The sequence below is a fragment of the Clostridium chrysemydis genome, from assembly GCF_015234215.1.
Taxonomy (GTDB): domain Bacteria; phylum Bacillota; class Clostridia; order Clostridiales; family Clostridiaceae; genus Clostridium; species Clostridium chrysemydis.
Genome location: NZ_JADEKP010000003.1, coordinates 115,343 through 173,013 on the forward strand (window position 1 = coordinate 115,343; position 57,671 = coordinate 173,013).

The 57,671-nt window shown below is 28.9% G+C and carries 47 protein-coding genes and 1 riboswitch (2 of these 48 running past the window's edge); of the genes, 34 read left to right on the forward strand and 13 right to left on the reverse strand.

Annotated elements, in window-relative coordinates; all coding sequences use genetic code 11:
* The 7 genes in view from INR60_RS10645 to dhaT are tightly spaced (at most 55 nt apart) and all read left to right on the forward strand, a layout consistent with a single transcriptional unit that may run on beyond the window.
* Window positions 1–445: the 3' portion of a propanediol/glycerol family dehydratase medium subunit gene (locus INR60_RS10645; RefSeq protein ID WP_194191513.1), read on the forward strand. Its footprint begins 119 nt before the window's first position; 445 of the gene's 564 nt are visible here — the last part of the coding sequence; its start codon lies beyond the left edge, outside the window; its stop codon occupies window positions 443–445.
* Between the two features lie 21 nt (window positions 446–466).
* Window positions 467–886, forward strand: coding sequence for a diol dehydratase small subunit (locus tag INR60_RS10650; RefSeq protein ID WP_194191514.1), 420 nt, complete (start codon window positions 467–469; stop codon window positions 884–886).
* An 18-nt stretch (window positions 887–904) separates the two neighbouring features.
* Complete coding sequence (locus INR60_RS10655) at window positions 905–2,740, forward strand: diol dehydratase reactivase subunit alpha (protein ID WP_194191515.1); 1,836 nt, start codon at window positions 905–907, stop codon at window positions 2,738–2,740.
* A gap of 3 nt (window positions 2,741–2,743) precedes the next feature.
* Window positions 2,744–3,094, forward strand: a complete 351-nt coding sequence (locus tag INR60_RS10660) for a glycerol dehydratase reactivase beta/small subunit family protein (RefSeq protein WP_194191516.1) — start codon at window positions 2,744–2,746, stop codon at window positions 3,092–3,094.
* Between the two features lie 16 nt (window positions 3,095–3,110).
* Window positions 3,111–3,623 (forward strand): cob(I)yrinic acid a,c-diamide adenosyltransferase, encoded by a 513-nt coding sequence (locus INR60_RS10665; RefSeq protein ID WP_194191517.1) that lies wholly within the window; start codon window positions 3,111–3,113, stop codon window positions 3,621–3,623.
* A gap of 16 nt (window positions 3,624–3,639) precedes the next feature.
* A complete protein-coding gene (locus INR60_RS10670; protein ID WP_194191518.1) occupies window positions 3,640–4,068 on the forward strand; it encodes a GlcG/HbpS family heme-binding protein in 429 nt (142 codons plus the stop codon).
* Window positions 4,069–4,123: 55 nt separating this feature from the next.
* A complete protein-coding gene (gene dhaT / locus INR60_RS10675; RefSeq protein ID WP_194191639.1) occupies window positions 4,124–5,287 on the forward strand; it encodes a 1,3-propanediol dehydrogenase in 1,164 nt (387 codons plus the stop codon).
* A gap of 457 nt (window positions 5,288–5,744) precedes the next feature.
* Here dhaT and INR60_RS10680 read toward each other — a convergent pair whose 3' ends face one another.
* Window positions 5,745–6,560, reverse strand: coding sequence for an IS1/IS1595 family N-terminal zinc-binding domain-containing protein (locus tag INR60_RS10680; RefSeq protein ID WP_194191519.1), 816 nt, complete (start codon window positions 6,558–6,560; stop codon window positions 5,745–5,747).
* 467 nt (window positions 6,561–7,027) lie between these two features.
* On the opposite strand from INR60_RS10680, the gene INR60_RS10685 reads away from it, so the two are divergent.
* A complete protein-coding gene (locus INR60_RS10685; protein ID WP_194191520.1) occupies window positions 7,028–7,438 on the forward strand; it encodes a hypothetical protein in 411 nt (136 codons plus the stop codon).
* Between the two features lie 58 nt (window positions 7,439–7,496).
* Here the strand turns inward: INR60_RS10685 and INR60_RS10690 are convergent, their stop codons facing one another.
* Window positions 7,497–7,937, reverse strand: a complete 441-nt coding sequence (locus tag INR60_RS10690) for a hypothetical protein (RefSeq protein WP_194191521.1) — start codon at window positions 7,935–7,937, stop codon at window positions 7,497–7,499.
* Between the two features lie 11 nt (window positions 7,938–7,948).
* On the reverse strand, window positions 7,949–9,424 hold the full coding sequence (locus tag INR60_RS10695; protein ID WP_207729561.1) for a C69 family dipeptidase: 1,476 nt from the start codon (window positions 9,422–9,424) through the stop codon (window positions 7,949–7,951).
* Window positions 9,425–9,870: 446 nt separating this feature from the next.
* Between INR60_RS10695 and INR60_RS10700 the strand changes: the two genes are divergently transcribed.
* Window positions 9,871–11,214 carry an ABC transporter substrate-binding protein gene (locus INR60_RS10700; RefSeq protein ID WP_194191523.1) on the forward strand — a complete coding sequence of 448 codons (1,344 nt, stop codon included), beginning with the start codon at window positions 9,871–9,873 and terminating at the stop codon, window positions 11,212–11,214.
* A 45-nt stretch (window positions 11,215–11,259) separates the two neighbouring features.
* Here INR60_RS10700 and INR60_RS10705 read toward each other — a convergent pair whose 3' ends face one another.
* The 3 genes from INR60_RS10705 to INR60_RS10715 all read right to left on the reverse strand — a co-directional run bounded on the left by INR60_RS10705 (window position 11,260) and on the right by INR60_RS10715 (window position 15,756).
* Entirely contained in the window at window positions 11,260–11,790 is a 531-nt protein-coding gene (locus tag INR60_RS10705; RefSeq protein WP_194191524.1) for a dihydrofolate reductase family protein, read from the reverse strand.
* Between the two features lie 96 nt (window positions 11,791–11,886).
* A complete protein-coding gene (locus INR60_RS10710; RefSeq protein WP_194191525.1) occupies window positions 11,887–13,587 on the reverse strand; it encodes a PTS transporter subunit EIIC in 1,701 nt (566 codons plus the stop codon).
* 483 nt (window positions 13,588–14,070) lie between these two features.
* A complete protein-coding gene (locus INR60_RS10715; protein ID WP_194191526.1) occupies window positions 14,071–15,756 on the reverse strand; it encodes a PTS transporter subunit EIIC in 1,686 nt (561 codons plus the stop codon).
* A 771-nt stretch (window positions 15,757–16,527) separates the two neighbouring features.
* Here INR60_RS10715 and INR60_RS10720 point away from each other — a divergent pair.
* The 3 genes from INR60_RS10720 to INR60_RS10730 are packed head-to-tail and all read left to right on the forward strand — an operon-like array spanning window position 16,528 to window position 18,195.
* Window positions 16,528–16,791 carry a TIGR04540 family protein gene (locus INR60_RS10720; protein WP_194191527.1) on the forward strand — a complete coding sequence of 88 codons (264 nt, stop codon included), beginning with the start codon at window positions 16,528–16,530 and terminating at the stop codon, window positions 16,789–16,791.
* A complete protein-coding gene (locus INR60_RS10725) occupies window positions 16,788–17,540 on the forward strand; it encodes a ParA family protein (protein ID WP_194191528.1) in 753 nt (250 codons plus the stop codon). Before INR60_RS10720 ends, INR60_RS10725 begins: the two co-directional genes overlap by 4 nt.
* A 7-nt stretch (window positions 17,541–17,547) precedes the next feature.
* A complete protein-coding gene (locus INR60_RS10730; protein ID WP_194191529.1) occupies window positions 17,548–18,195 on the forward strand; it encodes a hypothetical protein in 648 nt (215 codons plus the stop codon).
* Between the two features lie 47 nt (window positions 18,196–18,242).
* Here the strand turns inward: INR60_RS10730 and INR60_RS10735 are convergent, their stop codons facing one another.
* The gene (locus tag INR60_RS10735; protein WP_194191530.1) at window positions 18,243–18,974 is read right to left on the reverse strand and encodes a MurR/RpiR family transcriptional regulator; all 732 of its coding nucleotides are present in this window, start codon (window positions 18,972–18,974) and stop codon (window positions 18,243–18,245) included.
* 121 nt (window positions 18,975–19,095) lie between these two features.
* Here INR60_RS10735 and INR60_RS10740 point away from each other — a divergent pair, with 121 nt between their 5' ends.
* From INR60_RS10740 to INR60_RS10770, 7 genes are all read left to right on the forward strand, one after another.
* Window positions 19,096–21,048: a fructose-specific PTS transporter subunit EIIC gene (locus INR60_RS10740; RefSeq protein ID WP_194191531.1), complete on the forward strand. Its 1,953-nt coding sequence runs from the start codon at window positions 19,096–19,098 to the stop codon at window positions 21,046–21,048.
* A 15-nt stretch (window positions 21,049–21,063) separates the two neighbouring features.
* A complete protein-coding gene (locus INR60_RS10745; protein ID WP_194191532.1) occupies window positions 21,064–23,688 on the forward strand; it encodes a glycoside hydrolase family 38 N-terminal domain-containing protein in 2,625 nt (874 codons plus the stop codon).
* A gap of 29 nt (window positions 23,689–23,717) precedes the next feature.
* The gene (locus INR60_RS10750; RefSeq protein WP_194191533.1) at window positions 23,718–25,409 is read left to right on the forward strand and encodes a sugar phosphorylase; all 1,692 of its coding nucleotides are present in this window, start codon (window positions 23,718–23,720) and stop codon (window positions 25,407–25,409) included.
* A 444-nt stretch (window positions 25,410–25,853) separates the two neighbouring features.
* Window positions 25,854–26,396 (forward strand): site-specific integrase, encoded by a 543-nt coding sequence (locus INR60_RS10755; RefSeq protein ID WP_194191534.1) that lies wholly within the window; start codon window positions 25,854–25,856, stop codon window positions 26,394–26,396.
* A gap of 1,202 nt (window positions 26,397–27,598) precedes the next feature.
* The gene (locus INR60_RS10760; protein ID WP_194191535.1) at window positions 27,599–29,173 is read left to right on the forward strand and encodes a hypothetical protein; all 1,575 of its coding nucleotides are present in this window, start codon (window positions 27,599–27,601) and stop codon (window positions 29,171–29,173) included.
* Between the two features lie 322 nt (window positions 29,174–29,495).
* Entirely contained in the window at window positions 29,496–30,005 is a 510-nt protein-coding gene (locus tag INR60_RS10765) for a GNAT family N-acetyltransferase (RefSeq protein WP_194191536.1), read from the forward strand.
* Between the two features lie 2,319 nt (window positions 30,006–32,324).
* A complete protein-coding gene (locus INR60_RS10770) occupies window positions 32,325–33,485 on the forward strand; it encodes an iron-containing alcohol dehydrogenase (RefSeq protein ID WP_194191537.1) in 1,161 nt (386 codons plus the stop codon).
* 99 nt (window positions 33,486–33,584) lie between these two features.
* On the opposite strand, the gene INR60_RS10775 is transcribed toward INR60_RS10770, so the two are convergent.
* Window positions 33,585–33,905 (reverse strand): SH3 domain-containing protein, encoded by a 321-nt coding sequence (locus INR60_RS10775; RefSeq protein WP_194191538.1) that lies wholly within the window; start codon window positions 33,903–33,905, stop codon window positions 33,585–33,587.
* A 372-nt stretch (window positions 33,906–34,277) separates the two neighbouring features.
* Here INR60_RS10775 and yqeB point away from each other — a divergent pair, with 372 nt between their 5' ends.
* From yqeB to INR60_RS10795, 4 genes are read left to right on the forward strand one after another with little or no spacing between them, the layout of a single operon-like run.
* The gene (gene yqeB, locus INR60_RS10780; RefSeq protein WP_194191539.1) at window positions 34,278–35,066 is read left to right on the forward strand and encodes a selenium-dependent molybdenum cofactor biosynthesis protein YqeB; all 789 of its coding nucleotides are present in this window, start codon (window positions 34,278–34,280) and stop codon (window positions 35,064–35,066) included.
* Window positions 35,067–35,100: 34 nt separating this feature from the next.
* Window positions 35,101–35,892, forward strand: coding sequence for an XdhC family protein (locus INR60_RS10785; protein ID WP_194191540.1), 792 nt, complete (start codon window positions 35,101–35,103; stop codon window positions 35,890–35,892).
* Between the two features lie 38 nt (window positions 35,893–35,930).
* Window positions 35,931–37,682, forward strand: coding sequence for a sigma-54-dependent Fis family transcriptional regulator (locus INR60_RS10790; RefSeq protein WP_194191541.1), 1,752 nt, complete (start codon window positions 35,931–35,933; stop codon window positions 37,680–37,682).
* A 33-nt stretch (window positions 37,683–37,715) separates the two neighbouring features.
* Window positions 37,716–39,065, forward strand: a complete 1,350-nt coding sequence (locus tag INR60_RS10795; protein ID WP_194191542.1) for a hypothetical protein — start codon at window positions 37,716–37,718, stop codon at window positions 39,063–39,065.
* A gap of 13 nt (window positions 39,066–39,078) precedes the next feature.
* Here INR60_RS10795 and INR60_RS10800 read toward each other — a convergent pair whose 3' ends face one another.
* Together INR60_RS10800 and INR60_RS10805 are read right to left on the reverse strand one after the other, a co-directional pair.
* Window positions 39,079–40,146 carry a sensor histidine kinase gene (locus INR60_RS10800; protein WP_194191543.1) on the reverse strand — a complete coding sequence of 356 codons (1,068 nt, stop codon included), beginning with the start codon at window positions 40,144–40,146 and terminating at the stop codon, window positions 39,079–39,081.
* A gap of 235 nt (window positions 40,147–40,381) precedes the next feature.
* Complete coding sequence (locus INR60_RS10805) at window positions 40,382–41,116, reverse strand: LytR/AlgR family response regulator transcription factor (RefSeq protein WP_194191544.1); 735 nt, start codon at window positions 41,114–41,116, stop codon at window positions 40,382–40,384.
* Window positions 41,117–41,295: 179 nt separating this feature from the next.
* A riboswitch (cyclic di-GMP riboswitch) is annotated at window positions 41,296–41,382 on the forward strand.
* Between the two features lie 58 nt (window positions 41,383–41,440).
* Between INR60_RS10805 and INR60_RS17555 the strand changes: the two genes are divergently transcribed.
* The 7 genes from INR60_RS17555 (at window position 41,441) to INR60_RS10840 (ending at window position 53,011) form a co-directional block, all read left to right on the forward strand.
* Window positions 41,441–45,355, forward strand: coding sequence for a glycosyl hydrolase family 18 protein (locus INR60_RS17555; RefSeq protein WP_274380441.1), 3,915 nt, complete (start codon window positions 41,441–41,443; stop codon window positions 45,353–45,355).
* 357 nt (window positions 45,356–45,712) lie between these two features.
* A complete protein-coding gene (locus INR60_RS10815; RefSeq protein WP_194191545.1) occupies window positions 45,713–47,668 on the forward strand; it encodes an ABC transporter ATP-binding protein/permease in 1,956 nt (651 codons plus the stop codon).
* Complete coding sequence (locus tag INR60_RS10820) at window positions 47,665–49,521, forward strand: ABC transporter ATP-binding protein/permease (protein WP_194191546.1); 1,857 nt, start codon at window positions 47,665–47,667, stop codon at window positions 49,519–49,521. Before INR60_RS10815 ends, INR60_RS10820 begins: the two co-directional genes overlap by 4 nt.
* Before the next feature lie 76 nt (window positions 49,522–49,597).
* Window positions 49,598–50,287, forward strand: coding sequence for a response regulator transcription factor (locus tag INR60_RS10825; protein WP_194191547.1), 690 nt, complete (start codon window positions 49,598–49,600; stop codon window positions 50,285–50,287).
* Window positions 50,288–50,324: 37 nt separating this feature from the next.
* Window positions 50,325–52,046 carry a HAMP domain-containing sensor histidine kinase gene (locus INR60_RS10830; protein WP_194191548.1) on the forward strand — a complete coding sequence of 574 codons (1,722 nt, stop codon included), beginning with the start codon at window positions 50,325–50,327 and terminating at the stop codon, window positions 52,044–52,046.
* A gap of 107 nt (window positions 52,047–52,153) precedes the next feature.
* Window positions 52,154–52,564: a peptide deformylase gene (locus INR60_RS10835; RefSeq protein WP_194191549.1), complete on the forward strand. Its 411-nt coding sequence runs from the start codon at window positions 52,154–52,156 to the stop codon at window positions 52,562–52,564.
* 27 nt (window positions 52,565–52,591) lie between these two features.
* A complete protein-coding gene (locus tag INR60_RS10840) occupies window positions 52,592–53,011 on the forward strand; it encodes a DUF2871 domain-containing protein (RefSeq protein ID WP_194191550.1) in 420 nt (139 codons plus the stop codon).
* Between the two features lie 60 nt (window positions 53,012–53,071).
* On the opposite strand, the gene INR60_RS10845 is transcribed toward INR60_RS10840, so the two are convergent.
* Window positions 53,072–53,950 carry a LysR family transcriptional regulator gene (locus INR60_RS10845; RefSeq protein WP_194191551.1) on the reverse strand — a complete coding sequence of 293 codons (879 nt, stop codon included), beginning with the start codon at window positions 53,948–53,950 and terminating at the stop codon, window positions 53,072–53,074.
* Between the two features lie 151 nt (window positions 53,951–54,101).
* On the opposite strand from INR60_RS10845, the gene INR60_RS10850 reads away from it, so the two are divergent.
* The 4 genes from INR60_RS10850 to INR60_RS10865 all read left to right on the forward strand — a co-directional run bounded on the left by INR60_RS10850 (window position 54,102) and on the right by INR60_RS10865 (window position 57,111).
* On the forward strand, window positions 54,102–54,662 hold the full coding sequence (locus INR60_RS10850) for a sugar O-acetyltransferase (protein WP_194191552.1): 561 nt from the start codon (window positions 54,102–54,104) through the stop codon (window positions 54,660–54,662).
* 101 nt (window positions 54,663–54,763) lie between these two features.
* Window positions 54,764–55,318 carry a hypothetical protein gene (locus tag INR60_RS10855; RefSeq protein WP_194191553.1) on the forward strand — a complete coding sequence of 185 codons (555 nt, stop codon included), beginning with the start codon at window positions 54,764–54,766 and terminating at the stop codon, window positions 55,316–55,318.
* A gap of 75 nt (window positions 55,319–55,393) precedes the next feature.
* Window positions 55,394–55,960, forward strand: a complete 567-nt coding sequence (locus INR60_RS10860; protein WP_194191554.1) for a hypothetical protein — start codon at window positions 55,394–55,396, stop codon at window positions 55,958–55,960.
* Window positions 55,961–56,070: 110 nt separating this feature from the next.
* Window positions 56,071–57,111 carry a helix-turn-helix domain-containing protein gene (locus INR60_RS10865; protein ID WP_194191555.1) on the forward strand — a complete coding sequence of 347 codons (1,041 nt, stop codon included), beginning with the start codon at window positions 56,071–56,073 and terminating at the stop codon, window positions 57,109–57,111.
* 125 nt (window positions 57,112–57,236) lie between these two features.
* Here INR60_RS10865 and INR60_RS10870 read toward each other — a convergent pair whose 3' ends face one another.
* Window positions 57,237–57,380: a hypothetical protein gene (locus INR60_RS10870; protein WP_194191556.1), complete on the reverse strand. Its 144-nt coding sequence runs from the start codon at window positions 57,378–57,380 to the stop codon at window positions 57,237–57,239.
* Window positions 57,381–57,449: 69 nt separating this feature from the next.
* Window positions 57,450–57,671, reverse strand: the final stretch of a protein-coding gene (locus INR60_RS10875; RefSeq protein WP_420797489.1) for a lanthionine synthetase C family protein. Its footprint extends 684 nt past the window's final position; only the last 222 of its 906 coding nucleotides appear in the window; its start codon lies off the right edge, out of view; the stop codon is at window positions 57,450–57,452.

Below are 57,671 nucleotides of genomic sequence, written 5' to 3' on the forward strand. Positions count from 1 at the left end.
AACAATAGTTGATGTACCACATAGCGTAGCATTAATGGAAATGATAGCCGGAGTAGAAGAAGAAGGATTAACTGCAAGAGTAGTTAGAGTAATCAGAACTTCAGACGTATCATTTATGGCTCACGATGCAGCAGAATTAAGTGGATCAGGAATAGGAATCGGAATTCAATCAAAAGGAACTACAGTAATTCACCAAAAAGATTTACTTCCTTTAAATAACTTAGAGTTATTTTCACAAGCTCCACTATTAACTCCTGATACTTACAGATTAATAGGTAAAAACGCAGCAAAATATGCAAAAGGTGAATCACCAACACCAGTACCAGTTAAGAACGACCAAATGGTAAGACCTAAGTTTATGGCTAAAGCTGCATTACTTCACATAAAAGAAACTAAGTATGTAGATAACGGAAAAAAACCACTACAATTAGAAGTTAGCTTCTAAGAAGAAAGGATTGAAAGTATTATGGAAAAATTTACTGCAAAAGATTATCCTCTAACAGCTAAAAGAGGTAATGATATAACAACTCCAACTGGAAAAAAATTAAATGATATTACATTAGATAAAGTTCTAAATGGAGAAATAAACGCAGATGATATAAGAATCTCACCAGAAACTTTAGAGATGCAAGCTCAAATAGCTGAAAGCATGAACAGAGATGCAATCGCTAGAAACTTTAGAAGAGCAGCAGAACTTATAAGCGTTCCAGATGATAGAATACTAGAAATGTATAATGCATTAAGACCTTATCGTTCAACTAAAGAAGATCTATATGTTATAGCTGATGAACTTGAGCATAAATATGGAGCAAAAATAAACGCAGACTTCGTTCGTGAAGCAGCTGGTGTTTATGAGGAAAGAAAGAAGTTAAGAACTGAAGAATAATCAAGTGAGGTGTAACACGTGAAAATCATAGCAGGAATTGATATAGGAAACTCATCTACAGAAACAGCACTTGGTAGGGTAACTAAAGATGGATTTGAATTCTTAAGTAGTGGAATAATTCCAACTACAGGAATCAAAGGAACAGAAGAAAATATAAGAGGTGTAATAGATTCTTTAAATATGGCACTAAAGCGTGCAAATATTACTTTAGAAGAATTAGACCTAGTTAGAATCAACGAAGCTGCACCAGTTATTGGTGATGTAGCTATGGAGACTATAACAGAAACAATAATAACTGAATCTACAATGATAGGTCACAACCCAACAACTCCAGGAGGAATCGGTCTTGGAATCGGGAAAACTATCGATTTAGACAGTTTAGAAGATATAGATGCAAATGATTTAAGTGAAGAAGAAAATGCATTTATACCACTTGTCTTAAAGGAAAAGAGTTTCTTAGAAGCAGTTTATAAAATAAACAAAGCTACTGAGAGAGGATTAAATATTAAGGCTTGTATAGTTCAAAGAGATGACGGAGTTTTAATAAACAATAGATTAAATAAAAAAATACCTATAGTTGATGAAGTATCTCTACTTGAAAAAGTTCCAGTTAACATGAGAGCAGCTGTTGAAGTTGCTGATAAAGGTTCAGTTATAAAGGAATTATCAAACCCTTACGGAATAGCAACTGTTTTTGGACTTACATCAGAAGAAACAAAGATGATAGTACCAGTATCAAGAGCACTTATAGGTAACAGATCAGCTGTAGTTATTAAAACTCCAGAAGGTGATGTTAAAGAAAAGAAAATACCAGCAGGAAAAATAAATATTACTGGATTTAAAAGAAAAGAATCTGTTGACGTTGAAGACGGAGCTAAAAAGATAATGGAAGCTGTAAGTCTTTGTACTCCAATTGAAGATTTAAGAGGAGACTCAGGGTCAAACGTTGGAGGAATGCTTGAAAAAGTAAGAGGAGTTATGGCTGAACTTACTAACCAAAGCGTTACTGATATAAAGATTCAAGACCTTTTAGCAGTAGATACATTTATTCCACAAAGAGTAAAAGGTGGACTTGCTAAGGAGTTTTCAATGGAAAATGCAGTAGGAATTGCTGCTATGGTTAAAGCTCACAAGTTACAAATGCAAATAATTGCAAAAAGCTTAGAAGATAAGCTTAATGTAAAAGTTGAAGTTGGTGGAGTTGAAGCCGATATGGCAATTAGAGGAGCTCTAACAACTCCAGGAACTAGCACACCACTTGCAATATTAGATATGGGAGCAGGCTCAACTGATGCTTCTATAATAAATAAAATGAGAGAAATAAACTCAATTCACTTAGCTGGAGCTGGGAATATGGTTACTATGTTAATTAAATCAGAACTTGGCATAGAAGACTTTAAACTAGCAGAAGACATCAAAAAGTACCCTCTAGCTAAAGCAGAAAGTTTATTCCATATAAGACATGAAGATGGAACAGTAGAATTCTTTGATAAACCACTAGATTCATCAGTGTTTGCAAAGATAGTAATAATAAAAGACGGAAACTTAATCCCAATAGATGGTCAAAATTCTCTTGAAAAAATCAAGAGCGTTAGAAGAACAGCTAAAGAAAGAGTTTTTGTAACTAACTGTTTAAGAGCTTTAAAGAGCGTTTCACCAACAGGAAACATAAGAGACATCGAGTTTGTAGTTTTAGTTGGAGGATCTTCATTAGATTTTGAAATACCAGAACTTGTAACAGATGCACTTTCACATTACGGAGTAGTTGCAGGTAGAGGAAATATAAGAGGAGTAGAAGGACCTAGAAATGCAGTTGCAACAGGACTTGTACTTGCTTATGAAGGAGATGCTTAATTTATGAAAAAAGATTATAGCGCTCCTAGCATAATGGTATTTTTAAATGAAAAAGTAGAAGAAGAAACTATTTTAGAAGTACTTTATGGAATAGAAGAAGAAGGAATCCCTTTTGCCCTAAAAAAAGAAATAGATGATGATTCAAAAAAGTTAGCACATTTAGCATCTAACAGATCAAAACTTTCTGTTGGAATAGGAATAGATTCAAAGGGAAATATAAGTTTAACAACAGATAAATTAAAAGAAGATTCACCATTATTTATTAATAGTTTAAAAAACGGTGAATCTACCCTTAGAAGTCTTGGAGCTAACGGGGCTAGATTAGTAAAAGGTATGCCCCTTAAAAACCTTTAACAAAAGGAGAATTTTTATGAATATCTACACAAAAACAGGTGATAAAGGTCAAACAGCACTTTTTGGAGGAAGCAGAGTTAAAAAATCTGACTTAAAAGTAGAATCTTACGGAACTATAGATGAGTTAATTTCATTTATAGGAATAGCTTACGCTGAAATAGAAGAGAAAAGAGAAAAAGACCTTCTTAGAAAAATTCAAGTAGAGCTATTTATGTTAGGTGCAGAACTTGCAAGTGACGAAAAGGGCTTAGAACTTTTAAAAGATAAGATACAAAAAGAGCATATAGAATGCTTAGAAAACGAAATCGATCACTATATGGAAATAGCAGGACCCTTAAAAGAATTCGTAATACCAGGAAAAAACAAATCATCAGCTTATCTTCACGTAGCTAGAACTATAGCTAGAAGAGCTGAGAGAAACATGACATTACTAGATGAAACTGTTTCTTTAAGAGAAGAAATCAAAAAGTATATTAATAGACTTTCAGATTGCCTATTTGCAGTAGCAAGGTATGAAGAAGTTAAGTAATAAAGGAGGTAACTTTATGAAAAAGTTAAACGAAGTAAAAGAGTTAAGCTTAGAAGTAGTTAAAGAAATGGCTAAAGCAGCTGAAGAAAAGGCTAAAGAAATGAACGTACCAGTTTGTTTTGCAGCTGTAGACAAAGGAGCTAATTTAATGCTTATGCACAGAATGGAAGATGCATTTGTAACAAGCATTGATATAGCTATAAACAAAGCTTTCACAGCAAATTGCTTAAAGCAAGGAACACACGAAATAGCTGAGTGTGTAAAACCAGGAGAAAGCCTTTATGGTTTACAATTAACAAACAACTGTAAGATAGTACCTTTTGGTGGTGGATTCCCAATAAAGGTTGATGGACAAGTTGTTGGAGCAGTTGGCGTAAGTGGCGGAACTGTTGAAGAAGATATGGCTATAGCAACTGCTGCTGTAGAAGCTTTTAATAGAGCATAATAATTTAAGCTAATATATATTTTAATTTATATAAATAACAGATAAAATGGAGGAAATAAAAATGAGAATGTATGATTATTTAGTACCAAGCGTAAACTTTATGGGAGCAAACTCAATAACTGTAGTTGGAGAAAGATGTAAAATCTTGGGTGGAAAAAAAGCTCTTATAGTTACAGATAAATTCTTAAGAAGCATGAAAGGTGGAGCTGTTGAATTAACAGAGAAATACCTTAAAGAAGCAGGAATAGAAGTTGCTTACTATGATGGAGTAGAGCCAAATCCAAAAGATACTAACGTAAGAGATGGATTAGAAGTATTCAAAAAGGAAAACTGTGATATGATCGTAACAGTTGGTGGAGGAAGCTCACACGACTGTGGTAAAGGAATCGGTATCGCTGCAACTCACGAAGGAGATTTATATGACTATGCAGGTATAGAAACTTTAACTAATGCATTACCTCCAATCGTTGCTGTAAACACAACTGCTGGAACTGCATCAGAAGTTACAAGACACTGCGTTATCACAAACACAAAAACTAAAGTTAAATTCGTTATCGTAAGCTGGAGAAACCTTCCTCAAGTTTCAATAAACGACCCAATATTAATGGTTGGAAAACCTGCTGGATTAACTGCTGCAACAGGAATGGACGCTTTAACTCACGCTGTTGAAGCTTACGTATCAAAAGATGCTAACCCTGTAACAGATGCTGCTGCTATCCAAGCTATCAAATTAATATCACAAAACTTAAGACAAGCTGTAGCACTAGGAGAAAACTTAGTAGCTAGAGAAAACATGGCGTACGGTTCATTACTTGCAGGTATGGCATTTAACAATGCAAACTTAGGATATGTTCACGCTATGGCTCACCAATTAGGTGGATTATATGACATGCCACACGGAGTAGCAAACGCTATGTTATTACCACACGTATGTAAATACAACTTAATAGCCAACCCACAAAAATTCGCTGATATAGCTGAGTTTATGGGAGAAAACATCACTGGATTATCAGTAATGGACGCTGCACAAAAAGCAATCGATGCTATGTTCAGATTATCACAAGATATCGGAATCCCAGCTAGATTAAGAGATAAAGGAATCAAAGAAGAAGATTTCGAATACATGGCTGAAATGGCACTTAAAGATGGAAATGCTTTCTCAAACCCAAGAAAAGGTAACGAAAGAGACATCGTTGAAATATTCAAAGCTGCATTCTAATTGGAAAATAGCTTAAAGTAAACATTAATAAATTAAAAATAACGCACGATATATAGATTTTAAACAACAACAACATATAACAACAAACATAAAACCACTTTGATTTACGCAAGGTGGTTTTTATGTATTTTAAAGTATAAGAATTTGTAGAAAAGGGGTTAGTTAAATTAAAAGATTTTATGATTTAAAACTACCAGTGCTTAGCTGTAGCATAGGGCTTAAATAATAGCATTCTCTATGGAATAATAAAAAAATTTTAAATTCAAAAAAACTACACCATTGTTACGAGAAATTATTGGTACAAGGGATTTTCGCTATATGTGGGTAAATTTTTGATGTTTTGGACAAGTAAAAATTATTTAGACAAACTATAAAAACTGAATCATAGTAGACAAGTAGTTACGCTAAGGACAAGCTATTGAAGCATACTTATATTAGGATTAAAGTAAAAGTAAAACTAAATTACTTTTATACAAAAAATAGAACTAATAAGATTAGATAAAATAGTATGTTTTTCATAGGATCCTTCGTAAATATAAACAAACCAATTCAAATAAACTTGAAGATATTTTGTAGCAACGCTTCTGAATTTTCTAAGCCATCTTCTTAAATTCAATATAAAATCAGAACAACTACTAAGTAAAGTTTCACTTTCTTCTTTAGAAATTTCTAATTCTTTATTTTTATGAAGAGCGTAGTTTAATTTTTTTGATACAAGATAAGAAAATCTATCTTTACCTGGTAAAAAGTAAGTATTAAATACAGGATTAAACTCATTTAATAAATTCTCTATAGATTCCTTTGTAGGGCTCATAGAATCAAAGGATATCTTAGCTAGAGAGTAATTGTTTTTATTAATAGTAGTAGCTACGAAGATATTTTTTCTTCTAGAGATAGTGCAGACAGGGGGAGTCTTTTGCCCCTTAAAGTTTTCTAAGAACTTAGGATGTCTCATAGCTGTAACTATATGAGTTCTTCTAGAATCTGTATAAGTTTCTATATGTTTAAGTATTTTATGTCTCCATCTAAACGATGTTTCTATACAAATATTTAATCTATCTGCGCAATCTCTTATAGTAGCCCCAGATAACATAAGACGAGTGTATTTATCCCAAAGGTTTACGCTTTTTCTAGTGTTATGCCAGACAAGTCCTGTTCCTTCATTAAAGGTTTTAAGACAATCTTTGCATTGGTACCTTTGGATATTCCTATATTTACCGTATTTAATAAAATGTTTTGAATCACAATGGGGACAAGCCGATGTATGTACCATAATCTCACCTCGAAAAATTCTGTAATTTTTAGTTATTTTGATTATGGACATAAAAAAGTGCCTTTATTCAGGTGATTTTGGGAAAATACCAACAAAGAAGCAAAACAATGTTGTAGTGGAATTGAGAATTACTAAAAAAGTATATTAGTGGAGGTGCCTTTAAATATTTAACATACTATTTTAAAAAAGGAATATTATGTTAAAATGGTATTGAGTATATTGGGCAAGGGGCATACCTTACAAGAGTCAAAAATAGTACAGAAAAATAAGGAGGGATGCCATATGATTAAAAAGTTTATTAAACATATGAGAAGAAGATTTAGTGGTATTACCTTAAATATTGGCATAATTGGATTTAACTTTGATAGTTCTGGCTCTTGTCGAGTATATTATTTAAAGTGAATAAATTATATGATAAATCTAAGTTCTAATGAAATTTGATACTATTTAAAGGAGTGGTAGGAAGTTTGAAATTTATAGTAGAACCATTTAAAGGAGCTAAACCAATACTATTTAATATGACTAGTAAGGAGATAGAAGCGATAGTTTCTATTAAACCATTTAAATTTGTAAAGACTGATGAAGATAGTGTAATTACAGATGACTTTGAAAAATTTCATATATATTATGATGATGAATATATATGTCAAGGTATAGAAATATTTCAAGAAGATAATAGTGTTTATTTCCAAGATAAAGATTTATTTAATATGACATTTAAAGAAATAGAGAAGTTGCTTAAAAATAGTGATAACGAAATTGAATACGATGAAGGGATTACTTCAAAAAAATTCGGTATAAGCATTTATGCACCTGATTATAAAGAAGAACCTAATAGTAAAGTTGAAGCGATTCTTATTTTTTCTAAAGATTATTAAAAATAAAGAGAAAATGTACTTAAACATTTTCTCTTTTAAGATAAATATAGATGCTATATTATAAGTTATTAATATCTTTAACTATTAAAGTTTTTTGTGCAGGAGTTAAGTTTTCATATTCTTTTTTTAGAGCATCTTTATTTTTATCAGTAACATTTTCTAGTTTTGTATTAAATTCATCTGCTATTTTAAAGTCATTATCTACAGATTCTTTAGTTTCTCCGTATGCTTTTAATGTAGCTAAAGATACTAATAGTTTTTCTTTGTTAGATACCTTATCTTGGTCTTCTTTAGATAACTTTTCAAAATCTTCATTTACCTTATCTACTTCTGACTTTTGGTTTTCAGTAAGATAAGCTGGACTTGGTAATTTATCTATTGATTCTTTTACAGTATCAACAGTTATACCAGAAGTTTCGCAGCCAACTAACCCAAAAGAAAAAATAGAAAGACATAAAACTAAAAATAAAGCTTTTTTATTAAATCTAGTATTTTTCATAAAAATCCCCCCTATAATTTAGAATTATGCTTAACAGGAGTTTGGGCAGTAGTTGCAACGATTAATTTATCATTTAACTCTTTAGTTTTCTCTTGAGCATAATTTGCCATTTTTTCAGTATATTTGTTCATCTCTTCAGAAGCTTTTTTAGGATCTTTTTTAACTAAATCTTTAAAGTGCTCTGTATTTTTATTTAATTCTTCATCAAGTTTTGACTCTAAAGCAGTACTTAAAGGTTTAGTATACATTCCTTGGAACTTATCATAATAAGGCTTAGTCATAGCTGCAGACTTTCTGTAAGTCCAATAAGCTGATTCATCATCAGGCTTGTCAGTTCCTTTTTGATAATCTTTAGGTGTTTCTGTTATACCAGAGTAAAAAGGAACATAAGTGCTTCTATCTGATACTCCTAAAGCTAAGTATTGAATACAGCCCACTTCTTTAGGTAAGTTTTGTTTACATTGAAGTATGTGTGATTCCATAGTTTGAGGAACACTTATCGGTCTATATTGATCCTTGTATTCTCCAAACGGATCATAAGGAGTTCCATCAAAGTGAGAACGAAGGACGGTTTTAACATCGTCTATAGAAACTTTTTGATCAGGTTTTAAAAAAGTTTCAAAATCATGGCTTGTGATTTTTTGCTCCTTTGAGGGAGTTAAAATTCTTTGACCATCCCACATCCTTGGATAATTATATTTTACATCTTCTTCATTGTCAGTCCCATAAGCTAATTTAAAGCTAAATCCGCCATCAGTTTTGTCATTATAAAGCCCATTGTCTTTTGCAAATTCTATTAAATCTTTAGAACCTAAAAAGTTTTCAGTATCATTTAAATCAACGTTTCCTATAACTAGTTTGTTTGGAATAACTGCGTAGCAATCATCAGGAACCCTTTTAGCTACCCAGTGGTGTCCAGAACCATTTTCTACATACCATATTTCATTTTTATCAGATATTATAGTTCCGTTAACTTCACTAGCTCCTTTAGTTTCTATTATTTTTCCTAGAAGCTCAGCTCCTTCTCTTGCAGTTTTAGCTCTTCCTAAAAGGATTGTAGCTATAGAATCTTCCCCAATACCATTTTCTACTAAGGGGTCAGCCTTTAAAGCTTTATCGTTTGCAGTAGCACTTTCAGTAGCACTAACGCAAACACCATTAGTATTTATCCCATCTTCATAATAGTTACCAGCACTTTGATCCCAATCGGGAGTTGCTGTGTATTTAAGGGTTTCTTTTGGCATAGGGTATGTAAATCCATTTCCTTTAGATACGTACATATCACCATCTTTAAAAGTTTCACTTGGAACTACTACAAATCTTTTAGTCCAAGCAGTTTTAGCATCCTCATTTCTAGCTATAATTGTAGAACCATCTATAGTTGCATCTTTGCCGACTAAAACAGTAGTGCAAGCATAAGTTGCAAGAGGAATTGTTGCAGTTATAATTAATGTAGAAATAAGTGAAATTAAAAATTTTTTTAACATACTATCACCTCTCATACCTTCTGTAATTTAATTTTATTCCTCTAAAATTATCAAAACAACAAAAATAATAAACGTTTACACTAAGTTTTGCTTTTAAAGTTTAAAGAGAAAATTTTATAAAAAATATCTTTTAAAAATTTGTCTAATTTATATAAAAGTGAGGGAAAAATTTCAAAATAAATACAATACCTTTATAAAAAGCACAGAAAATGTTAAATGTTCGCTATATATGAACAAAATATTAACAAATTCATTGACATGTCACAATTTGTTAAATTAAAATGAATTTAAAGAATGGATTTTTAAAGAAATACAAGATATGGTTAAAATTCATTATTTATTACTACATATAGTTTAAACGCAGTAAGGGTTATATCAAAGAAATGGGAAGATTATAATTAAAAATTATAATATAAATTGAATATCTTAAGGGGAGAAGTGAAGGTATGAAAAGAAAATTTTTAGCAATGGCACTTGCAACTGTTATGACAGCTTCTATTTTTGTAGGCTGTGGTAGTGACAAAAAGGAAGGTTCTTCTGATAAAGATACTACTAAGTTAGTAACTGAAATAAAAGAACCTGTAACTATTGAAATGTGGCACTACATGAATGGAAAACAACAGGAAGTATTAAATGGTCTTATTGATGAGTTCAATAAAACTAATGGTAAAAATATAACTGTTAAGGGTGTAAGCCAAGGTTCTATTCCAGACTTAAATAAAAAGGTTGTAACAGCATCACAATCAAATTCATTACCAGCTATAATAAACGTTTATCCAGACGTAGTTACTGGTTTAATTGAAGGTGGGAAAATTTTTGATTTATCAGGGTATGTAAATAGTCCTGAAGTAGGTATGGCAGAAGATATTAAAAACGACTTTATTCCATCATTTGTAGAAGAAGTTAGTCAATGGGAAGGCAAGCAATATGGAATGCCTTTAACAAAATCTACAGAAGTAGTTTATGTTAACAAAACTCTTTTAGAAAAGCTTGGATATAAAGTAGAAGATATTCAAAACATGACAATGGACAAATTAATTGAAGTATCTAAAAAAGCAAAAGAGAAACTAGATATTCCAGGATTCGGTTTTGATAGTAGTTCAAATGCTTTCATTTCATCATTAAAAATGGATGGAAAAGATTTCGTTGAAATAGACGGTAAAGTTAATGTAGATAACGATTGGGTTAAAGAATTTATGAAATTCTACCAAGAAAACAACCAAAAAGGATATTTAAGAATTCCAGGAGAAGATAAATACCTTTCAGGTCCTTTCTCAAACCAAAAAGTTTTAATGTACCAAGGTTCAACAGCGGGTGCATCACATATTAAAACTGATGGTAAGTTTGAAATCGCTGTAGTTGAAGCCCCAGTATTTAAAGATAAGAAAAATGCAGTTATCCAACAAGGTGCTTCATTATTTGTAACAAACGATGTTAAAGCAGAACAGCAATATGCAGCTTATGAGTTCATCAAATTCATGACAAACAAAGAAAACAGTGCAAAATTCGCTGTAGAAACTGGATACTTACCAGTTAGAAAATCATCAGCAGATACAGATGTAGTTAAAAAGGCTATAGAGAAAAAGGATTCATTATACGGTGCAATTTATCCAGTAGCTCAAAAATCTTTAGAGTATTCTTACTACACACCAGCTGTAAACAATGCTCAATCAGCTAGAAATGTAGCTATGGAAAAATATGATGCATTTATGAAAGGCGACATAAAAGACGCAGATACTCTTGTAAAAGAATTACAAGCAGATGTTACTACTTCAATAGGTAGAAAATAAATTACAAAAAAGCTATTGTACAAACAATTTGTACAATAGCTTTTTTTAATCTTCCGTTCTTATATAAGTTACTTGAACTATATCTCCAAAAGTCTCTTTTTTGATTAAAGTTAATTGAGTTAAAGGTCTATTATCTTTAAATAAAGATATTCCACCACCTAGTATAGTTGGAATTATTGAGACTATGTATTCATCTATTAGGTTTTGTTTTATAAATTCGTCGATAAGTTCAGCTCCGCCTAAAAGCCAAATATCCCTACCGTCATTTTTTCTTATGTCCTTTAAGAATTCAGCTGCATTTCTGTTTACAACTTTAATATTCTCACAAGCCTTTTCTAGAGTTTGTGAAAATACATAGGCATCCATATCTTTGTATGGCCAGTTTCCAAAGGTTAAAATTTGCTCATAGCTCTTTCTACCCATGATTACAGTATCTACAGTTTGAGAAAACTCACAAAAACCATTATCGCTACCGTCGCCTTGAACTTGATTAAGCCAATCCACGCCGCCATTAATATCTGCTATATATCCGTCTAAAGACATCGCAACATACAGTACACATTTTCTTTTATCCATAAGTCTTCCTCCTAAACGACAATAATGCATTTATTATAGCATCTAAATGATTTGTAGCCTAGAGGTAAATTAATAATAAATTATTAATAATATTTACTAATCATGACCTATAATATCTTTAATTTCATTTTTATAAGGATCAGCTTTAGCACCAAAGATTGCTTGAATTCCGTTTCCAACTTCAACAACTCCAGCTGCACCTAAATCTTTAAGGGCATCTTTATCAACTTTGCCTTTATCATTAACTTCAACTCTAAGCCTAGTTATACAAGCGTCGACACTTACGATATTTTCTTCTCCACCTAAAGCGGCTAAAACTAAAGGTGCATTATCTTTAATTTCACTTCCAGTAGAAGCAGCTCTAGATAAGCCTACAGCGCCAGCTGCAGCAGTTGCGCCTGCGATTCCAGACTTTTCTCTAAAGTCTTCCTTACTATAAAGTTTATCTTCAGTAGATTCGTCTCTTCCTGGAGTTTTTAAATCTAGTTTTTTAATTAAGAAAAGGAATACGAAGTAATAAACTATAGCGTAAGCTATACCTACTAAAACTATCATAAGCCAGTTAGTTGGAACTCCAGCGCCTGAAGGTAATAGTCCAAATAAAGTAAAGTCAATTATACCTCCAGAGAAAGTCATTCCGACAAATACGTTTAGCATATCCATAAGTAAAAAGGATATCCCAGCTAAGACGGCATGAACTGCGTAAAGTGCAGGTGCAACAAAAAGGAATGTAAACTCTATAGGCTCAGTAATACCTGTAAGCATAGCTGTAATTCCAGCTGAAAGGAGAAGTGAACCTACTATCTTCTTTTTAGAAGGAAGGGCAGCTCTATACATAGCAAAAGCGGCAGCAGGTAGACCAAATATCATAAATGGGAATTTACCTGCCATAAACCTAGTAGTTCCAGAAACTACAGTTCGCATAGTTTCAGAACTTGCACCAACTAAATCATTAAGGCTTGATAATTGAGCAAAGTATGCAGTATTAGCACCATCTATAACTTTCCAAGCACCATCTACTAGGATGTTTGCTTGAACGAAAGAACCAAACCAAAATGGAGTATAGAATACGTGGTGAAGTCCAAATGGAATTAAGGATCTCTCAATAAGTCCGTAGAAGAAGGTTCCTATAAATCCAGCTTCACGAACGAACTCAGCAAGAAGGGAAATACCATCTTGGACTAAAGGCCAAAGGAAGGCTAAAAGAGCTCCAACAAAAGCCATAACTATTGAAGTTATTATAGGGACAAACCTAGCTCCAGCAAAAAAGCCAAGTATTTGAGGAAGTTCTATTCTATGATACCTGTTATGTAAAATAGCAGTTATAATTCCTGAAATAATACCACCAAACACAGACATATTAAGAGTAAAGATTCCAAGGTTTGTAGTTACGTACGCACCGTAATCTCCTACAGCATCCTTTGTTACTACACCTAGTTGTGTGTAGCCTAGTGAAAGAAGTGTTGAGATAACTTGATTCATTATAAGAAATCCAAAAACAGAAGCTAAAGCTGCTGTTCCTTTGTCTTTGTTTGCAAGACCGATAGCTACTCCAACAGAGAAAAGTAAAGGTAAGTTACCAAATACGATATCTCCAATATTTTTCATTATAGTTAATATAGAGGTAACTACTGGGATGTTTACGAAGGAGATTAATGGCTCGTAGATGGAAGGGGCATTATCGAGTCCAGCTATACCTAGTAAGGCACCACCAATTCCAAGCAGTATTCCCGCTATAGGTAAAGCTGCAATTGGTAGCATAATAGCTTTACCTATTCTTTGTAAAGTTTGTAACATTTTAAATCCTCCTTTAAAATAATCTAAATATAAAATATTTTACAAAGGGTAGTATGCGCAAAAGTTAGGACTTAAATACAAACATTATTTAAAGGATACATTTTAGATTTAATCTAATTCTAAGTTTTCTTATACATAAAAAAGTAGCTGTGCTACGCTATCTAATAACCTCTTTTTTTTAATTTAAAAACCCTTAATGAAGTATTTAAATTCAAGTTCTTGATAACTATAATTTTTATGTTATTCTACACATTAAAAAAAGTGGCTTTAGCCACGCTATCTAATAACCTCTCTTTTTTAATTTAAAAACCCTTATTGAAGTATTTAAATTCAAGTTCTTGATAACTATAATTTTTATGATTTTCTACACGTTAAAAAAGAAGAGCTAATAAAATAGCTCTTCTTTACCAAAAAGGGTTTAACACAATTTAAAATTTATGGTTTATATATTTAAGGTTTTGACTAATTATATTGGCGCAAAGTTTAGTCAATTCCTAGAATGTCTTTAATTTCGTTTTTGTAAGCATCAGCTTTAGCTCCGAAGATAGCTTGAACTCCGTTACCAACTTCAACAACTCCAGCTGCGCCTAAATCTTTAAGTGAATCTTTTTCTACCTTTGATTTATCTTTAACTTCAACTCTTAATCTAGTGATACAAGCGTCAACACTTACTATGTTTTCTTCACCGCCTAGTGCAGCTAAAACAAGTGGTGCATTGTCTTTTATTTCGTTACCAGATTTTTTAACAGTTTCCTTTGAACCGTTTGGTGCAATACCTTTAGATTCTTGGAATTCTTTTTTGCTGTGTAATTTAACTTCTTCTCCTTCTTCTTCTCTACCTGGAGTTTTTAAGTTAAACTTCTTAATTAAGAATGTGAATAAGAAGTAGTAGATAACAGCGTAAACTAATCCTACGATAATAATCCAGTACCAGTTAGTTGGAACTCCAGCACCAGCTGGTAATAAACCAAATAGTGAGAAGTCAATAAATCCACCTGAGAATGTCATACCAACAAATACATTTAGGATATCCATAAGCATAAATGATATACCAGCTAGTACACAGTGTACAGCGTATAATGCAGGTGCAACGAATAAGAATGTAAATTCAAGTGGCTCTGTTATACCAGTTAAGAATGAAGTAACACCAGCTGAAATCATAAGTGATGCAACTAATTTCTTTTTGCTAGGTTTTGCGCATCTGTACATTGCAAATGCAGCAGCAGGTAAACCAAACATCATGAATGGGAATTTACCAGCCATAAATCTAGTAGTTCCTGAAACTACTTGTGCCATAGTTTGAGTGCTAGCTCCAACTAAGTCTGACATGCTTGATAATTGAGCAAAGTATGCAGTGTTAGCACCATCTATAATAGTGTTAGCACCATTTATAATAACGTCTGCTTGAACGAATGATCCAAACCAGAATGGTGTGTAGAATACGTGATGTAATCCAAATGGAATAAGTGCTCTTTCAATTACTCCATAGAAGAAAGTTCCTATAAATCCAGCTTCTTTAACTAAGTTAGCTAGTCCCATAATTCCATTTTGTACAAATGGCCAAGCGAATGCTAAAACTCCACCAACTAAAGCCATAACTAATGCAGTAACTATAGGTACAAATCTAGCACCTGAGAAGAAACCGATAACAGCTGGTAATTGAATGTTGTAGAACTTGTTATGAAGCATTGCAGTTATTATACCAGTTATAATACCTCCAAACACTGACATGTTAAGTGTGAATATACCAACGTTTGTAGTAACGTAAGTTCCGTATTCACCAACATTACCAGGAGTTAATACTCCAAGTTGAGTAACACCTAAAGCTAAAAGTGTTGAAATAACTTGATTCATTACTAAGAAACCAAATACTGAAGCAAGACCTGCAGTACCTTTGTCTTTGTTAGCAAGACCAACTGCAACACCTACAGCAAATAAAATTGGAAGGTTTCCAAAAACTATATCCCCAACATTTTTCATAACAGTTAAAATTGCTGTAACAGCTGGGATTGTTATAAATGAGATTAATGGTTCATATACTGATGGTGGATTTTTAAGTCCAGCTATACCTAATAAGGCACCACCAACACCAAGTAAAATACCTGCGATTGGTAAAGCTGCAATTGGAAGCATTATTGCTTTACCGATTCTTTGAAGCGTTTGTAACATAAATAAGTCCTCCTTATATAAATTAATATAAAAAAATAAATAAATAGTAAACCAAAATATATGCTTGTCTTAAAAAAGCAAAACAAAAAAGACTTAAATGAAACTACAGGCTTTAAGGAGATATAAACATATAAAATATCTCTTAAAAACTGCTTTAACAGAATCATTTAAGTCTTGCCTAATTCAATAGTAACAAGCTAATTATTTAGTTTGTACCTAGATAATATCATGAAAACGTTTTGTTGTAAATACCTATTTTAAAATTTTTGTAACAAAATTTTAATAATATAAATAACATATATTGATGTGATTTTGTTAGGCAGAAGATCTCCTTTACTTAATTTAAATAAACCAAGCAGTTTAGCTTGGTTTATTTTTTTTTAGAGATAATACAACAATAATATATAAAAAATACTCTTTTATAATAATAGAAGAGGTAATATTTTAAATTTCACATAAATAAAGCTATGTTTAAAAAATATGTAGAATATAAAACATAATATTAAAAATAAATGCAAGGAGTAGGCTATTTATAAAAGTTAGAATAATTAAATTTAAAAATAAAGAAAAAATAAAGAAATTACAGTTAAAATATAGATGCATAAAGGTTCAAAATCGGTTAAAAAGAGGAGGAAAAGGGTGAAAAGCATGTATAATATTAGTTTAAATTGTTATAAAATCAATGTAAATTGTATTTGAAAAAGAGATAAAATTAGTATAAAATAAGGTTAAACGATGTTCAAAATATGCTAGAGAGGAGAAGATAATATAATGCAAAAAAGTGATATAAGGCTATATTACAAGAATCAATTAGAGTTAGGATATGCTTTAAGAGATTATATAGACGCATATTTTCAAGATAAAGTACAAGACGCAGAATTAGAAGAAAAAATTCTTTCAGTTATAGAAGCAAATAAAACTAAGTTTTATAAAGGGGAGGCTATAGCTCAAAAGCCAAAGCAAATCTTAGGTAAGGCTAGGTTAGATATCCTAAATAACATACTTAGTAAGAATAGTAAGGGGGGGGACAAATGAAGAAGGTAGCTGTTTTAAATAACAAGGGTGGTGTTGGAAAAAGCACTGTAGCTGTACAAATTTCACACGGATTAGCTAAACTTGGATTTAAAGTAGTTTTAGTTGACTTAGATGGTCAGAATGATTCAAGCTTATTTTTAGGAATTTCAGAAGATAAGTATAATAAAACATTCTATGATTTAATTAATAAAAGAGACAACGTCGACTTAAAAGATTGCATAATAAGTGCAAGAGAAGGTTTAGATCTTATTCCAAACTCTCACATAGAAGAAATAAATTCAGAATTTTATAGAGAAACTAGAATTGATTTAGTACTTAATGAAAAATTAGCGGGTCTTGAAGACTTAGGATACGATTACGTAATTGTTGACTGTGGACCTCAAAGAACTAAGATAAACGATGCAGTTTTATGCTATGTAGATCACATAGTTATGCCAGTTCAAGTTGAGGCGGCAGCTGTTAGAGCATGCGGAAGTATCTACGAATATCTTTCAGATTTAAGATTAACTCCTGAAAAGATTTCACTTATAATTCCAAACATGTACGATAAAAGAACAAAGGATGCTAAAGAGAACCTTAACTTCTTACACGAGTTCTTCGGAGATGAAGGAATAGTTACAGACCCAATTAATAGAAGAGTTAAAATAACTGAAGCTGGAAAAATGGGTAAAACTGTTTTTGAATATGATGAAGAAGCAGCTAACCAATTCTTCAAGGTTCTTGAAAGGCTGGTGGGAAGCATTGCCTAAAGGAAAGATGGATATTAATCAGAACTTTGAAATGCTTAAAGCTCAAATGCAAGCTAAAAGAAAAAAGGCAGAAGAGCAAAGCAAAACCAAGGAAGAAGATAAGGTTAATGACATTGTTCAAAATGAAGAACCTGCTGCAAATAAAAAACCTAAAGCTAAAAAAGCTAAAAAGCAAGTAGTAAAAGAAGAAATTATTAAAGAAGAACCTGCACGTAGTGAGGTAGAAATACCTGTAAAACCTGCAAAATCTTCAGGTGATATAGTAGAAGAAAAAGAAGAACCAAAAAAAGTAGCAGTTGAGACTTTGAAGAGTTTAGAAGAAGCTCAATATATAGACGAATCCTCTAAAAACTCTAATACTCAGCCTTTAGAGGAATACGAAGAGGAAATAGTAGAACCTGTAGCACCTATTAAAAGGGAAGTCTATAAAGAGGACGAGCCTGTATATAGAGAAGAAAAATCAAGGGAAGCATCAGTTAAAATTACTATTAAAAAGATAGAAAAACCTGAAGCTCCTAAGAGAGCAACTTATTACCTAATGAATGATACTATAAAGAAAATTGAAAAAATTTCTAAGATAACAGGAATGGGTAAATCTAAGCTAGTTCAAACTTTATTAGACCAAGCATTAGAAAATCTTGAAATAGAAAAATAAAAAGATATTGCGCTAATTTTAGTGCAATATCTTTTTTTTTATAAGTTTTATTTTTCAATATAATATGCAAAAATTAAGTCTATTACAATCATGAGATTAGTTCTAGGGGTTATATCATAGCCGTTTAAGGTAGATTTTTCAGTATAAGTTGTAATAGGGAAAGTAACTAGGTTCCAAAGTGTAGAATCTGGGTTATTAACTATGCAGGCGGTTTTTATATTTCTGTAACTTAGTTTTTGAGCTAGATTAGTTAAAGTTTTAGTTTCACCGCTATTTGATAAAAATATTATTAAGTCTCCAAAGGGAGCTTTTTCTAATAGGTCAATTATATGAGATTCATATACATACATTGTAGGTTTTGAAGCTTGCATAAGTAGCTTTGAGAAATATTCACCTATAGGCTTTGTAAGTCCGACACTTACTATAATTACTCTATTTGAAAGTTTAATTTCTCTTGATAAATTTTGTAGACTATTTAAGTTAATACTATTTACAGAACGGGTAATAGAACTTTTAAGTTCATCTATAGAACTTAAAAAGTTTTTATCAGAGTCTAAAGTTTCTTTAATGATGAATTTTAGTTGAGAGAATCCTGAAAGTCCTAGTTTCTTGCACATCCTAATAATTGTAGTTGTAGAGACGTTATTTATTTCTGCGATTTTTATTAAGGAAATGTCACTAGCTCTTTTTAGATCCTCATTAATAAAATAAAAAACATATTTTTCAGAATGACTTAAATTATTGATTTTGTCTTTAAAGTTATTTATGAATTTATTCATAAGTTAAATCCTTTCAATATCATGTAAAAATATTACAGTACAATTGTACATCTACTGTATAACTATATCTATATTTTATATGATATAAAATAATTGTAAAGGTTTTAAGGAGGGATATTAAATGAATTTAAAAGATATGACAAACGAAAAACTTATCCTTTTAGATTTTGAATGTAATAGTAAAGAGGAAGTTATTAAAGAATTAATTAATAAGCTTTATGAAAACGGGAATTTAAATTCTAAAGAAGAATTCTACGAAGCTGTAATGGAGAGAGAAGCACATTCTCCAACAGGTTTAGAAAGAGGAATAGCAATTCCTCACGGAAAGACAGATGCTGTTAAAAAGGGAGCTTTTGCAGTAGCTAGACTTAAAAATAAATTAAGTGATTGGGAGAGTGTAACTGAAAACAATAAAGTAGATACAGTTTTCCTTTTAGCAATTCCTAAAGAAGAAGCTGGCTCAACTCACCTAAAATTATTAGCAGAATTATCAACTAGACTTATGGATGATGATTTCACTTTAAACTTACAAAAAGCTAAATCTAAAAAAGAATTCTTAGCTTGTTTAGATAAAGGTGAAAAAAAGAAAGAAGATATAAATTACAATAAAACAGTTTTAGGTATAACAGCTTGTGCAGCTGGAATTGCACACACTTATATGGCAGCTGAAGCTTTAGAAAAAGCTGGAGATAATATGGGTGTAAAAGTACTAGTTGAAAAGCAAGGCGCAAACGGAATAGAAGATAGACACACAGAAGAACAAATAAAAGGCGCTTCAGGTATTATTTTTGCCTGCGATATTGCACCTAAAGGTGAAGAGAGATATAACGGATTAAACTTTGTAAAGGTAAAGGTAGCAGAACCTTTAAAAGATTCTAAAAAGCTTATAAATAAAGTTTTAAATAATCCAGATGGTAAAGTATCAAAAGGAGAAACGGACTTTAAAGAAAGCAAAAAAGAAAAGGGCAAAGGGATACTTCCTAATATGATGGAAGCTGTTATGACTGGAATATCATATATGATTCCTGTAATAGTTGCAGCTGGTCTTATGATGGGAATAGCTAAGCTTTCAGCTATGGGGCTTGGTGTTATAAATGATTTAGGTAAACTTGGAGACAGTAGTAATCCTTTATACGTATTATTGTTTAACTTAGATAGATTTGGTGGTTTAATATTTAAATTTATTTACCCAATATTCTCAGCTTATGTTGCATTTTCTATAGCAGATAGACCAGGTTTAGTTCCAGGGTTTATAGGAGGTGCTTTTGCAGGAGGTCTTCATTATACTTTCTGGGGAGTTGAAGGAGGAATACCTTCAGGGTTTATAGGTGCTTTAATCCTAGGACTAGTTGCAGGATATGTTACTGATTTCTTAAATAAACACATTAAACTAAACAAACATCTAAATGCAATCAAACCAATGCTTTTATTACCAGGTATAAGTGTACTTGTAGTTTTCTTGTTAAATTATTACTTAGTAGATCCAGTGTTTGGAGGATTAAACGCTTGGCTTTCTAACGCAATAGCTTCTTTTTCAGGGGCAGGAACATTTGTTTTAGTATCAATAATCGCAGCATGTACTGCATTTGATTTAGGAGGTCCTGTAAATAAAGCAGCTGGTGCTATAGCTATAGGGCTTGCAGCAGATGGTATATTCCCACTAACAGGTAGGGTTTTAGCTATAGTAATTCCGCCAATAGGGCTTGGACTTGCAACAGTGTTAGATAAATACATCGTTAAAAGAAGAGTGTTTGATGACAATTTAAGAGTAGTTGGAGGAACTTCAATTTTACTTGGATTTATCGCAGTAAGTGAAGGTGCAATTCCATTTATGCTAAAAAACCCTCTAATAACTATCCCTATAAATGTTATAGGTTCAATCTTAGGTGCTTGCACAGCTGTTGGCCTTGGTGCAGTTCAGTGGAATCCACTTCCTGCAATATGGGGCTGGCCTTTAGTTGAAAATTTATGGGCTTATATAGTTGGATTATTAGTAGGTGTAGTATTTATAGCACTAGCAAATATTTTTGTTAGATACTACATCATAAAAAAGGATGAGAAAAAAGCTAGATAATAACGGAGGAAAGATATGAAAAAAGAAGTATATGTAGTACCACACTCTCACTGGGATAGAGAGTGGTACTTTACGATAGAAGATTCAAACGTACTACTAAGTCAAAATATGCCATATCTTATGGATACATTAGAAGAGGATAAGAGCTTTAACTCATATACATTTGATGCACAAGCTTCAGTTATTGAAGAGTTTTTAAAAATATATCCAAATGAAAAAGAAAGATTAAAAAAATTAATAAAAGATAGAAGATTATTTATAGGACCTTGGTACACTCAAACAGATACACTTCTTGTAAATAAAGAATCTATAATAAGAAATTTATTATACGGGACAAGAATATCTAAAGAACTTGGTCACTCACTTGAAATAGGATACTTACCTGATATATTTGGTCAAAACGCATATTTACCTTCAATATTTAATGGGTTTTCTATAAAAGACAGTATTCTTCAAAGAGGAATATATACAGATGATTTAAAAGAGAACCTTAATTTTAACTGGGTGTCACCAGACGGAAAAAGCGTAAGATGTAACAACATATACTTAGGGTATGGTCCTGGTAAATTTATAGATTCAACGGATGAATATATAGATGAAAAGCTTGTTCCTATGTTAGAAAAACTAGAAAAGCTAAATAAAGATACAGATAAGTTATTACTTCCATCAGGAGGAGACCAAGTATTAATTAGAAAAGAACTTCCAAAAGTAATAGAAGAGCTAAATCTAAAATCTTCAAATTATAAGTTTATCTTATCTGACTACGAAACATTTATGAAAAAAACTTGGGAAAATACTACTTTTAAAAACACTATAGAAGGTGAACTTATAGCTTGTCAAAAAAGCAGGATCCATAACACTATAAAATCTCAAAGATACGATATAAAAAGGCTCAATACTATAGTAGAAAATAAACTTATAAACATACTTGAACCTTTAAATGTTTTAGGGCAAACTGTAGGACTTAGGTATGAAAGGTATTGGATAGATTACGTATTTAAAGAGTTATTTGATGTTCATGCACACGACAGTATAGGTGGGTGTAACTCTGATGAAACAAATAAAAATATTATTAATAGGCTTGAAAAGTGCAACAACATAGTAGATAACCTTATTAATATTATAAAGAAACAAATAACTAAAGGGGTCTCTAGAAAAATTCAAAAAGATAATATTTTAACTGTATTTAATACAGGGATAAAAGATATAGTAGAGCCTATAAAAGTTATATTATTTTCAAAGAAAGAATCAGTTATCTTAAAAACTATAGATGGAAAAACTATAGATACAGATATAACTAAGTGTGAGTATATAAGTGGAGGTAAGAGCGTTGTAGTTACAGCTTCAGGGGAAGTAGAAGTAGAACTTGAAGGATACTATAGACTAGAAGCTTTAATCTATAAAGAAGAGGTTAAAGCACTTTCTTATAAGACATTTATAATAGAAGAAAATGAAAAAGAAAATATCTCAAAAAATAATGAAAACTTTATAGAAAACGAGTTATATAAAATAGAAGTCTTAGAGTCTAAGATTGATTTAACTAACAAGAAAACAGGGTTAAAGATTAGAGATTTTATAACTTTTGAAGACTCTGTAGATGCAGGAGACTCTTATGATTATTCTCCAGATAAAGACTCTAAAGAGATAATCATAAAGGATCTTAAAATCACAAATTATAAAAAAACTAAGTACTCAGAAGTTTTAACTGTAACGCATAAAGCAATGCTTCCAAAAGACTTAAAAAATAGAAAACTAGGTTTAAATAATTATGAGTTTGAAATAGTTACTGAACTTGAACTTCGATCTTTAGAGGAATTTATAAGAGTTAATCATAAGATTAATAACAATATAAAAGACCACAGAATAAGAGTTATAGTTAAATCTAACATAAATAGCAATTACTCTATAGCAGACCAAGCTTTTTCAACTATAAAAAGAGAAAACACAAACTCCTATATCAAAACTTGGAGAGAAGAGGGATTTGTAGAAGCGCCACTAAGTATATATGGCTTAGAAAACTTCGTAGCTTTAAGAGATGAAAAAAGTACCTTGTCTTTAATAACAGAAGGAATAAAAGAATATCAAACTTTAGATAATAGCTCTATCGCACTTACTTTATTTAGAAGCGTTGGGGTTCTAGGAAGAGATGACCTTTTAATAAGGCCTGGCAGAGCTTCTGGTATAAATAACAAGGTTGTATATACTAAAGACGCTGAGATGATAAGAGAATTAGAATTTAATTATGCTATATATTTTGGAGACGAAACTTCAGATTCTAAACTATTTAAAGAAACAGAAAAGTTTATAAATAGGTACGTTTCTTATCAAAATCAATCTTTAAACACTTTTGAAGAGAGGTTAGAGAGATTTGTAATTCCAGATACATTAAATTTAAAAGAAGAAAGTGATTCTTTATTTTATATAGACAATAATGAAGTGTTTTTAAGCGCCTTAAAAGAAAGTTATGATTCTAAAGGAACTATTATAAGGCTATTTAACCCAGGGGCTAGTAGTAAAAAGGTTAATATAAAAGGAAAGTTTAAAAATATATTTTTAACTGATCTATATGAAGAAAAAGAAGAGGAAATCAAAGAAATAGTTATAGAAAAGTATAGCTATATAACTTTAAAAATAAAGTAGTATCTCTAGTTTTAGGAGGAAAAATCAAAATGGATATAAATAATCTTTCAAAAAAAATCCAAAAAAGATTAAAGTTAATTTATAAAGAAAACTACAAAAATGAGTACTTAAATGAATTAATATCACTTATAAAATCACAAGACAAAAAGGAATTCAAAGCTCAAAAAGAAATTTCAGAAGAGAATGTTTACCTTATAACTTATGGAGATTCTATATACGAAAAAGGCGAAAAAACACTTAAAACCTTAAAGAAATTTCTAAATAGAAATGTTAAAGATACAATAACAGACGTTCACCTTTTACCTATGTTTGAATACACTTCTGATGATGGATTTTCAGTAGTAGATTATATGAAAGTAGATGAAAAGCTCGGAGATTTCAGCGACTTAAAGGAGTTAAGTAAAGACTACAGACTTATGTATGACTTTGTAGCAAACCATATGTCTAAAGAGAGTGAATGGTTTAAAAGTTTCTTAAATGACGAGGAAGGTTACAAGGACTTTTTTATAGAAGAAGATGCGTCTTTCGATACTTCAAATGTAGTAAGGCCTAGAACATCACCACTTTTTCATAAATACAAAGGTAAGATTAAAACTAAATCAGTTTGGACTACTTTTTCAGAAGACCAAGTAGACTTAAACTTTAAATCCTTTAAAGTATTATATGAAATGACAAATGTCCTTATAGAATACGCTAAAAATGGTGCTTCAAGCATAAGATTAGATGCTATAGGTTTCCTTATTAAAGAAAGCAAAACTAGCTGCATGCACCTAAAAGAAACTCACGAAATAATAAAACTTTGGAGAGATATTTTAGAATATCTAAAGAAAAATACTCAAATAATAACAGAAACTAATGTCCCGCATAAAGAAAATATAAGTTATTTTGGAGAAAATGAGGATGAAGCAAATATGGTTTATCAGTTCGCGCTTCCCCCTTTAGTTTTATACACGATGACTGTAAATGACTCAACTAAGCTATCTTCTTGGGCTTCAAATATAGATAAAGTTTCTGATAAAAGCACCTACTTTAACTTTTTATCAAGTCATGATGGAATAGGTTTAAGACCTACAGAGGGAATTCTTTCTAACGAAGAAAGAGAAGTCTTAATTAAAAAGACTTTAGATAATGGAGGAAAAGTATCTTATAAAAATAACACAGACGGAAGCAAGTCGGTTTACGAGCTAAATATTAATTATAACGATGCTCTTTTGAATAAAAATACAGATATTTCAGAAGATATGCAAGTTAAAAAAATAGTAGGAGCTCATTCAATTTTACTATCATTTGTAGGAGTTCCAAGCTTTTATTACCACTCTCTATTAGGTTCTCGAAACTACTACAAAGGTGTAGAAGAAACAGGGATCAACAGAAGAATAAATAGAGAGAAACTAGAGCTTTCTTTTATAGAAAATGAACTTAGAGAAGATAAAAGAAGAAAGAAAATATTCCACGAATTACTTAAATTCATAAGCATAAGAAAGAAAGAATCTGCATTTTCACCTTTTGCAAAAAGCAAAGTAATAAATATATCTAAGGATGTTTTCGCGCTAGAAAGATTTAACGAAAAGACAAATGAAAAGATTTTATATATACTAAATATAACGCCAAACAAACAAACGATAGAAAATTTAAAGGGTAAAAATATTTTAAATAACGAAGATATAAACGGTGAAATATCATTAGATTCATACGAATTTATTTGGATAAAAATACAATAAAGAATTATAAATATTCAAACTCTTAAATTATATAAATGGTTAAAACAACTTAGCTAAAATTAGCTAAGTTGTTTTTTTATACACTTCTATTTATACGAAAAAATGAATTTGAAAATATATTAAATGTAGATAATTTAGATTAATAAGAAAAACAAATTCAAAATTAGATAAAAATAGAAAAGTTAAAATATCGGCGAAATAACCTATTATAATAAAATGACAAGCAAAATAAATGTAACACAATATTTATTGTGTTACATTTATAAAAAAAACCTACAAAGCCCTATTTTAAAGGGATAGGATATAATTTTACTCTTTACAAAAAAACAAAAATGTTACATAATAGTAGTATAGGTTACATTAAAAGTATCATAAATTTAAAAGTGAATTTTAAGATTTAAAATATAAATCTCCATTTATAAAAAACAAAAAAGAGGTAGACTTATGAAATTTGTACAACCCATTAGAGATAGAGATCAAATAGAAGAAATGAAAAGTGAATTATTAAAGACAGGTTTTAGAAATTACTTGTTATTTACAATGGGCATAAATACTGGACTTAGAGTTTCAGATATATTGAACTTAAAAGTATCAGATGTCAGAAATAAAAGTCATATTACAATTAGAGAAAAGAAGACAAGTAAGCATAAGCGTTTTTACGTAAATTCAAATTTGAAAAACGATTTAGATAAGTATATATATAAAATGAATGATTTTGAATTCTTATTTTCCTCACAAAAAGGAGGGGGCCCTATAACTAGGATTCAAGCCTATCGTATCTTAAGAAAAGCTGCTTCAGTAGTTGGAATAGATGAAGTTGGCACACATACTATGAGAAAGACCTTCGGTTATTTTCACTACAACCAATTTAAAGATATTGCAATTTTGCAAGATATATTTAATCACTCAGCACCAAGTATAACTTTAAGATATATTGGTATAACTGATGATATGAAAGATAAAACTATAGAAAACTTCTATCTATAAAAAAGTTTCAATTACTGAAGCTTTTAAAACTTATAAGCAATAGTGAAATTAGTTTAATAACAAAATATATATCTTAAATTAATAGATAGTATTTTAGAAAATAATTAAAGCACATACCACTTAAAGAAAATTCATATAAGTGATATGTGTTTTTTTATTTATATAATCAAATTCTAAGTTATTAGATTATATAAATAAATTACTTAGGTAGAAAAAATTAGCGTAGTATTTTAAAGAAGATAAATTAAAGTTAGCTGCAAAACTTAAATCTAGATATTATAATTAAATAATTCTATATTTAAATAGATAAATTTAATATTATTTTTGTAGATATTAGATCCATAATAATTATAACTTTAGAATCAAGAAAACTATAAAATGTATGATTTTATAAACAGATATAAAAAATATCGATAACTTAAACTTTTTTATATAACTTTAAGTTATTTTAGATTAAAATGACAAAAGTCTAAGCAAAAAAATGCTTAGACCTTTGTCATAAAAATAGAAAAAGAAGTAAGTTTCTCAGGCTCCATCTTTTTCTACAAAACTTAGTATTTCAACTACCGATATTTTATATTTAGATTATATTGTTATTATTAACATAAGTCAAGGATTTTATTATAATTTATGGTTTTTGTAATATAAAAATAATAAGAAGCGATTTTCTTAAAGTTAGTTAAAGAAAATAAATCCTTGTTAGGCTTGTCTTTTCAGTTCGTTGACTTTTGTGATTATAAAATTAGCTACAATTCTAACAATAAAATTATCAGTACGTATGTTTTTACAAACATCCAAGTAATTACTTACATAATTGAATCTAGTTACGTTTACGTAAACAGTTTTAAAAATAACATTACAAACATATATGTAAACATTAATATAAACATATACAGAAATATTTCTTTCAACAATTATACAAATGTATAAAATTCGGTTAAATGGGGTAGAAAAATAAGTATAAATTTATGCAAATTATGTATTGCAATCGTATAAAGAACAGTGTTATAATCAACTTAATAAAAATTAAGGATTCTAAAACTTCTCAGGCTCTTAGAATTCTTTATAAATAAAACTTAGTGTTTCAATTTAGATTACGATATTTGTTTAAAAGTTAAGGTCTTCTTAGCTTTGTTTCTGATACAAATTTCTAAAATTAGTCTAAATAGAAGCACCTCAAAATTATTGGAGGTGTATTTTTTATGGGAAGCGTTAAAGCTGAAAGTTTTAATGTCTTAAGAGAAACCCTAGAATCTACAACTATTCCTCTAGTTCAAGCAGATATTTTACAAGATGCACAATTGCAAGTTGAAAATATAAAATTAAATAATGATGGATACACAGCAGTTGGACTTAAGGATAGTGTAAGACATTGGGTTCAATGGCATGTTCGAAACGATGAATTATCAAAAGTGTTACCAAAACTTTTGAAATTCAAAGATGTATATATATCAATAAATTCTATGTTATCACCAGTTAGACAACTGAGTAATATAAGGCATCTTCAGGCTTTTTGGGTAGATCTTGATTATTATAAAATCAAAAGATTTAAAAATAAATCAGCTGAAGAGATGATAGATCACATGAGAAAAATGGGGCATTTTAAAGAAATGGAACCGTCGTTCTTTGTTGATAGTGGAAATGGAATGTATATATTTTATTTAATCGAAAGTGCCACAAAGAATGCTTTACCTATTTGGCAAAAAATCCAAAATAAATTAGTCGAAAAGTTTACTAAGTATGGGGCAGACCCACTTAGTGCAGATGCTGTTCATGTACTTAGATTATCAGGAACTGTTAATTCAAAAACAGGAAGGAGAGCTAGGTTTATTTATAATACCAGCAAACGTTTTGATTTTGAAAATTCAGGAGAAGATATAAAAAGATATACTATTCCTAAAATGGCAGAAGCCTTTCTACCAGCACTTCCAAAGTCAAAGGAAGAGTGGAAGAGTATTAAAGAATCTAAGAAAAAAACTAAAAAAATATTGAATAGCAAAAAAGAAATTGCTTTATATAACCTGCACACTTTGCATTATGCAAGACTAAATGATATCAGGGAACTTCAAAGAGTTAGAAATGGAAATTGCAGCGGATATAGAGAACTTATGACTTTTTTATTTAGATATTATTCTTGTCTTTTCCAAAAAGATGAAGAATTAGCACTAGCGAGTACAATAGATTTTAATTCGCAATTTACAAACCCGCTAGATGAAAAAGAGGTAATAAAAGCAACAAAATCAGCAGAAATAGCTTATGCAAAATGGGCAAAAGCTTTTAGTGAATATATAAATTTAAAAGAAAAACCAAACATGAAGACATTTCTATCAAAACAGGGATGTTATATTTACTCGAACGCAAAATTAATTAAATTATTAGAGATAAAAGAGTCAGAAATGGAAAGTATGAGCACTTTAATTTCTGTCAAAGAAAAAAATAAGAGATCAAAAGGTTATAGAAACGAATGGAAAAAAGAGGAAAGCAAGAAAAAGCATAGAAATAATGCAGGCTTAACTTCAAGGCAGCAAAAAAAGATGGACAACCTTTTAAGAGTTTTAGATTTAAAAGAAAAAGGGTACAAACAACTTGAAATTTCTAAAACATTAAAAATAACGCAACAAGCAGTATCAAAATTATTAAATGAGTGGAAAAACAATAAGATTGGAGACGAAATTATGGCAGAAATAAATGCGATCAAAGCTAGTAATACCAAGGTTTCACAAAGAAACAACAAAGTAACAAATATATCAGAAATTCAAAATAGAAAACTTAGTTAAAAATACAACTGAAATTTGGTATCTATAGATTAATGTTTGGGGGACGGGTATGCCGGCACCTCTCATCCAGACAGTTGGATTTAGTACTTACTAGGGTTTAGTTATTTATATTCTGTTTTACGACTTCTTGATTTTTACTATTTAGCTTTTGACTTTACATAGCAATTACTATTTAGACTTTATGTTTTCTTAGCTATTTAGTTTCACTTGCACTTTGAGCCACTTGCACTTTTTAGTTTGATACTGTGACTTTCTTTCTTCGCACTTTAAGTTAATACTTATGGCTAAGAAATTATGATTTTTTAGGGGGCTTAAAAGATTTATGGAATTACGTTTAGCTAATATGACTGATTTACCTAAAGTCCAAGAGATGTATAGAGCTGTAGTCAAAAATATGATTCAAAATAAGATATACGTTTGGGATGAAGTTTATCCTGTTGAATTTTTAAGTGAGGACATAAAAAAATCTAATTTTTATATTTTAGAGCAGGGAGATGTTATTATATCAGCCTTTGCATTAAATACTTCAAGCAAGGGAGAATTTTTTGTTAAGTTTAATAGCGGACCCGAAAAAGCATTATACCTGGATAGGTTTTGTATAAATGCAAATTACTTACGAAAAGGGATAGCAGAGTTTACGGTAAATAAGGCTATAGAGTTATCTAGAAAACTTGGAGCAAAGTATTTAAGACTTTGCGCAGCTGATAATAATATACCAGCGATTAAATTATATTTAAAAACTGGGTTTAAAAAAGCTTATGGGGTGTACGAAGAAAAAATAGACGATGAAACAATTTTGTATGAAATGGGATTTGAAATTAAAATAGATTAGGTTTTAGTTTAATAATATAATTTTGTTTTATATATAAAGTTTAAAATCAAGTAAGTAAGCAAGGAAAAGATAAAGCTCTTATTTTCAATATCTTAATAATTTAAATAAGAGCTTATAAAAATTTATAATTACTTTTAAAAAAGCTGCAGTTTACTAAAAGTAATATTTTGATAAGTGAATTTTAAAATTACTTTTTAGTTTTAGATTTTTATGGTTTAAAACTAAATCTCATTTTAATCTTTTAAATAAAATATTTATTCTAAATTTAATTTGATCTAAGTATCATAAAGCTTTAAAAAAATAATCTAAAGTTTCTCTATATTTAATCTATCATACAAATCTTAAATATTTGATTTTACATTCTCTAGAATATTCTTTTTTTTTATTTAGATACAAAACAGCAAAAGCTAAAAACATTGATGATTATAGTTAATTATACCGGTTACTTTACATAATATATATTAAGTATCAAGCAATATCTTAGTACAAGCTATTTTAAGCGATTTTTACTTATTAATTGTATAATAGATAGTATAGCAAAGGATATTGTCTTAAAATAGCTTATAGAGCGTTTAAATCAAAGACTATAATAAGATAACACCTCATTTTAGAAATAGCTTATAACATAGTTAATTTATGCAGTAAAGCTTAAATTTAATGTAAGCTAAGCTTTGTATTAAAAGTAATTATAAAAGAATTAAGATTTGTTATATAAAGAGTATCGGAATTATTTTTCTAATATAAATTAAACATATTATGATCTTGTAATTAAGATATTTTACTATTTAGTAGATATCTTATTTTTTTATCTAAAATGCTATAGAAGCTATTTTTATCTAACTTTAATTAATGTAATGGGTTATAGTTTAAAGATATAAAGAATAACCTTAGAACTCTATAGAGAGCTATTAAAATTGTCTATAAGCTTCTAAATAGTAAAAGCTCCATTAGTTATTAAAACTCTATAATTTAATGTTTTAATTAAAATTTGTATAATCGATTTTAGAGCTAGTTTTAATCTATTAATTTTTAACTTATTACTAATTTTAAATACCTTTTACAATCAAATTAAAAGGATGTTTTTAGGATAAAATTTATCTTTAAAATATAATATTTATTAAGCTAAGTTTGTAAGTATTATAATATAATTTATCTTTTAATATATAATATAATTTTCTAATTTTATCTTAAAATATGTTTTATAATATCTTTATTATTATTTTATTTTTAAATAAAATAAATTTCATATTTCTATATTAAATTTATAATTATCAATAAAAATTACTAAAAGTATTATTATTTTAAACTAATAATATCTAAATATAGCATAAATATTTTAGATTAATTCTAACTTTCACTAAAAAAATAAGTCTTTAAATAGATACTAATTTATAAGATTTATTTTTATATTTTCTGATAATAGAAAATATCTATTTTTCAAATTATTTATCTAGCTTGGATTTTCATTTATAAATTGTATCTGTTTCTCAAATTTTTATAAATAACTTTAGTCTAATATAAAGATACCAAATTTCAGTTGTATCTAAAGTTTAAGAATCATTAATTATCTAAAAATTTGTAATTAATAAAGGAAACAAAAATGTAAACATATTTATTGATATAGATAAATACTAACTTTATAGCCATTAAGTTAAAATGACTCAAAAATAAATCTTAATAAAATCTATTATTCTTCACTTTCAGATTTATTATAAAAATATTGTGATATCTTTAATTACATAAAAGTAAATAAATATGTTTACATAAATGATGATAAAAACTCTATTTGATTGTAAATATACAAATAACTATACAAACTTTATAACAAACAATAATAATTATACAAATGTAAACATATATATAAACATAAGTTAAAACACAAATAAAAATGTAAACATTAATAGTTACAATTACGTAAACAGATATATAAATGTATACGTAAATAAAAACACAAACGTAAATATAAATGATTACAAAAACATAAACGAATACAATTACGTAAATGAAAATATATACAGTTACATATACGTAATAATAAACAAATACATTTACATAAACTATTACATTTAATTAAACAATTACATATACAGATACTTAAACAATTAAGTAATCATAAACAGATACATCTAAATAAACATCTATATCTATAAATATGTAATACTAATAAAATTTATATAGAAAAATTTGTTAATATTATATTTATATTAATCTTTTCAATTTTACATAATATATATTTAGGAAACTTGTATAATTAAGATATGATTTAAAAACTGAAGGGAGGAAAATAGAGAAAAAGAAGATTCTCTATTAAAAGAAGGTATGTATAATTTTGATTTTTATAACCCTACAAAAATAGTATTCGGGAAAGATAGATTAGACGAATTAGATAATTTAGTACCAAAAAACGCAAAGGTACTTGTAACTTACGGTGGAGGTTCTGTAAAAAGATTCGGAACTTTAGATAAGGTATTAAAAGGATTAAAAGGAAGAAAAGTAATAGAATTTGCTGGGATTGAACCAAATCCAAAGTTCGAAACTTTAATGAGAGCTGCAAATATCGTTAAGTGCCAGGATATTGATTTTCTTTTAGCTGTTGGTGGAGGTTCTGTAATGGATGGAACTAAGTTCATATCACTTGCAGCTTCATGTGAAGGAGATCCTTTAGATTTATTAAGAGATAGAATGGCTGCTATGAAAATTACAAAGGCTATTCCACTTGGTACTGTTTGTACTTTACCTGCAACTGGATCTGAAATGAATATGGGTGGAGTTGTAACTTCTAAGGAACTTGGAAAGAGGGGATTTAGAAACCCACTAGTTTTTCCAAAATTCTCATTTTTAGATCCAACTTTAACTTATTCACTACCAGAAACTCAAGTAGCTAACGGAGTTGTAGACACTTATGTCCACGTTTTAGAGCAATACTTAACTTTCCCAGCTGAAGGAAGATTCCAAGACAGAACAGCTGAGGGAATCCTTTTAACATTATTAGAAATTGGTAGAGAAACTATAGATAATCCTACAGATTATGACATAAGAGCTAATTTAGTTTGGTGCGCTACTATGGGACTTAACGGTCTTATTGGAGCTGGAGTTCCTGGAGACTGGGCAACTCATATGATAGGTCACGAGCTTACTGCTATGTTTGGAATAGACCACGGTAAAACTCTTGCTGTGATTTTACCTTCACTTTGGAATGTATTAAGAGAAAGTAAAGCTAAAAAATTACTTCAATACGGGGAAAGAGTTTTTAATATTACAGAAGGAACTGAAGACGAAAGAATAGATCTAGCAATAGATAAAACTAGAGAATTCTTTGAAAGTTTAGGAATTAAAACAAGATTAAGTGATTATGGAGTTAAAAAAGAACATATTGACGACATAGTTACAGCACTTGAGGAGCACAATATGGTAGCTATCGGAGAAAAGGGAGAAGTAACTCCAGAAGTTAGCCGTAAAATTTTAGAAGGTGCTTTCTAGATATAATGTAAATATAGGAAAATTACAAAAAGCGTGATAAAATAAGATATTTTATCACGCTTTTTGTATAATAATTAAGTTAAATTATTATTTGCTATATTAATCATTAGATAATAGGTGCAAATAACGTCCACAAACCCAACCTCTCATAGGATAAACTATATGCTTCCAACCATTTACGTAATTATCTACACGTGCAATTGACCCTTCAGATAAAGCGCCTATTTTTCTACTATTTACTGAAGCAGAAGAACGTACATTTACTCCATTACCATCTCTTGTTATAACTACCTGTTCATAGCTTACTTCAGTTTGAATAGCATTTGCTTCGATACAATTACCAGAAAAAGCAGTTATAGGACCAGCAACACCAATTGCTAATAGTACAATAAAAATTGATTTAGTTAATTTTTTTTTCATAAAATCCCCCTAATGAAATAATTCGTTTTAACAGAAAAGATAATTACAAAAAATACTTTTTTCATAAAATCCCCAATAAAACTAAAAAAAGTATAACATTATTTGAAAAAAATATCAACTATAGTAAAAATATAAGTTATTATTAAAAATTAGTTTATAAAATTAAATAAAATTAAATAAAATTAAAAATAAAAGTATAGTATATAGAAATTAAGTGAGAGTTTTAGGAAGAGAAGGGGATTATTTTTAATTAGATATTTCCAAAAGGGAAAACTAGAAAATTTGAAAATATTTTCTATATATTATACAATTAATGTTAATTGAGAGAATAAAAAAATAATGGTTATAAAAACGTTTAAAGGGGATGAAATTATGAGAGAAACAATAATAGTAAGAGGGGCTGGAGATATTGCAACTGGCGTTATTCAAAAGCTTTTTAGAGCTAAGTTTAATGTGCTTGCTTTAGAGATAGACAAACCTTCTGCTATAAGAAGAAATGTAAGTTTATCTGAGGCTATTTATGAAGGTGAATTTACAGTTGAGGATGTTACATCTAAGAGAGCTTCTAGTATAGAAGATGTATTTTCTATATTTGAGGAAGGAAAGGTTGCAGTTTTAGTCGATAATAGTGGGGAAGCTATAGAAAAGGTGCCTCATATAGCTTTAGTTGATGCTACTTTATGTAAAAAGAATATAGGGACAAACAGATCTATGGCTGATATAACTGTAGCTGTTGGGCCTGGATACGAGGCTTCTAAGGATGTTGATATAGTTGTTGAAACTAATAGAGGGCATAATTTAGGAAGACTTATTTTTGAGGGACCTGCATCTAAAAATACAGGGGTTCCTGGAATTATTAAAGGATATGGCATAGAAAGAGTTATATATTCACCTGTAGAAGGTGAACTTAACATAATAAAAGATATAGGAAGTTATGTTGATAAGGGTGAAGTAATTTGTAAAATAGATGGTGTTGAAGTTTTAGCTTCACTTTCAGGTATTATTAGGGGAATGATTAGAGAAGGATTTTATGTTACTAAAGGTTTTAAGATTGCAGATATAGATCCAAGAAAAGAAGAAAAAAGAAATTGTGATTTAATTTCTGACAAGGCAAGATGTATTGGCGGTGCAGTGCTTGAAGCAATTATGTATCTAAAATAAAACTAAGGATTAAAAAGAGGAGAGGTTATTTATTATGGATGAGAAGATTTTAAAAAATATTTCGGAAAATTTAGATTCAGGGAAAAGGATAGCTTTAGCAATAATCACTAAATCAGAAGGGTCAACGCCTAGAAAGTCAGGAACTATTATGGCTGTAAATGAAGACAGGGAGCTTTTTGGAACTATTGGTGGAGGTGCTATTGAAAACAGCATCATTAATAAGTGTATGGAAGCTTTAGATAAGGAAAGCGGAATGAACTTTGAGTATAAGCTAGATAAAGGCGGTAGTATTAAGATGACTTGTGGCGGAAATGTTGAAGGGTATATAAAAGTTTTTATGCCAAAGCCTAGACTTATAGTGTTTGGGGGAGGGCATATTTCTCAAAGCATTATGGGAATTACTGAAACTATGAATTTTAACAGGATTGTTATTGAAGACAGGGAAGAATTTAAAGATTTTGAGGCTTTTAAAAATATAGATAAATTTTTAGTTTGTGATAATGAGGAAGATTTAAAGGGGATAAATTTTAAAGATTCTTATATTGTACTTGCAACTAGAGGGCATGTAACTGATTCTAAGTGGCTTAAGATTTTAATTAATAAAGATTATAAATATATTGGAGTTTTAGGAAGCAGGAAAAAGGTTAAGGAATTAAGAGATGGACTTTTAAAAGAAGGAATTGACGAAAAGACAATAAATAAAGTTTATATGCCAATAGGGCTTGATATATCAGATGGAACTCCAGAAGAAATTGCATTTAGTATATTAGGGGAGATTTTACAGGTTAAAAATAAAGGGACACTTACGCATTTAAAAGATAAATAAAAAGGGTATAAAAAATTTATGATGAGGGTGGTTTATAAATGCTAAGTTTAAAGTTAAAGGATATATACGAATCTGTAAATGAATATGCAAAGCTTTTAGCTAACATATTACAAATAGATATTGAAATCGTAGATTCAGATTTATTTAGGGTATCTGGTACTGGAATTTATAAAGATAAAGTTTTTGAAAGTATACATACTGAAGGATTTATTTATAGAGAAGTATTAAGAAGTAGAAAAGCATTAGTTGTTGAAAACCCAGGAGAAAATGAGCTTTGCAAAGATTGCAAGCATTATAAAAACTGTGAAGAGTATATGGAAATTGCAGTTCCTATTAAATATTCAAGTGAGATATTTGGAGTTATAGGTTTAGTTTGTTCAAATCCTTTGCAAAGAGAGATTTTATCTAAAAATTTAGATACGAATTTGAAATTTTTAGAGCAGATTGCAGAATTTATTGCAATTAAGCTTATTGAGAGTAAGAGAGTTTTAGAAATTAAAGATAGCGTAGAATTTTTAAAGCAAATTATAGATTCTATAGATACTGGAGTTATTACTTTAGATGAAGAAAAAAAGATAAGTTTAATTAATAATTTTGGTATGAAAATATTAAAGGTATCACCAAAAGTTATAGGTGGTAGCATTACTTTAGAAGATACAGGAGATTATTATCCAGGGAGGACTATATATAATATAGATATTTCTGGGAAAAAGACTAGGATTGTAGGGAAAGTTATTAAGAATTTTCTTAGAAATAAAGAATGTGATAAAGTCTTAGTTTTTAGAGAAGATAATACTGTACAAAAAGAAGTAGTAAATATAACTCACGGGAAAAATACTATAGGTTGTAATGATATTATAGGTAACTCCTTAGTTATGACTAAGTTAAAGAGTAAGATTAAAAAGATAGCACACTCTAAATCTACTGTACTTATTATTGGTGAAAGTGGTACTGGAAAAGAGCTTGTAGCTAGGGCTATTCACTCTGAAGGTGATAGAAAAGACAAGCCTTTTATAGCTATAAACTGCGGTGCAATTCCAGAAGAACTTTTAGAAAGTGAGCTTTTTGGATATGTTAAAGGGGCCTTTTCAGGTGCTAGTACAAACGGTAGAGTAGGGAAATTTGAACTTGCAAATAACGGTGTTATATTTTTAGATGAAATAGGTGATATGCCTTTATATCTTCAAGTTAAACTACTTAGAGTACTTCAAGAGAGGACTATAGTTAGGGTTGGTTCTAATAAGCTTATAAAGCTTAATATTAGGATTATTGCAGCGACTAACAGGAATTTAAAGGATTTAGTTTCTGAAGGAAAGTTTAGAGAAGATTTATATTATAGGCTTAATGTAATCCCTATAGAGCTGCCCCCTTTAAGAGATAGAGAGGGAGATATAGAGATTATAGCCTATGAACTTGTAAAAAAGTATAGCAAGATTTTTAATAAGTATGTTCATACTATAGACGATGATGTTTTGAAAAAGTTAAACGAGTTTCCTTGGAAGGGAAATGTGCGTGAACTTGAAAATGCTATAGAGTTTATGGTTAATCTTTGCTTGGATGATGGGATTATAAAGTTTGATATGCTCCCTAAAAGCATAGTTGAATATAAAAAGGAAAATGAAGCTATTGAGATATTAGAAAATAAGGAAATAAAGACTTTAAAAGAGCTTGAGGAAGATTATATAAATAAAGTTTTAGATATTTATGGTAGAGATACTATAGGGAAGAAGATTGCAGCTAAAAAGCTTGGAATTGGAATAGCTACACTTTATAGAAAGATAGAAAAATAAAGCTTTAAAGTTTTTGGTATAGGTGGTTTGGGTTTGAAAAAAGAGGTTTTAGCATTAGTATTATTTTTAGTAATATTTACTCCGAATGATTTTGTTTTTGCATTGGATGAGGGAGCTTTAAAATCAAAGGAAGAAAGCTTTAAAAGTGAGAAAAATACTGTACTTTCAAAGGATGTTTTTATAGATGGTATACCTGAAAATTCGACGTTATATGTTGGAGCTGATATTAAAATAAAAGGGTATGTAGACAGTAACGCTACTAAAAAAGAAATCGAATGGAAGGTTACAGGAAAAGATAGTGTTATAGATTTTTCTAAAGATGGAAATAAGGCATATATTAAAGGGAAAGAAAAGGGAAGAGTTTGGGTTATGGCTAGGGCTTTAGATGGAAGTGATAGATCTAGGGAATACACTGTAAATGTTAGTGATTATCCTAGTGATAACGTAAGTAAATCCCTTATAGCTTTAAATATTGTGCCAGTTTTAAAAAGGAGCGATTCTACTCTTTTAGTTGAAGTTAAGAGAAGTTTAAGCTTAGAGGATAAAAAGAAGTATTTAGATAATTACTTTAAATCCTTAGTAAAAATAAATAAATTAAAATATAATAGTAGTTATTTAGACGATTACTATGAATACTTTTCTTTAAATTCTGGAAAAAATAAGATAGAAATCAGGGTAGATAGATTTGATATTTCATATTCTTCTATAAAAGATATGATATTAAATATTGATAAATATAATTCCTTTGAGGAAGTTTTAGAAGATAAAGAGACTGATAAAAGACCTGAGAAACCTGAAGAACCTAAAGATTTAGAAAACTCTTCAGAATTAAAAGAGGACAATGAGGAAGAAATTAAAGAGGAAGTTAAAGAAGACGTAGTGAAAAAAGATCCTATAATAATTACATTTGATGATAAGCCTAAAAAAGAAGATTTAGATTATATTAAAGGTTTAATAAAAGATAAAGAAGTTAGGCTTATTAGAAAATTTGATTTAGGGAATTATACTTCGTATCTTTTAAGGGTTTTTGATAAAGGTGAAGACGGGACAAAGAATGATTTTTCTATAGAAATAAGGGTTAAAAAAGATGATAAAGTCTCTTACGAATCTGTTATAGAAATGTTAGATAAAGACTTAAAAGTAAAAGAAGAAGAAAAAGATACTACTAAAGCTAAAGACGAAGTCTCTTTAAGTGAGGAAAAGGAAGAAGAAATTAAAGAGGATAAAGAGGACGTTAAAAAAGAAGATAATAAAGAAATAAAAAAGGATAAAAATGAGGCTAAGCCCTTAGAAGAAGGGGATTTAGAGGGCGAAAATATAAAAGAATTACCATTTTTATTACCTTTTGTAGGCTTATTTCTTTTAAGAAGAAAACACCAGTAAAAATACTGGTGTTTTAATTTTCTAAAGGAATCATAATGATTGATGAAAATTCTTTAGAGTCTTTATTTATTTCGTATATTCCATTAAGCTTTGATACTGTAGATTTTATGTTAGATATTCCAAAGCCGTGGTTTAATTTATCTTTTTTAGTTGTGAAAATATTATTGTTTTTAATTACAAGTTCTCCATTATAATTGTTTTTAACTTCTAAAACTAAGTTAGAATTAATTATTTTAGCTTTTACCCTTATATAGGGAGATTTTTTAAGCTTTTTAGTAGCTTCGATTGAGTTATCTAAAAGGTTTCCAAAGATTATACATAAATCAAAATCAGAAACTTCTAAGGGGCTAGGAACTTTTATATCTAATGAAAGATCTATATTATTTAAAGCGCAGATTTCTTTTTTTGATAGCAAGATAGCATTTAAAATCTTGTTTTTAGTGTATAATTCGTTTGTTTTATAAGAATCTACTCCTAAGTTTTTTAGGTAATTTAAAGCTTTTTCCTTTTCATTATTTTCTATTAAAGTGTGAAGTGCTATTTTGTGGTTATTTATATCGTGAGATATTTTTATTATATATTCTTCTTTAGATTCTAGTCTTTTTAGGTTAGAGATTTGTAAGTCATATTGCATATTTAATATTTTGTTTTTGTGCTTATAGATAGATAAATCGTATGATTTTGATATTCCAATTAAAATAAACACCTCAAAATATAGCTCTAATAAAATTGAAATAAATATTATGTAAGTGACAAGTGGTGCGTGTTTTGAGTAAAATAACACATATAAAAGACTTAAATTTTTTATTATAAGTAAAATAAACATAGATAAGGGAATTAATTTATTTACTGAATCTAATATGTATTTAAGTTTTTCAAAGTTTAGTATCTTTATAAAAAGTATTTCAAAGACTATATATAAGACAATAGAAATAAAATATGAGGTATAAAGATAAGGCTTGTTCTCAAAAATCAAATAAGTGTTATTTTTAAGTAATATTTCAAAAGAACTAGAAACTGCTATAAGTGATATAAGTAATAAATAGTATGATTTTAAAGTTAATAAATAAATATTAAACATTTCTTTTTTGTAGAAAAAAGAAAGAGAAATCGAAGCTATAATTATGTAAAAAATAAAGCTCAAAATGCTTATCTTATTAAAAAACACACCTAGGAATAATAAAAATATAAAAATTTGGCTAAAAGAAAGGGTTGGTATTATATCTTTTAACTTAAAATTAAGGTGAGTTTTTGATATGTAAATTATAAATACTGAAGTTATAAAAAAGTAAATTAAGGCTATTTTAAACACTCCTTTAACTAGAAAGCTTAACCTTTATATAAGATGTAAATATATCTCTAGATGAGGATAAATACTTACTGCTTATAGGTAATGCTTTATTTGTTGTAGTTATTAAATCCTTTGAAATTATATTTTTTACATAGAGTAAATTTACTAGAAAACTTCTATGGATTCTTAAAAAATTTCTATCTTTTATTTCTTCTTCTAAGTTTGACATCTTGTTATAAAAAGAGATTTTTTCACCGTTTATAAGGTGGGCTGTTATTTTTCTTAAGTTTGATTCAAAGTATAGGACTTTGTTTAAATCTAATGTGAAAATATCTTGATTATTTTTAACGTAAAAGATACTTTTCTTATTTAATTCTATTTTTTTATATACATCTAAAAATTTAGATTTGATATCTTCTTTTGAAAATGGCTTTAAAATATAACTAAAAGCATTAACACTATAGCTGTCTAAAGCGTAATCTTTGCTGCTAGTTACAAATATTATAAAAATATCAGAAGAAGTTTTTCTGATTATTTTAGAAGTTTCTATTCCGTTTAGTCTATCGTTATCCATTAATATATCTAAAAAAATAACATCAAAATAGCTTTTATTTTTACCGTAAAAATCTAAAAGGTCTTTTGAAGATTCAAATGATGTTATTTCTATATTTAAGCCTTCGCTTTTAGATAAATCCTTTAATATTTCTGATAGTTTTTTAATAAATAAATAGTTATCGTCACATAATCCAATTTTAATCATAAAAAAAACCTTTCTTTTTAGAGATATTTGTATTATACATTAAAATTTCATAATTTTACAATAATTTGCAGTGTATCTTTAATTAAAAGTTACAAAAAGTACCTTAAAACTTGCAATTATATATACATAAAATTTACCAAATTATATACTATTAATGTAAAAGTTAACATTTAAAACTACTTAGAAAAGAGCAAGGTCACAGAAATGTGATTTACGCAAAACTATAGGGGCTAAGGCTTTTTTAGCTATGCCAGCCAGCTGCCTAGAAGTAAAAACTTCGAGGGTTGATTTTCTAAAAAATTAATTTTAGGAGGGTAAATTTAAATGGCAAAAAACCATGCGAAAATCAGAAAAATAATAGCTACAACTATTATGGCTACAGTGGTAGCATCTACTATTTCACCTACTTTAGAGGCATTTGCAGCAAATAATAGTAGGGAAATTACACAAAAAACAAGTACTAAAAACCAAAGTCAAAAACGTAATGTAATGTACTATGGGGATTGGTCTATTTGGGGAGGTCAAGGGAACTTTTATCCAAAGGATATTCCAGCAGACCAGTTAACTCATTTAAACTTTGCGTTTATGGATTTTGATTCTAATGGAGACTTAGTATTTACAGATAAGGATGCTGCAACAGGGGCGCCAGTCGGACAAGCTGGAGTTCAGTGGGGAGCACCAAACGCTGGAATTTTAATAGCACTTCAAGAACTTAGAGCTAAGAATCCTAACTTAAAGATAGGAATATCTGTTGGGGGATGGTCTAAGTCTGGAGATTTCTCTTTAATAGCTAGAGATAAAAATAAGAGAGATAACTTTATAAAAAATATTATAAAATTCGTAGATTACACTAATATGGATTTTATTGATTTAGATTGGGAATACCCAGGTGATGTAAGGCAGCCTGACTTAGTTGATAATAAAAATGATGAAGGTGCTATACATTCAATCCCAGAAGATAAGGAAAACTATATAACTTTACTTGAAGAATTAAGAAGCGCTTTAGATAAAAAAGGAGTTGAAGTTAATAAAGACTACGAATTATCAGTAGCACTTCCTGCACCTAAAGCTAAAGTGGACTTAGGAGTAGATGTTGATAGATTATTTAACGTAGTAGATTTTGCAAACATAATGACTTATGACATGAGAGGGGCTTGGGACCCTGTAAGTGGTCACCAAACAGGACTTTATGCAAACCCGAATGATAGCTTAAAAGGGAATAACTTATCAGTTGATGAATCAGTTGATTATCTTTTAAGTAAGGGCGCAGAACCTGAAAAGATAGTTATAGGTGCAGCTTATTATACTAGAGGTTGGAATAAGGTATCTAAAGGAGATAATAAGGAATTACCAGGATTATTTGAAGATGCTGAAAAGAACTCAAAAGATGCAGATCAAACTCCGTCATATGGAGCTCCAAACGAAGCACCACTTACTGTCGGGGACGGGGGACGTAGTAGCGGTGTTTGGTCTTACAGAAGTTTAGATAAGTTAAAAGCTAATTATCCAGGGCTTAAAGAATATTGGGATGACACAGCTAAGGCGCCATACCTTTATGACGAATCAACAGGGAAATTCTTTACTTATGATAACGTAAAATCCATAGAAGAAAAGACTAAGTATGTAAATGAAAATAATCTAGGTGGAGTGATAGGCTGGATGGCATCTCAAGATTCACCTACTAATAATTCTAGTAGAAGAGATGAATTAACTACAGCTACTAAAAAAGGTCTTTTTGGAGAAAATGAATTACAAAAGCATGATATAGGATATTCTAATTTAGATATTTCAGCCACTGTAAATACTTACGAACAAGAGTGGGGAGTAGATAAAAAAGGATATGAGATAACTATTAAAAATAATGAAAAAGCAGAAGAGTCTAATGGAGTTTTAAAAGAAGTTGAAAGAGGTGCTGAAACTATAAAAGCACCAAAACTATATTTAAAAACTGACAAGGCATTAAATAGAGGAGATTATACATCTGGTACTGTAACTTATGAAAATGGATATACAGTTGTAGATTTAAAATCAGTTTGGGAAGGTAAAAATATAGAACAAGGACAAACTTATACATTTAAATTATCTGGAGATGCTAAGATTGAAAGCATAGAGATAGTTCAACGTATGTCTGAAACTGGACCTGAAATTTACAAACAAACTATTTTTGGAGAAAAGGTGCCAGAAGTTAATAGCGCACCTGTACTTAGCGGAGTTTTAGATAAAACTATTAAATTAAATGAAGATTTTGATAAGCTTCAAGGGGTTACAGCAACTGACAAAGAAGACGGAGATTTAACTTCAAAAATAAAGGTAGAAGGAACTGTAGATACAAGCAAAGAAGGAAAATACACTTTAACTTATAAAGTATCTGACAAAGAAGGACTAACTACTACTAAAAATAGAGTAATAACTGTAAAGGCTGAAGAAGTTACACCTCCAGAAGTAAATGAAGCTCCAGAATTAAAAGGAGTAGAAGATAAAACTATTAAATTAAACGAAAAGTTTGATAAGCTTCAAGGAGTTACAGCAACAGATAAAGAAGACGGAGATTTAACTTCAAAAATAAAAGTAGAAGGAACTGTAGATACAAGCAAAGAAGGAAAATATACTTTAACTTACAAAGTATCAGACAGTAAAGAATTAACTACTACTAAAAATAGAGTTATAACTGTAGAAACTGAAGAAGTTAAGCCACCAGTAGAAGATTCAGACTTTGGAGTTGGAAAAGGAGTAGAGTGGGCAGAGCAAGTTAATGCACCTTTTGCAGATATGACAGCTTGGAATAATGGAGATTTCTCTGTAAATGGAGCTTTAAATTTAAAGAAAATATCAGAAGATACAGGAGTAAAATTCTTTAACTTAGGATTTATTCAAGCAACTTCAGGAGTTCAAAACGGAAAAGTTAACTGGGGATTTGGAGGGTTTGATGTCTTAAGTGAAAGACATAAAGATAACACTCAATACCAAGGTATAAAACAAGCTATAAAAGATGTTAGATCGTTAGGCGGAGACGTTGCAATCTCTTTAGGTGGTTTAAATGGAACTGCTATTTGGGAAGTTAGTCAAGATGTTGATGTTTTATATAACACTTATAAAGAAATAGTTACAGGCTATGGTTTAACTAAGATTGATTTAGATATTGAAGGTGCCACTTCAACTAACAAACAGTTAAACATCCAAAACGCTAAAGCAATAAAGAGAGTTCAAGATGAAACTGGCGTAGAAGTAGTTTTAACTTTAGCTGTTTTACCTAGCGGTTTAACAAATGTTCAGTTAGATGTTTTAGAAGCTTACCTTTCTCAAGGGGTAAAGGTTGATTTAGTAAATATTATGACTATGTGCTACGGACAAGCTACTCTTCTTCCAGGTGAAAACTACGGAACAGCTTCACTTAGAGCAGTAGATAGCACTAAAGATCAATTAAAAGAATATTATAAAAAGTATGCAAATACAGAATTAACAGACAAAGAAGCATATAGAAAAATAGGAACTACAGTTTCAGTAGGATTTGAAGGAGAAGCACACCCAATCTTCCCTAAAGAGTGGACTAGCTTAGTAGTTGATCATGCTATAGAAAAAGGGCTTGGAATGACTTCAATGTGGTCTATAAATAGAGATTCTATGGCGCAATCAAATAAAGGAATATACGCTCCATACGAGCATATAAACCTATTTAAAAAGTTTGGAACAGGAGAAGAAATTCCAGATAAAAATGCAGCTCCAACTTTTAGTGGAATAGAAGATAAGACTATTAATTTAGGAGATAGCTTTAATCCATTAGAAGGAGTAAAGGCTAACGATAAAGAGGATGGAGACTTAACTTCTAAGATTGAAGTTACAGGAAAAGTTGATACTTCAAAGAGTGGAAAATATACTTTAACTTATAAAGTATCTGATAGTGAAGGATTAGAAACAACTAAAACTAGAACTATAACTGTAAAAGATAACTCTATTGTAGAAGATACTTTTGATATTAATAAAATCTATTATGGCGGAGAAATAGTTATCTACAAAGGTGAAGAATATAAAGCTAAGTGGTGGGTTCAAGGTGAAGCACCAGACAAATCACAAGCTTTTGAAAAGATAGTTAAACCTAATGAAGACGGAAGCTTAAACTGGTATGAAGGAATGGTTTGTACTGGTGGAATGCAGGTTTCTTTTGAAGGAAAGATATATGAAGCTAAATGGTGGACAACATCAAAGCCAGGTAGCGATGATTCTTGGAAATTAATCAAATAAAATATTATAAAGTTAGAAAAAGTAATGAGTAAGAAGAAAAGGGCATGGTATTTAAAAATATCGTGCTCTTTTTCTATTAATATATTTACTTTAATAAAAACAAGTATCAATATGGTGAAAATAGTAAATGCAGAAAAGGAAGAAAGGATGCAGTAAATTATATCTATCGCTAAAGGCTTTGCCTTAGCGGTAGATTTTTTTAGTCATATTAAAGTCATAACTTAAGCATTTGAAAGGCATAAGTTGAATTTAATATAAGATTAAAGATAATAAAATAAAATGGAAAAAGAAGGAAAGTTGGATTTTAAAGATATTTGAAACTCAGAATTAAAGGGGTAGCAGAAAGGGAGTATATAGATGTTTATTTTAAGAGACATAGTGAAAAAATTTAATGGTGTAAAAGTAATTAAAAATCTAAATCTAGAGATTGAAGGAGGGCTAAATTTTATTGTAGGACCATCTGGAAGTGGAAAATCAACTTTATTGAAAATAATTAGTGGGATAGATAGAGACTACGAAGGGGAGGTATTTTATAGAAGTAAGCCTATTAAAAGGTTTAAAGAGTCTCAATTAGACTCTTATTATTATAATTCAGTTGGATTTATATTTCAAAACTTCAAGCTTATAGATCACTTATCAGTTGAGGATAATGTAAAGGCTATATTAGAACTTGAAAATATAGATAAAAATGAAATGAATAGTAGAGTAGATCACATATTGAAAAGATTAGCACTAGAAAAATTTGCAAAGAAAAATGTTTCTCTTTTATCAGGAGGACAAAAACAAAGAGTAGCAATAGCTAGAGCTTTAGTTAAAGAGCCAGAGGTAATAATAGCAGATGAACCTACTGGTGCTTTAGATAAAAAGACTTCTAAAATGATAATGGATGTACTTAAAAAAATAGCTAAAGAGAGAACTGTAATAGTTGTAACTCATGATAAATCAGCAGTTACAGAAGATAGTAATTGTTTTTTATTAAATAATGGTGTTATTGAAAAGATAAACTCAGCTAAAAAGGTACAATTATCAGAAGAAAAAAAGAAAATAATTAAACCTAATTTATCAATAAAAATGGCAGTTGTTCAAGGAATAAAAAATTTTAAAGGTTTATTTTTAAAATTTTTACTTACAGCATTTATATTAATGTTAGCATCATATTTTTTATTATTAAACTTTAGTGGAACAGTAGCTAATGAAAATAGTGAAATTTTAAATAAATTAATCTTAGAGAGAGGAAATAATCTTAGAGATTTAGACTTAGCAACAAGTATGATGTCAGGGGTAAGCACAAAGGGTGAAAAGGGAGCTTCATTAGACATAGAACAAGATGTATCAAAAGCATTTGAAAGGCTAAGAAATGATCCAAGAATAGAATTTATTATTCCAGTAGATGGAATACAAAATATGAAGGTGCAATTAGATGGAAAAGAATATGATATAGAAAATAGTAATACAGTTCCAATAGTAAATGAGGTTGAATCAGGAAGAGTTCCAAATATGTCAGGTAGAGAAGTTGCTATAAGTAAAAAGTTTGTTGAAAATCTAAATTTAAAACCAGAAGATGTTATAGGTAAAACTATTTCTATAGATGGAGTCGCTTTTGATTGGTCTTCAGGAAGTCCAAAAGAAGTCAAAATTAAAATAAGTGATGTGAAAATAGTAGGAGTATTAAATACTAAATATACAATAGATTCTCCATCATATGGAAAAGAAGAAATAGAATTAGAGGATTCTTTTATATATGGGCTAGATGTAGTTAAAGATATAAAAAAGCAATCAAATTCAAATACAGATAACCTTTCATTTAGAGTACGAGTTAAGGAAATTAAAGATATAATGCCTATAGTTAACGAGCTAGAAAAAGATGGATTAACACCTATAGGTGAATTTGAGACTGTTAAAGATATCTTAAAGATAAGTGATGTAAGTAAAGATCAAACTAGCTCAGTTTCAGTTATACTTGCTGCAATTGCAATGATAGTTACAATCTTAATAACACTAATAAATGGATATATAAGAAAAGGAGAGTTTGCAATTTTAAGTATTAATGGATATTCAAAAAAGAGTATTGCGATTTTAAATATAATGGAATATATACTAATTTCAATAGTATCAGCAATAATGTTTGCATTAGCATTACCAGTTATAAATAATATATCAAAATCTATTTTTGATATGGAGATTGTAGGAGTAAATACAAGATTATTAGGTGCAGGAATAGTTATATCTTTAGGACTACTTATGGGAATTCTATCGGCTATTATATTATCTAATTTAAAGACAGAAAATAATTTAATGAAGGGTGATAGATGATGATAACTTTAAGAAATTTAGAAAAGAGTTTTAAAGAAGTAGAAATATATAAAGAGGTAGATTATTCTTTTAAAGAAAATAAATTAACATGTTTTTTAGGACCTAGTGGATCTGGCAAAACTACATTATTGAATCTTATAGCTGGTTTTGATACAGATTATAAAGGAGATATAATTTCTTTTGGGATAGACTTAAAGAGTTTATCAAAGGATGAACTTTGTGATTATAGATTTAATAAGATTGGGTTTGTTTTTCAAAATTATAATCTTTTAAATGGCTATACTGTACTTGAAAATGTGCTTATGGGAATAAATTTAAACAATAATATAAAAGAAAGAGAAAAGATTAGGAGAGCTTTAGATTTATTAAGCTCTCTTAAAATTACAGATAAAAAAGATCAAAAGGTTGAGACTTTAAGCGGTGGGCAAAAACAACGAGTAGCTATTGCTAGAGCATTAATAAATAAACCAGATATAATTTTAGCTGATGAACCAACAGGAGCTTTAGATGAAGAAACAAGCCTAGAAATAATGAAAATATTAAAGGAAATATCTAAAGAAAAAACTGTTATAGTAATTACTCACGATGAAAACGTCTCAAAGTTTGCAGACGAAATAATAGAACTTGAAAATAAAAATTTAGTTATAAAAAAATTAGCAAAGGATGATTTAATAGAAAATAAATCAGAAAAAAACAAAAGCAATTGGATAAAATCTAAATTGAATAATAAAATAGAAAATAAAATAAGTTTTAAAAATTTCAAGATTCATTTTGTAAAATTTGTCCTTGTTGGAATTATAATCGCCCTTGGATCTGCTTCCTTTGTTTCGGCATTATCTTTAAAGGATATAAATAAGAAAGCAATTAAAGAATTTAAAGAGAAGAATTTTTATTATAATTTATGTCAAATACCTATAGATGAAGGTACTAAAAAAAGTCCAGAGGATATAATAAATATCTTAAAAGCTAAAGAAGGAATTAAAAACATATATTATCAATATGATTTACAAAATATAACTTTAGAAAATAATGATAAATCCTATACTATAGACTACAAAACGCCAACAGCTATACCAAAGGAAAGCTTAGTTTATGGCACTATGCCAAAGGAGAAGGAAAAGGAAATAGCTATAGCTATGAATTTAACAAAAAGATTAGTAGATAATCCTAAAGATATTTTAGGAAAAGAAATAAATATTAAGTATAAGGATAAAATGGGAAAAACTAAGGAAATAAAATTAAAGGTTAGCGGATTAACTAATTCTAAGTACCAAGATTTTATATTAAGTAGTGATATAGAGAAAGAAGTTTATGAGAACTATGTAAAGGACGGGGATAAAGTAAAAGCAATTTATTTTGAAATAAGTGATTTTTCTAAGATTCCAGAGATTCATAAAGAATTAAAAGATTCAGGGTTAGATGTTTTAACAAAGAGTGAGGATGTTAAGTCTTTTCAAAATAGTTTTGTAAGATTAATTAAACTTTTTACATCTATAGCTTATATAATTTTAATTTTAGGAGTTTCTATAAGTTCAATTATGTTATATAAAATTTCAGTTGAGAGGTATTCAGAGGTTGGTATTTTAGGGGCTATAGGGTATAGTAAGAGAAATATTAGTAGAATAATGTTTAAGGAAAGTTTATATTTTTCTTTAATTTCAACAGTAATTTCTTTTGGTTTGATTTTTATAATATCTATTATTTACAAAAGTCAATTTGGTTATGGGTTAGAGTTAGGTATGACCTCATTTATTATTTTAATACTTGTAAATGTTAGTTTAACTTTAGGTTTAACAAATTTAATAAGTTTTAAATTGATAAAGACAGAAACTGTGAAAGCTTTAAGGAGTTAGTTTAAATAAAAATGACAAGTAGAAAGATAAAGTGATAAACTTAAAATATAAGCAAGGCATCAGTGGAGGAAGTTAAATGGTTAATAAAACAGTACTAATAGTAGAAGACGAAGAAAAAATAAATAAAATGGTTTGTGATTATTTTAAGTTTAATGGATTTGAAGTTATAAGTGCAACTGATGGAATGGAAGCAGTAGATAAATTTAATAAAGATATAGATTTAGTAATTTTAGATGTTATGTTACCTAAATTAGACGGATTTACAGTTTTAAGAAAGATAAGAAAAAGATCAGACGTTCCTGTTATGATGGTTACAGCAAGGGCTGAGGACGAAGATGTATTAATGGGATACGAGTTAAAGGTAGATGATTATATAATTAAACCTTTTAATCTAGAGATATTAATTGCAAAAGCTAAGGTGCTTTTAGATAGAATTGACTCAATGGCTAAAGAAAAACATAAGGAAAGAAAAGATATATTAAAATATAATGGGGTTAAAATTGATAAACTTCAAATGAAAGTTTTCATTGAGGAAGAAGAAATTGAACTTGAACCAAAGCAGTTTGAAATATTAAAATACTTAATGGAAAATAAGAATATTGTTATATCAAGGGAAAAATTATTAGAGGAAAAATGGGGGTATGACTACTATGGGAATACTAGGGTAGTAGATTCTCAAATAAAGAAACTTAGAAAAAATTTAAAAGATAAGTCTTATTGCATTAAAACAGTCTTTGGAACAGGATATAAGTTTGATGTGGAATAGATTTATAAAAAGAAGTATAGCATCTAAATTTTTTATAATGAATTTAATAATTTTAATTAGTGTTATTGTAATTCAGTTAGTATTTCAAGCTTTATATTTTGATAAATATTACTTAAATAAAAAAGAAGAATCATTAGTATATGCTATAACAGAATTTGAAAATTTCATTCCTAAAGCAAAATCAGAAAAAGAAATAATTACTTATATGAATAATCAAATGAGAAAAGATAATATAGCTTTATGTATGAGAGATTCAGATTTAAGCGGAGGATATTCATTAGAGTCTTATATGGGTGAAAGGCAGATAGTTATTAAAGGTTCTGATAATAAAGAGTATAAGGTGATTTTAGGAAACCAATTTCCAAATATAAACATAAACAAGGGCGATGAAGTAAAAGTATCTGGCTCAAGTGATAGATTTGGATTTACCTTAGCAAATAAGTTTTATCTAAATGGTAAAGAAGTAAATCCATACTATAATATAATACCTAGTGCTGGAGGGAATGTTACTTATAGTAGTCTAAATATGATGCCAGCAATAATTGCTGGAAATGAAATCAATATTAATGGAAAAGTTGAAAAAGTAATACCAAAAGATAATTACTATTCTTTAGGTAATACAGATATGTATTTAGGAGCTAACGATAAGAATAATATTTTATCAAATGAAAAATATATAACAAAAATAAATTTAATTAATAGCTTAGATGAAGTTTTAGTTTTAACGGAAAAAACAGATAATGGATACTTAATAGCTATGACACCTATAGCAGAGGTTAAGGATGTTTTAGGAACACTAAATAGTTACTATCTTATGATACTTATAGTTGCATTTGTGATAGTAATAATAATATCTTTGATTTATTCAAGATATATGAGCAGGCCTTTAGTTGAAATGAGTAATATTGCAAAAAAAATATCTGAGTGCGACTTTAATTATAAATATGATGTTAAAACTGAAGATGAAATAGGTAAGCTTGGAGAATCTTTAAATCAGATATCTAATAATCTAGAAAAAAGTTTAAATGATTTAAAAAAGAGTAATGAATTACTTAAAGAAGAAATGAATGAAAAGGAAAAGGAAGAAGAAAAGAGAAAAGAACTTGTTGCAAATATTTCACATGAACTTAAAACTCCAATAACTATAATTCAGGGAAATATAAATTGCGTAAAAAGTGGAATGATTAAAGAAAATATTTATGAAGATATTATAGAAGAAACTAATAGGATGAATGATTTAGTTAAAGAGATGCTTGAAATATCTAAATTAGAATCACCTACTTTTATACTAAAAAAAGAAGCCTTTGATTTAGGTCAGATATTTTTAAAAGAAAAAGATAAATTAAAAGCTATGATTAAGGATAGGAACTTAAAAATTATAAATAATGAATTTGATGAAGTTATTGTTTATGGAGATGAAAAAAGGATAAACCAAGTTATTACAAATCTTTTAACTAATGCAATAAAATACACTCCAGAGGGAGAAAATATAATTGTAGAGATAGTAAAAAGAAATAATAAAGAATACGTATTTTCTATTGAAAACTTTGGGGTTACTTTGGATAAAAATGAAGTTTTACAGATCTGGGATCAATTTTATAGAAAAGAAAAATCTAGGAATAAAAAATTTGGTGGAACTGGGCTTGGACTAGCTATAGTTAAAAGGATTTTAGAAGTTCATAAAAGTGAATTTGGGGTAGAAAGCAAAAAAAACAGTGTAAAATTCTATTTTACCATTCCTAAATGCAACGAATATTAAAGAGAGGAGAAATCCTCTTTTTTTATTGTAATTTAAATAAATTATTTAAATATAAGCTCTATGAAGTATAATCTTATTATAAAAGCATAGAAAGGTTTGATAGATAAATGATAAAACCAGTTGTAAAAGATGTATTATTTTTAAATCAAAAGTCAGAAATAGCAACTAAAAATGATATAGGAGTAATAAAGGATTTAGAAGATACTTTAAGGGCGAATTTAGAGTATTGTGTAGGGATGGCAGCAAATATGATCGGGGTTAAAAAGAGGATTTTAGTTTTTAGTGTAGGAAATATAATAGTTCCTATGGTAAACCCTATTATTTTAAAGAAGGAAGGTCAATATAGTGCTGAAGAGTGCTGCTTGTCTTTAACTGGATTTAGAGAAACTAAAAGATACGAAACTATAGAGGTAGAATACTTAGATAGGAATTTTAAAAAGCACAAAGAGACTTTTAAAGGATTTATAGCTCAAATTATTCAACATGAAATAGACCATTTTGAAGGAATAATAATTTAAGGTCTATAGATAAAAGGGGAGGGTACAATGAAAAAATATATAAACTTAGCTTTTACTTATGCTATTTTAGCATTAGTAAGTGGAGTGTTTTACAGAGAATTTACTAAAATACAAGGATATACTGAAAGAACAACACTTTCAGTTACTCATACACATCTCTTTATGTTAGGAACTATAATGTTTTTAATAATTGGGATATTTAGTCTTATAACTAATTTAGAGGAGCAAAAGCAATTTAAGTTGTTTATGAAACTTTATAACATAGGGCTACCTTTTATGGTGATAATGTTCTTTGTTAGAGGGATTCTTCAGGTTATGAATGCACCATTATCAAAGGGTGCATCTTCTGCTATATCAGGGATTGCAGGGGTTTCACATATTTTAGTTGGAATTTCTATAGTTTTATTATTTATAGCTTTAAGAAATTCTAAAAAGATAAAAGAATAGATTTTAAGTAAATATAGAAAAGCACTCTAAAAAATATTATTTAGGGTGCTTTTTAGTTATTTAATATAATTCTTCTCTTAACTTTTCTAAAAACTTTTCAGCTTGGTTAGAAAAGGCATGATTTTTATTCCATACAAAGCTTAAAGAAGATTCTAATTTAGGGTAAAGTGGCTTAAAGCATAAGTTGCTATTTAGGCTTGTGTTTATCAGTTTATCTAAGCATAGTGCAAAGCCTACCCCTTCTTCTACCATTAAAGAAGCATTAAATATAAGGTTGTAGGTTGAAACTATATTTAAATCGTCATAATCAAAGCCTAGCCAGCCTGAAAACTCGTTATGCACTAAACTTTGCCTTGAAGTTATTAGGGGGATATCTATTAAATCTTCTTTTGTAATGTGTTTTTTAGAAGATAATAAACTATCCTTTGGCACTAAAAGGCCCCAAGTATCTTTTAAGGGAAGTTTTATAAAGTCATACTTTTTTATATCTGAAGGCTCTATAAAAACACAAAAGTCTAGGATTCCTTTATCAAGTTTTTCTGTAATATCGTCTGCATTGCCACTAAATAAATGAACCTTTATATTAGGGTAATCTTTTATAAGCTTTTTTGTGGCACGTGCAATTATTCTCATAGCATCAGTTTCGCCACAACCTATATAGATATCACCACAGATTAAATCCTTATTTGATAAAAAGTCTTTTTCAGTTTTATCTACTAAAGTTACTATCTCTTTAGCTCGCATTTGTAATAAAAAACCATCTTTTGTAAGGGATATATTTCTACTTCCTCTTTTAAAGAGAGTTGTATTTAATTCATCTTCTAATTGTTTTAATTGTCTAGATAAGGTAGGTTGCGTTATGTGAAGGGCATCAGCCGCTTTAGATATGCTACCTTCTTTTATTACTGTTAAAAAATATTTTAATAAGCGTATCTCCATTTTTAACTCCTAAATAAAATTATTTACTATAGATTATAACATTAAGTATGCTTAAAAGGCATAAAATGCTATTTAATATAGGTATTTGGTATCTTAAAGCTTAGATTTTATAATTAAGATAAGAAATATATAAGAGCTTTAGGAGGTTATTATGTGCAAAGATTTAATTGAAAAAATAAATGAGAGAGATTTAATTCTTTATGACGATCCAATATTTTCTGATATTAATAAGGTTTTAGAAAAGACTTTAAAGTTAACTTCAAAACTTAATTTAGGATATAAAAAGCCAGAAGAAATAAGAGAAATTTTAAAAGAGATTACAGGAAGGGAAATTAGTAACTCAGTTCAGGTTTTAACTCCCTTTAATACGGATTTTGGAGCAAATATAAAAATTGGGGAAGGGGTATTTATAAATAAGGGTTGTATGATAGTTGATTTAGGCGGAGTTGAGATAGAGGATAATGTTTTAATTGGACCTAGCGTGAATTTATTATCTGTAAATCATCCAACTGATATTAAAAACCGTAGAGGTGTGATACTTAAAAAAGTAAGGATTAAAAAGAACGCTTGGATAGGGGCGTCAGTTACAGTTTGTCCTGGGGTAACTATTGGTGAAAATTCTATTATAGGGGCAGGGAGTGTAGTTACTAAGGATGTTAAAGATAACTCTGTTTATGCTGGAGTACCTGCAAGATTTATTAAGAATATATAAGGTTATGGGATTTTTAAATAAATTAAAAACGGATAGTATATAGTTTAAAAATAATAGTTATGGTATAATTTAACAGTAAATTGTTTTATGAAGGGATTTTTATGAGAGTAAGGTTTGAAAATAGTTTAGATGATTATAATAAGGCTCAATCTTTTTTCAGAGAAAAAATTGGGATAATAATATATTTACCATCGATTGTATTTTGGATAGCAACTATATATCAAGGCATTATAACTTATGGAGAATATAAAAATAATAATATTGGTGGTGCTGAAAATTCATTAGAAGTTACTTTAGCAATGGGTTTTATTGCATTAATTTTCACCTTGATATTTAATAAAATATCGATTAGTAAGATATTTGAATTTAATTTAAAAAGGCAATTAAGATCTAACTATGATATGTTATTAAAGGAAAAAGTTTTAGAGTTAAATGAAAATAATATTAGTTTGAAATTTATAAACGAAAAAGAGGTAATAATTAAATATATTGATATAAAAGATGTATTTGAAAATGAAGACTCTTTGTATATAACTTTAAATTCACGTTTAGAAGAAGGAATATCAGGAGTTATAATCCCTAGTATGCACTTTAAGAATCAGTTGGAAAAAAATGAATTTATAAATATTATTAACAACAAGAGATCGCTAGCTTAATAAGTTGGGGATCTTAATTTATTTAAAATATTTAAAGAGGTATGGGAAATATTAAAAAGTAAAAGGGGTGAAGTTATGAATAAGAAGAAAATAATTTCTATTTTTGTTTTGGGAGTTGTAGTTATATTTGGTGGTGTGTTATTTAAGATTAAATCAAATGAGTTTATAAAAGATAGCAACACAATAGGAAGAGAGTTAAGTATAAAAAATGATAAAGCACATGCAAGTTATGAGGAAATACCATCGTTAACAGTATTAAAATCTGAATCAGATTTAATTGTTGAAATTATAGGAACAGATACTATTGAAAATAGAGATTATAAAGATGTGCCAGTTAAAGTGAGTACTGTAAAAGTATCAGAAGTAATAAAAGGAGACATAAAAGAAAATGAAATTAAAATATTGCAGGATGCGGATTTAGATATAACTCCTAAAAAAGATGAGAAATTATTAATGTTTTTAAAGAAAGGAACTGATAATAAGGATTGTTATATACCTGTAGGTGGAGGTCAAGGAATATACAAAATTATTGAGAATAAAAAAACAAATAATAGAACATTGGAAGCACTGTCTTTATATAATGAAAACATCTTAAATGATTTAAAGGGAAATTATGATGATTTGAAGAAATCATTTAAATAAAAATAACTTAAGGTTAATAAATATGAGATTACGTTAACTATAGTTCAATTGTTTTAAGGTAGAGTATTTGTTAGTATTTAATTAAAGAAAAAATAGTTGAGGTATGGGATATGAAGATAAATGAGATTATAAGAGAAAAGAGAAAATTAGAGAATTTAACTCAAGAACAATTAGCAGAAAAGTTAGGAATTTCAGCTCCCGCAGTTAATAAGTGGGAAAAGGGAAGTTGTTATCCAGATATAACTCTTTTACCAAGGTTAGCTAGGATATTAAAGTGTGATTTAAATACGCTACTGTCTTTTAAGGATGATTTAACAGATAAAGAAGTAGGAGATTTTGCAAATGAATTAGCAATAATTATAGGTGAGGAAGGCTTTAGCGTAGGATTTAATAAAGCTATAGATAAAATTCAAGAGTATCAAACGTCAGACAAGCTAACTTTGACAGTTGCAACTATTTTGCAAGGAAGCTTAGTTATGTATGATGTAAAGGAAAAAGAAAGGTATGAAAATTATATTGAAGAGCTTTATATAAAGGTTTCTAATAGTGAAGATATTAATTTGAAAAATAGTGCTATATCTCTTTTAATTAGTAAATATTTAGGGGCGAAAGATTATATTAAAGCACAAGAATATATAGATAAACTTCAAGATATCACTTACGATAAAAAGCAGCTACAAGGGAATCTTTACTTAAATTCAAAGGAATATGAAAAAGCAGCTAAGCTTTTTGAAGGTAAATTATTATCTACAGCAAATGATATTATGATAAATCTTACTTCCTTGATTCAAATTGCCTTAAATGAAAATAGGGATAGTGATGCTTTAGATTATGCTAAAGTTTTAGAGGATACAACTAAGTTATATGATTTATGGGATTATAATTATTATTCAGCTTATTCTATGATTTATATTAAGTTAAAAGATAAGGATAACTCTTTAAAATATATCGATAAGATGCTTAATTCTATGAAAGATGGGTTTAGCTTAGAAGAGTATAAATTATACAAGAATGTTTATACTAAAAAGAGTGAAGTAGGTTTTAATGATAAAATGCTATCTTTAATGATAAGTAATTTAAAAAGTGATGATAGCTTAGAATTTTTAAGAGATACTAAAGAGTTTAATGAAACTTTAGATAAATATATATAGATAAATAAAAGTAGCGCTAAAAAGCACTACTTTTTTGACGTCTTTTGTAGTTTTATATTTAATATAAACTAACAGATTTTTTATGTAAGAGAAGGCTATCAAAAATGACAGCCAAACAAAAATGATTAATAACAAACAGTATAGCCAGATCCAGAAGTACAAATGCTAAAAGATCTATAACCATCACTTTCAGATTCAATAGTTTCAGTTTCTGAAACTGTTTTTAAATCTAAGTCTAAATCCAAATCTAAAGTTTCGTAAGTATTCAAAAAAATCACCTCCCTTTATAAATAGTATTTAATTAAATTAAAAAATATTACTATAAAGGGTTTTAAAGTTTAATTAATCAAAAATATTCGCTTAAATGAGTTACAATTAGGTGTTAAATAGTCCAATAAAGTCAATAATACGCCTAAGCTTCCATCAATTAAGCCAATATCATTTTTATTAATAATATTTGTTTTTCCTAAGAGAACATTTTCTACATCATAGTTTTGAAAATTTAATATATAATTTGAATTATTAAAGGTCAATAATTCAGAGATATATTTATCTATAGT

Bases quoted from the DNA above. Each gene is read 5' to 3' on its own strand.
- INR60_RS10705 (WP_194191524.1), bottom strand. From the start codon at position 11,790: ATGGATAAAAGAAAATGTGTACTGTATGTTGCGATGTCTTTAGACGGA.
- INR60_RS10790 (WP_194191541.1), top strand. From the start codon at position 35,931: ATGCTAAGTTTAAAGTTAAAGGATATATACGAATCTGTAAATGAATAT.
- INR60_RS10720 (WP_194191527.1), top strand. From the start codon at position 16,528: ATGCAAAAAAGTGATATAAGGCTATATTACAAGAATCAATTAGAGTTA.
- yqeB (WP_194191539.1), top strand. From the start codon at position 34,278: ATGAGAGAAACAATAATAGTAAGAGGGGCTGGAGATATTGCAACTGGC.
- INR60_RS10855 (WP_194191553.1), top strand. From the start codon at position 54,764: ATGAGAGTAAGGTTTGAAAATAGTTTAGATGATTATAATAAGGCTCAA.
- INR60_RS10735 (WP_194191530.1), bottom strand. From the start codon at position 18,974: ATGAATAAATTCATAAATAACTTTAAAGACAAAATCAATAATTTAAGT.
- INR60_RS10695 (WP_207729561.1), bottom strand. From the start codon at position 9,424: ATGTTAAAAAAATTTTTAATTTCACTTATTTCTACATTAATTATAACT.
- INR60_RS10660 (WP_194191516.1), top strand. From the start codon at position 2,744: ATGAAAAAAGATTATAGCGCTCCTAGCATAATGGTATTTTTAAATGAA.
- INR60_RS10690 (WP_194191521.1), bottom strand. From the start codon at position 7,937: ATGAAAAATACTAGATTTAATAAAAAAGCTTTATTTTTAGTTTTATGT.
- INR60_RS17555 (WP_274380441.1), top strand. From the start codon at position 41,441: ATGGCAAAAAACCATGCGAAAATCAGAAAAATAATAGCTACAACTATT.
- INR60_RS10670 (WP_194191518.1), top strand. From the start codon at position 3,640: ATGAAAAAGTTAAACGAAGTAAAAGAGTTAAGCTTAGAAGTAGTTAAA.
- INR60_RS10665 (WP_194191517.1), top strand. From the start codon at position 3,111: ATGAATATCTACACAAAAACAGGTGATAAAGGTCAAACAGCACTTTTT.
- INR60_RS10765 (WP_194191536.1), top strand. From the start codon at position 29,496: ATGGAATTACGTTTAGCTAATATGACTGATTTACCTAAAGTCCAAGAG.
- INR60_RS10760 (WP_194191535.1), top strand. From the start codon at position 27,599: ATGGGAAGCGTTAAAGCTGAAAGTTTTAATGTCTTAAGAGAAACCCTA.
- INR60_RS10725 (WP_194191528.1), top strand. From the start codon at position 16,788: ATGAAGAAGGTAGCTGTTTTAAATAACAAGGGTGGTGTTGGAAAAAGC.
- INR60_RS10745 (WP_194191532.1), top strand. From the start codon at position 21,064: ATGAAAAAAGAAGTATATGTAGTACCACACTCTCACTGGGATAGAGAG.
- INR60_RS10860 (WP_194191554.1), top strand. From the start codon at position 55,394: ATGAATAAGAAGAAAATAATTTCTATTTTTGTTTTGGGAGTTGTAGTT.
- INR60_RS10825 (WP_194191547.1), top strand. From the start codon at position 49,598: ATGGTTAATAAAACAGTACTAATAGTAGAAGACGAAGAAAAAATAAAT.
- INR60_RS10830 (WP_194191548.1), top strand. From the start codon at position 50,325: ATGAATTTAATAATTTTAATTAGTGTTATTGTAATTCAGTTAGTATTT.
- INR60_RS10740 (WP_194191531.1), top strand. From the start codon at position 19,096: ATGAATTTAAAAGATATGACAAACGAAAAACTTATCCTTTTAGATTTT.
- INR60_RS10770 (WP_194191537.1), top strand. From the start codon at position 32,325: ATGTATAATTTTGATTTTTATAACCCTACAAAAATAGTATTCGGGAAA.
- INR60_RS10865 (WP_194191555.1), top strand. From the start codon at position 56,071: ATGAAGATAAATGAGATTATAAGAGAAAAGAGAAAATTAGAGAATTTA.
- INR60_RS10730 (WP_194191529.1), top strand. From the start codon at position 17,548: ATGGATATTAATCAGAACTTTGAAATGCTTAAAGCTCAAATGCAAGCT.
- INR60_RS10805 (WP_194191544.1), bottom strand. From the start codon at position 41,116: ATGATTAAAATTGGATTATGTGACGATAACTATTTATTTATTAAAAAA.
- INR60_RS10815 (WP_194191545.1), top strand. From the start codon at position 45,713: ATGTTTATTTTAAGAGACATAGTGAAAAAATTTAATGGTGTAAAAGTA.
- INR60_RS10785 (WP_194191540.1), top strand. From the start codon at position 35,101: ATGGATGAGAAGATTTTAAAAAATATTTCGGAAAATTTAGATTCAGGG.
- INR60_RS10850 (WP_194191552.1), top strand. From the start codon at position 54,102: ATGTGCAAAGATTTAATTGAAAAAATAAATGAGAGAGATTTAATTCTT.
- INR60_RS10650 (WP_194191514.1), top strand. From the start codon at position 467: ATGGAAAAATTTACTGCAAAAGATTATCCTCTAACAGCTAAAAGAGGT.
- INR60_RS10680 (WP_194191519.1), bottom strand. From the start codon at position 6,560: ATGGTACATACATCGGCTTGTCCCCATTGTGATTCAAAACATTTTATT.
- INR60_RS10840 (WP_194191550.1), top strand. From the start codon at position 52,592: ATGAAAAAATATATAAACTTAGCTTTTACTTATGCTATTTTAGCATTA.
- INR60_RS10835 (WP_194191549.1), top strand. From the start codon at position 52,154: ATGATAAAACCAGTTGTAAAAGATGTATTATTTTTAAATCAAAAGTCA.
- INR60_RS10750 (WP_194191533.1), top strand. From the start codon at position 23,718: ATGGATATAAATAATCTTTCAAAAAAAATCCAAAAAAGATTAAAGTTA.
- INR60_RS10700 (WP_194191523.1), top strand. From the start codon at position 9,871: ATGAAAAGAAAATTTTTAGCAATGGCACTTGCAACTGTTATGACAGCT.
- INR60_RS10715 (WP_194191526.1), bottom strand. From the start codon at position 15,756: ATGTTACAAACGCTTCAAAGAATCGGTAAAGCAATAATGCTTCCAATT.
- INR60_RS10755 (WP_194191534.1), top strand. From the start codon at position 25,854: ATGAAATTTGTACAACCCATTAGAGATAGAGATCAAATAGAAGAAATG.
- INR60_RS10710 (WP_194191525.1), bottom strand. From the start codon at position 13,587: ATGTTACAAACTTTACAAAGAATAGGTAAAGCTATTATGCTACCAATT.
- INR60_RS10800 (WP_194191543.1), bottom strand. From the start codon at position 40,146: ATGTTTAATATTTATTTATTAACTTTAAAATCATACTATTTATTACTT.
- INR60_RS10775 (WP_194191538.1), bottom strand. From the start codon at position 33,905: ATGAAAAAAAAATTAACTAAATCAATTTTTATTGTACTATTAGCAATT.
- INR60_RS10820 (WP_194191546.1), top strand. From the start codon at position 47,665: ATGATGATAACTTTAAGAAATTTAGAAAAGAGTTTTAAAGAAGTAGAA.
- INR60_RS10845 (WP_194191551.1), bottom strand. From the start codon at position 53,950: ATGGAGATACGCTTATTAAAATATTTTTTAACAGTAATAAAAGAAGGT.